Below are 43,727 nucleotides of genomic sequence, written 5' to 3' on the forward strand. Positions count from 1 at the left end.
TTTCCAACCGGAATGCCGCACACGAGAGCCCCAGGAGTCCCGTGGGCCCGGAGATGGTTATAAGAGACCGCGTGCCGGCCGATCAGCGAAATCGCGAATGCACGCAGACTCGGCAACGCCGCCAGCAGTTCGCGTTTGAAGCTTGGTTTAGCCTTATCCATCAGCGCGCCCTTACTCGGCCAGTTTGGCCGAAGCCATCATCTCAGCCTGGTCCAGCTTTTCGAGCAGATCGAGAAAACGATCGGGGATCGCCTCGTCCTGTGCGGCTGCATAAAGGGACCGCAGTTTGACGCCGATCTGGTTGTTTGGATCGAGGATATCGCTTGCGCGCATTTCCAGCCGCCGCTGATTCTTTTCTTCGTTCTGCTGCTTTTTCATAAACTCGTCGCTTCTCGCCGTTGTCTTTGTCTGAATGGACGATACGTTTGCGCTGCGGCTTGATATGCCAACAGCACCCTCCGCCGCTCGAGGTGGATGGTGCTCAGATACTTGCCGTTTATCGAGGCTCAAAATCGCGGTACGCCCTTCATTCGTCGCCACCATAATGCAAGGCTGTGAAAAAAGTTCCCGCATATACTGGAACTTTTTTAATAGCGCGACGTTTCCACTACATTAGAGCCAGTTATGGCCTACGGACGGGAGTTTTTAATGACACTTTCTACTCGAATTGCGCCGCATCTTCCTTATTTGCGTCGCTATTCCCGCGCGCTTACAGGCACCCAGACTTCGGGTGATGCTTACGTTGCCGCAGTTTTGGAAGCGATCATCGCCGACATATCCATTTTCCCGGATACCGAGAACGACCGCGTCGCACTCTACAAACTGTTCACGAAACTGTTTGGTTCCACTGCCATCCAGATTCCCGAACCGGCGTCGCCCTACGCCTGGGAGCAGCGTGCGACCGTAAACCTCGGCAAGGTCTCGCCGCTTGCCCGCCAGGCCTTCATCCTCGCGTCGGTCGAGAATTTCCGCGTCGGCGAAATCGCCGACATCCTCGAGAGCGACGACCAGGAAGTGATGAGCCTGCTCGACAAGGCCTCGCAGGAGATCTCGCGCCAGGTGGCAACCGATATCATGATCATCGAAGACGAACCGCTGATCGCAATGGATATCGAGCAGATGGTCGAAAGCCTGGGCCACAAGGTGACCGGAATCGCCCGGACGCATTCCGAGGCCGTGGCTCTTTACAACAAGACCAAGCCGAAGATGGTCCTTGCGGATATTCAGCTTGCCGACGGCAGTTCCGGCATCGACGCCGTGAACGACATCCTGAAGACATCGAGCGTGCCGGTGATTTTCATCACCGCTTTTCCAGAGCGCCTTTTGACAGGTGAGCGGCCGGAACCGACGTTCCTGGTCACCAAGCCCTTCAATCCAGACATGGTCAAGGCTTTGATCAGCCAGGCGCTATTCTTCAATGAATCCACCAAGGTTGCGGCATGAAGCTGAACCGTCAAAGCGACGGAACAAAGCCAATAGCGAGGCGTTCCCAGCTAGCTGGGCCGCTCCGGCAACAGCTTTAACGGTTTCTCCAACGCTTGGTCATAATATGACCAGCGGGGTTCCTGAAATGGCAACCTCTTTCCAGCTGCGCAATAAGGATAGAAGGAAAGGCGGCCTGGTGAATACGACAGAACCATTAACCGGCAAGCCTTTCGCGCTGGAGGGCAAGTCCGCGATGATGGAGCGGGCGCTAAGCAGCGCCGGAATTTCGATTCTCTTCCAGGATTCCACGCTGACACTTTCCTACGCCGAAAATCTTCCCCGCCATTTCGCCGAACTGTTTTTCGCCGGCGGCAGCGACAGCGACCTCTTCGGCCAGGCACACGGCGATTATCTGAGGACACTCAAGTTCAAGGTGCTCGAAACCGGGACGGCGACGAATGCCGAGATCGATATGGACGTCGATGGCGAGGTTCGGACCTACGAACTCAAAGTGCAGCGCATCAATAACGAGGGCTCGCTCGGCATTCTTTCTGTGATCTCCGAGGTCACCGAGCTGCGACACCGTGAAAAAGTGCTGAAATCGCTGCTGCGCGAACTGTCGCACCGCTCGAAGAACCTGCTCGCGATCATTCAGGGCATCGCGACGCAAACGGCCCGCAATACGCTGTCGCTCGACAGCTTCCTTGCAAAGTTCCGCGGTCGTCTTCAATCGCTTTCCAACTCGCAGGATCTGATTACCGATTCCAGCTGGCGCGGCGCCTATCTCTTCGACCTTGCGGAAAAGCAGTTCGCACCCTATTGGCCGGAAACGGCAGGCTCCATGCCTATCTTCGGCATCAATGCGCATCTGACACCTAATGCCGCCGTACATCTCGGATTGGCGCTTCATGAGCTCATCGTCAATTCGGCATCCTATGGCGCAATTGCAGGGGGCGCGCCTTCGATCACCCTGAACTGTAAGGAAGCGAAGCACAACGGCAGGAAGGCGATCGAGATCGCGTGGGTGGAAATCCTGCCGAACCGGACGGAGATTCACGAGTTCAGTGAAAACAGCTTCGGCAAGACCGTGCTGGAACGCGTCGTTCCCTCATCCATGAGCGGCAAGGCGGAGCTCCGGCTCGTTCCTGGCCGCATCGAATATTACCTGCAGATTCCCGAGACTGAATTCGAAATCCTCAAGCGCCCCTGAATTTCGCAGTGCCGGCTCACAGCAAAAAACAGCCAGTGCGAGGGCGGCGCACTGGCTGTTTTCACTCATCGGGAGGGGACCGTGAGTAATCCGGATGATGGGTTGGGGGCGCGCATGTTGGGTCGATGCGATCATCATCCGGATGCCGCAATAACGACCGCGTTGGCCTTTGGTTCCGTCGGATCCGAAAAAAATTGAATTTTTATGAATCTTTTTTGCAAGGTGGCGAATCCCTGCGTTCGTCGATGATGGGCATACGCCCTCCACGCTGCGACCTAAAATAACAAAAACAGACACTTATGCGAATATCGGTTTCAAAATTTTACCGTTTGATAAATTTTTTATCCTGAGTTACGCTTTCCCTCACTAGCCGTTTACCAATAATGAGGGAACTTCAATGGAACGACTGGAAACTGGGATTCATTCCGGCCGACTTTCGACCGCCGAGTATGAAACTAATTTTTCCGATCTGCATCCGCGCCTTGACAAGCATGAGGCGCTGGTGGCCGCCGACCGCTGCTATTTCTGCTATGACGCGCCGTGCATGACGGCCTGTCCCACCTCCATCGACATCCCGCTCTTCATCCGTCAGATCGCAACCGGCAACCCGATCGGTTCGGCCAAGACGATCTTCGACCAGAACATCCTGGGCGGCATGTGCGCCCGCGTCTGTCCCACCGAAGAGCTCTGCGAACAGGCCTGCGTGCGCAATATCGCAGAGGAGAAGCCCGTGGAGATCGGCCGCCTTCAGCGTTACGCGACTGATACGGCCATTCATGCAGGCAGGCAGTTTTATGAACGAGCCGCCTCGACCGTTAAGAAGATCGCCGTTGTCGGCGCCGGCCCGGCCGGCCTTGCCGCCGCTCACCGTCTTGCGGTGAAAGGCCATGACGTCGCCATCTACGACAGCAAGTCGAAATCCGGCGGCCTGAATGAATATGGCATCGCCACTTATAAAGCCGTCGACGACTTTGCCCAGAAAGAAGTGGATTACGTGCTTTCGATCGGCGGCATCGAAGTCCGCCACGACCAGCAGCTTGGCCGTGATTTCTCGCTTGCCGATCTGCAGTCTCAGTACGACGCCGTCTTCCTCGGAATCGGCCTTGCCGGTGTCAATGCGTTGCGCGTCGATGGCGAGAACCTGCCGGGTGTCGATGACGCGGTCGATTTCATCGCCGATCTGCGTCAAGCCACGAACAAGGCGGACGTTGCCGTCGGCCGCCGCGTCGTCGTTCTCGGCGGCGGCATGACCGCCATCGATGCGGCCGTTCAGGCCAAACTGCTTGGCGCCGAAGAAGTGACGATTTGCTACCGCCGCGGCAAGGAGCACATGAACGCCTCGGAGTTCGAGCAGGACCTCGCGACGTCCAAGGGCGTCATCATCCGCCACTGGCTGGCGCCGAAGTCCATCCTGTCGCAGGACGGCAAGGTCGCCGCGATCGAGGTGGAATATACCAAGCTCGCCGACGGCCGTCTCGTCACGACCGGCGAAACCGGCGTCATCGCCACCGATCAGATTTTCAAGGCGATCGGCCAGACTTTTGAAGCATCCGGTCTCGGTTCGCTGCGCATGGAATCCGGTCGGATCGCCATCGACGGCGAAGGCCGCACCTCGCTCGACGGCGTCTGGGCGGGCGGCGACTGCGTCTTCGGCGGCGATGACCTAACCGTATCTGCCGTCGCGCAAGGCCGCGATGCTGCCGAATCCATCAACCGTACGCTTGCTGCCGGTGCGCAGCCAGCCGTCGCCGTCGCTTGAGGAGAATGAACAATGGCTGATCTCCGCAACAATTTCGTCGGCATCAAGTCGCCCAACCCGTTCTGGCTCGCCTCCGCGCCACCGACCGACAAGGCCTATAACGTCGAGCGCGCCTTCAAAGCGGGCTGGGGCGGCGTCGTCTGGAAGACGCTCGGCGAGGAAGGCCCGCCCGTCGTCAACGTCAACGGCCCGCGCTACGGCGCGATCTGGGGCGCCGACCGCCGCCTCCTGGGTCTCAACAATATTGAGCTCATCACCGACCGCGACCTTTACACCAACCTGCGCGAAATGAAGCAGGTGAAGATGAACTGGCCGGACCGCGCCCTGATCGCCTCGATCATGGTTCCCTGCGAGGAAGATGCCTGGAAGGCGATCCTGCCGCTCGTGGAGGAAACCGGCGCCGACGGCATCGAACTCAATTTCGGCTGTCCTCACGGAATGTCCGAGCGCGGCATGGGCTCCGCGGTCGGGCAGGTGCCGGAATATATCGAGATGGTCGTGCGCTGGTGCAAGCAGTACACGCGCATGCCGGTCATCACCAAGCTGACGCCGAACATCACCGACATCCGCAAGCCGGCACGCGCTGCCAAGGCCGGCGGTACGGACGCCGTCTCGCTGATCAATACGATCAACTCGATCACCGCAGTCAATCTCGACACGTTTTCGCCTGAACCGTCGATCGATGGCCGCGGCAGCCATGGCGGTTATTGCGGCCCGGCGGTGAAGCCGATTGCGCTCAACATGGTGGCTGAGATCGCCCGCGATCCGGAAACCTTGGGCCTGCCGATCTCCGGTATCGGCGGCGTGACCACCTGGCGCGATGCGGCCGAGTTCCTGGCGCTCGGCGCCGGCAACGTGCAGGTCTGCACCGCCGCCATGACCTATGGCTTCAAGATCGTGCAGGAGATGATCACCGGGCTCTCCGACTGGATGGACGCCAAGGGCCACAGGTCGCTCGACGATATCACCGGCCGCGCCGTTCCGAACGTCTCCGACTGGCAGTATCTGAACCTCAACTATGTCGCCAAGGCGAAGATCGACCAAGACGCCTGCATCAAATGCGGCCGCTGTCACATCGCCTGCGAGGACACCTCGCATCAGGCGATCACGCAGTTCGTCAACGGCGTGCGCCATTTCGAGGTGATGGAAGACGAATGCGTCGGCTGCAACCTTTGCGTCAACGTCTGCCCGGTCGAAAACTGCATCACCCTGGAAGCCCTGCCCGCCGGCGCGCTTGACAAGCGCACGGGCCGTCCCGTCGACCCGAACTACGCCAACTGGACGACCCACCCGAACAATCCGATGGCAAGACAGGCGGCAGAGTAAAAGACGGTCGCGACCTCGCAAGACTGCGGCGATGCCCTCATCCGGCTGCCGCCACCTTCTCCCCGCAGGCGGGGAGAAAAAGCATGCCGCACCGTTTGGGCATTCTCGACCTTGAGCATGGTACCTACCCTCTCCGCGCATGTAAGGGTGAGGGCAACATGGCGCCCGCAACTAAACCGCGAACGACTTCCTGTAGGCACTCGGGCTTGTCCCGAGCCGCTTGCGGAAATGATGCCGCATCGTCGCCAGTGTGCCGAAGCCGCTGGCGGCGGCGATGTCGTCAAGCGATGCGGCGAGTTCTCTTTCCAGGAGATTGCGGGCGTGGCGAAGCCGCTCTTTGAGCAGCCATTCGCCCACACTGAGGCCCGTGGACTTTTCGAAGCGGCGCTGAAAGGTGCGCAGGCTCATGCCCGCCCTTTGCGCCAGCAGGCTGATCGACTGCTCCTCGTCGAGCCGCTCTCGCATCCATTGGAGCAGCGGCCCTAGCCGCATTCCCTCCCGCTCTTCGAGCACGGGCGCGCTGATGAATTGCGCCTGCCCGCCTTCGCGATGCGGCGGAAGCACCAGACGGCGCGCCACACTGTTTGCGGCTTCTGCGCCAAAATCACCGCGCACGACGTGCAGGCAGAGATCAATACCGGCCGCACTGCCCGCGGCAGTCAGGATACTGCCCTCGTCCATGTAGAGAACGCTCGCATCGAAGGCGATCTGCGGATAGCGCGCTGCAAGCGACGCGACATAGCGCCAATGCGTCGTCGCACGCCGGCCGCTCAAAAGACCGGATGCGGCAAGCACGGCAACGCCGGAGCAGAGCGACATAATACGGGCATCGCGCTCATGAGCCTGACGCAGCGCATCGATCAACGGCTCCGGCACCGGCGCATCGATCGACCGCCAGCCCGGCACGACGATGAGATCGGCTTCGGCCAGAACCTCCAGGCCGCGATCGACCGAAACGCTCAATCCGCCCGCAGCACGGAGCGGCCCCGGTTCGACGCCGCAGACCGAATAATGATACCAGCCCTCGCCCATTTCAGGACGCGGAAGACCGAAGACTTCGTAGGCAATACCGAATTCGAAAGTGCATAGCCCGTCATAGGCAAGCACGACGACATGCGGACGTCTGAGCGAATTTGGCATGATCTTTACGCTAACCGTCATTAAAGCCAATTTCGCCATGCCATAACATCGGCGATGGTTGGCGGCAACTCGAACCGTGAAAGGAAAACCATGCCGAGCCCCGTCAGCGAAACACCCGCCGCCTCCCCCGAGGAAACCGCCGCCTACTACGCCCGCAAGCTCGCTTTCGAAACGGACTGCTGGGACGTCCAGGCTTCCATTTCCTCGGGCAAGGCCGACTTCGTCCTTATCGACGTTCGATCCCCGGCACTCTTTTCCCGCTCGCATGTGCCGGGCGCGATCAACCTGCCGCATGGCAAGATGACCGCCCACCGTATGTCGGAGTGGCCGGCCGATACGCTCTTCGTCGTCTATTGCGCCGGGCCCCATTGCAACGGCACCGACAAGGCGGCGCTGCGCCTGGCGCGGCTCGGCCTCTCCGCCAAGGTCATGATCGGCGGCATGACCGGCTGGGCTGACGAGGGCTTCGCCTTTACGAACGGTGAAGCCCCAATGGCCGCGCAGTGACGGACCTCCATTAACGCTATTGCGGATGCGTTTTTCGCAAAATGAAGCTATGGTTCGTTGCGTTTGGGCCGCAGTGGGAGGAATAGACGGTTTTGGAACGAACCAAAGATCTGAACAGCACCTCCTCGCGCGCAGAAACCGGCGCGGTTGCGCCCGCATCGTCGCCCTCTGCCCGTCCGGGGGTCGTGGCAGCTGCCGTTTACCAGCAAGGACAGCGCATCCGCGATATCCGGATAGAAGAGGCCGGCGAATGGCGAACGCACGAGAATGCAGTCGTCTGGATCGGCTTGCACGAGCCGGACGAGATGCTGCTGCACCAGGTACAGGCCGAATTCAATCTCCATCCACTGGCGATCGAGGATGCTGCCCAGCCGCATCAGCGCCCGAAGCTGGAGATTTATGGCGACGCCATGTTCATCGTTGCCCGTACCGCCCACATGAAGGACGGCGAAATCGTCTTTGGCGAAACCCATCTTTTCGTCGGTCGAGGCTATGTCGTTTCCGTGCGCCATGGCGCATCGTCCTCTTACCTGGCGGTGCGGCAGCGGTGCGAGGCGACGCCGGCCGCGCTCGCCCATGGGGAGAACTACATCCTCTATTCCATCCTCGATTTCATCGTCGACAACTACATGCCGGTGATCGAAGTGGTGCAGGAGGAAGTCGAGACGCTCGAAGATCTGATGCTGCGCGAACAGCTTACAAAGGTTGATATCGAGCGCCTCTACATGCTGCGGCGCAAGCTGCTGCGGCTGCGCAATGCCGTCGTGCCGCTTGTGGACGTCTGTCGCCGCTATGAGCATATCGACCTTCCGGGTATGGACTCGACGCTTCAATCGCTGTTTCGCGACGTCACAGACCATGTGCGCCGCGTCCAGGAGGATATCGACGCGCTGCGTGAAGTCCTCGCCTTCGCCTTCGAAGCCAGCGTGATGATCGGCCAGACCGAACAGACAGCGATTGCCCGCAAGCTCGCCGCCTGGGCAGCCATCCTTGCTGTTCCGACAGCGATCGCTGGTATCTACGGGATGAATTTCAACGATATGCCGGAACTGAAATTCCAGTACGGCTATTTCGTGGTGTTGGGCGTGATCGCAACCTTGTGCGTAACGCTCTTCGCCTTGTTCCGCCGGGCGAAGTGGCTGTAGCCGGGGCTCCCGCCAGAATGCTCTGACGGGAGTGGCCAACCCGGCTCAAAACTCGATGACGATCTTTCCGAAGGGGCCGCGATTAAGGTGCTCAAGCGCCTTTGGCAGTTCGTCGAAGCTGAAGCGCTTGTCGACCACCGGCTTCAGGCCGGTGCGGTCGACGGCGCGGACCAGGTCCTCCAGCGCCCGGCGGTGTCCCACGCTGAGGCCCTGTACCGTCGGCGACTTCAATAGAAGCGATTGCACCGGCGCGGACAGATCGCAGCCATCCATGACACCGATCACCGAAATCCGGCCGTTGACCGCCACAGCCTTTAGTGACTCGCCGAAATTGACGCCGGCTGCGATTTCGAAGATATGGTCGGCGCCGTAATCCTCCGTCAGTTCGAGGACGCGTTCGGCCCAATTCTCCCTGCCGATCCCATGATCGGCGCCGAGAGCGCGGGCGCGCTCGAGCTTCTCGGCATTTGCCGAGGTGATGATGACCTCGGCACCATGCATCTTGGCAAGTTGAAGACCGAAGAGCGCCACCCCTCCGGTTCCCTGAATGACCACCTTGTCGCCCGCCTTCAGCCTGCCGAGTTCGATGAGCGCGAACCACGCCGTCAGACCTGCGCACGGTAGCGTGCTCGCTTCACCGGCATCGAGCGTCTTGGGCGCGTGAACGAACCAGTCCTCGCAAAAGGTCACATACTCGGAAAGCACACCCGGATAATATCCGCCGAGCGTCTTGTAGGGCGGGTGGCGGGCATCGCCGAGGCCTGGCCCGTTGATGCGCCCGGGAAGAAAGGTCGTGATGACGCGGTCGCCCGGCTTGAAGCGCGTGACGCCGGGGCCGACAGCTTCGACCACGCCGGCAAGGTCCGATGCCGGAACGAACGGAAACTGCAGCGGCAGACCCATGCCGGTCTCCAGCACCAGCTTGTCGCGATAGTTCAGCGATACGGCCTCGGCACGGACCAGCACCTCGTTGCCGGTCGCCTCTTCGACCGCCGCCTCACGCACCATCAGATTCATCGGTCCGATATTGTCGATCGACCATTGCTTTGCCAACATTCTTCTCACTCCATTCGGTTGACGGAGCCGAAGCATATCGTTGAAATTTGATCGACAGTTGCGTTATTAATTCCACAAAATGTTTCCCTGAAGGATACAATATGGAACAGCTCAAAGGCATATCGGTGTTTGTCGAGGTCGCGGAAGCAGGCGGCTTTTCCGCAGCCGCCGAGCGCCTTCATTTGACGCGCTCAGCCGTCGGAAAGACGATTGCACGGCTGGAACAGAGGCTGGGTGTGCGCCTGTTTCACCGCACGACCAGAGCGCAGAGCCTGACGGAGGAAGGCCAGTTCTTTTACGAGCACTGCCTGCGCGCCGTCGAGGAGATCACGCGTGGCGAAGCGCTTCTCGAAAGCGGCAAGCGGGAGGTGCGCGGGCGTCTGCGGGTCACAATGCCGGTTCTTTTCGGCCGTCAGTGTGTGGCGCCGATACTCATCAAGCTTCTTGACGAACATCCGCATCTCGAACTTGATCTTTCCTTCAACGACCGGATCGTAGATCTGGTCGACGACGGCTTCGATATTGCGGTGCGCAACGGCCCTCTCGGGGACTATCCCGGCCTGATGGTGCGCGTCATCGCCCAGCAGCGCATGACGGTTTGCGCCTCTCCGGGCTATCTCGAACGCCGCGGCATTCCAGCCAAGCTCGAAGATCTCGAAACCCATGACGGCATCGTCTATGGGAGGCAGGATCGAAACCGCACCTGGATATTCCCGACAAACGCCGAACCCTTCCGGCAGGTATTGCCGCGATCGCGGCTGCGGCTCGACGATCTTGCCACCATCGCCGATGCTGCGGCACAAGGCGTCGGCCTTGCCTGGCTACCGTGCTGGCTCGTGCGGGACCGCGTTGCATCCGGCGAGCTTCGCCGGGTCTTGACCGATATTGCAGCTGTTGCCTTTGACGCCAATGTCGTCTGGGTAAAGTCGCCTGCAATGCAGCCGAAGGTTCGGCTCGTGATCGACACCTTGGCCGCAAAGCTCCCGGCTCTCATGAGTTAGCTAAGAAAGTCTCGGAACCCACTGAATTTTTTGGTGTATTCACTGGAAATAGTGCATTTCCGCCGTATATCCCTTTCCTTGTTACGCCGAAATGGGGTAACTGAAACGGAACCGGAGTCTCCTGTCTCGTGAGCAAAGCCTGCAACGGTGCGGACCTGACGAATTGCGACCGGGGAGCTCACCTTCAGCGCGCCGCCATCCAGCCCTTCGGTTTCCTGCTTACGGTTTCCGCCGACTGGAGAATCGTTCGCGCGTCGGCCAATCTCGAACAGTTTCTGGGCGTAGGTTGCGAACAGGTGCTTCGGCAGCCCCTTTCCGGCATCATCATGTCCAGGACGCTGCACTCGATCCGCAACCGGCTGACCGTCATCCGAGGTCCGGTCATGATCGAGCGGCTATCCGGCATCGCCTTTGCGGAGGGCGGCCCCATTTTCGACGTGGCTCTGCACTGCATCGAGGGTGGGATCGTCATCGAGGCCGAACCGTCTCAGCGCGAGGGCCAAGGCGGCTCGACGCTGTCGATGGCCGCCATGATGGCGCGCATCGATCAAGCGCAGACCCTGGAAGCCTTTTTCCGCGAGAGCGCCCGGCAAGCGCGCGGCATTACCGGCTTCGACCGCGTGATGGTCTACCGCTTCGATGACGAAGGGTCCGGCGAAATCGTGGCGGAAGCCGCAAGATCCGGCATAGGATCCTTGCTTGGCCTTCACTTTCCGGCCACCGACATTGCGGCCGAGGAGCGCGCCTTCTATGCCCGCAATCTCTTCCGCATCACCGCCGATGTCGATGCAGCGCCGGTTCCCGTCGTCCCGGAACTCGACGCGCACGGCCGGGCAATCGATCTCTCGCTGTCGCTCCTGCGTGTGGCGCCGTCGGCCCATATCGACCATCTGAAGGACTTGGGCGTCGGCGCCTCGTTTTCGGTTCCGATTGTCGTGGACGGCAGGCTCTGGGGCCTGTTTGCCTGCCATCATTATGCTGCCCGCCTGCTCCCCGTCGAACGGCGCTTGACGGCGGAACTCTTCGCCCAGATGTTCGCCTCGCGGCTCCAAACCCGGGAGTGCCGGCTAGCGCTGGAATTCGAAACCGGGGCGCGAAAGGTCGTGGAGCGGCTGTTGGCCGCGGTTGCGGACAATATCGGCCTGCCCGATGATCCGGCCTTGTTGGCCGAAGTGCTTGCGGGCGCTGTTCCAGCAGACGGCATCGGCGTCTGGATCGATGGCCGCACGGCGCTTTCAGGGCTCGCTCCCTCTCAGCAGCAATTCTCTGCGCTCATTGATACGCTGAACCGCAAGGTATCCGGCCATGTGTTCGCGACCGATCGTGTTGCCGAACTCTGGCCCGAGGCGGAATTGAATGGCGACGTCGCCGGACTGATGGGCATTTCCACCTCGCAGCCACCGCGCGATTATATCGTATTCTTCCGCCAGGAAATGCTGCGAACGGTGCATTGGGCTGGCGGTTCGCCAGGGCCAGCAGAACACGACGCCGACAGCCACGCCCTCACCTTCCACAAGGGCTCCCAGGCGTGGCCCGACCTGAGGCGCGGACGATCGCTGCCGTTTTCCGCGGCCCACCGCCATGTCGCGGGGAGGATCGGGGGGGCGCTTCAAGCCATTTCCCGCCTGACCGGGTGAGGCACCACCACGGAAGAGGGCGGTCAGGTCGGGCGAACCATCAGCCCGCCGATGAAGAGCTGCTCGAGGAAGCGCGCCGCATCCTCGAAGCGCCCTGCCCCGGCATGCTCCTGTCCGAGCACGGCGCGCACCTGGACGTCGAAGTCGGCATAATGCTGCGTTGTCGACCAGATCGAAAAGATCAGATGGTAGGGATCGCATTTGGCGATCTTGCCGGCCTTCGCCCAGGCGCGGATGACCTCGGCCTTCTCATCGACGAGTTGCTTCAGCGGGCCCTTCAGCTCGTCTTCGATATGCGGCGCGCCCTGCAGCACCTCGTTTGCAAACAGCCGGCTTTCGCGAGGAAAGTCGCGCGCCAATTCCAGTTTGCGGCGAATATAGCTGCGGATTTCGGTCTCCGGATTGCCCTCGGCATTGAAGGCGCGAAGCGGCTCAAGCCAAGTATAGAGCACACGGTCGATCAGCGCCCGGTGCATCGCCTCCTTGGTACGGAAGTAATAGAGCAGGTTCGGCTTCGACATGCCGGCCACCTCTGCGATCTGGTCGATCGTCGAGCCGCGAAAACCCCTGGCGGAAAACACATCGAGCGCAGCTTCCAGAATCTGCTCTTCCTTCTCCTCCTGGATCCGCGTGCGCCGCTGTGTCTTCGCTGCTCTCGGAATTGCCATCTGGCTCTCGTTTCCCCTTGAAATTCAATTGCTTCAGTCGAACGGTTCCTTCTGCCGTCCTTTTGAGCAACTCCCTGCAATTTTGTCTGAATTTTTCCTGATTTTCGTCTTGAGCCCGGCGCGGGAAGCTGTAATGTTTACCAATCGGTCAAATTATCTGTCAGATGCAAAACAAAGGCAACTGGCGATTTTCCGGCGTAACAAAACAAACAAGCGCGCCGGTAATTGACGATGGGAACAGACGGCGCATGTTCTTTGCATGACCGTGAAAAAACAGGTGAGGATTTCAGACATGGTGGCAGCACCAGGCGAGAATATGCGCGTCAACGGAGACCGTCTCTGGGACAGTCTCATGGACATGGCAAAGATCGGCCCCGGGATTGCCGGCGGCAATAATCGCCAGACACTGACGGACTCCGATGCCGAAGGCCGCAGCCTCTTTCGCACATGGTGCGAAGCCGCGGGCCTGACCGTCGGCGTCGACAAGATGGGCACGATGTTTGCAACCCGTCCTGGCACCGATCCGGATGCGCTCCCTGTTTATGTCGGCTCGCATCTCGACACCCAGCCAACCGGCGGCAAATATGATGGCGTGCTCGGCGTGCTTGGTGCGCTCGAAGTCGTCCGTACGATGAACGACCTCGGCATCAGGACGAAGCACCCGATCGTCGTCACCAACTGGACCAATGAGGAAGGCGCCCGTTTCGCCCCGGCCATGCTCGCCTCCGGCGTTTTCGCCGGCGTTCACACGCTGGACTATGCCTATGGCCGCAAGGATTCCGAGGGCAAGACGTTCGGCGACGAGCTGAAGCGCATTGGCTGGCTCGGCGACGAAGAAGTCGGCGCCCGCAAGATGCACGCCTATTTCGAATATCACATCGAGCAGGGTCCGATCCTCGAAGCTGAGGAGAAGCAGATCGGCGTCGTCACCCACTGTCAGGGCCTCTGGTGGCTCGAATTCACGCTGACCGGCAGGGAAGCCCATACGGGCTCGACGCCGATGAACATGCGCGTCAATGCCGGGCTTGCGATGGCGCGCATCTTCGAGATGGTCCAAGGGGTCGCCATGAGCGAGCAGCCGGGCGCCGTCGGCGGCGTCGGCCAGGTGCTCTTCTCCCCGAACTCCCGCAACGTGCTGCCCGGCAAGGTGATCTTTACCGTCGACATCCGCTCGCCTGACAAGGAAAAACTCGACCGCATGCGCGCCAGGATCGAGGCCGAAGCGCCGAAGATCGCCGATTCACTGGGCGTCGGCTGTTCGATCGAGGCGATCGGCCATTTCGAACCGGTGACCTTCGATCAAAAGCTCGTCACTGCCGTGCGCGGCGCCGCCGAAAGGCTCGGCTACAGCCACATGAACCTCATCTCCGGCGCCGGCCACGACGCCTGCTGGGCTGCCAAGGTGGCGCCGACGACGATGATCATGTGCCCCTGCGTCGGCGGCTTGTCGCACAACGAGGCGGAGGAGATTTCCAAGGAATGGGCGACCGCCGGTGCGGACGTGCTGTTTCATGCCGTTGCCGAGACGGCGGAGATCGTCAGATGACGGCCGATGCGGATGCCGATCTGAATACCATGACGCATGCGGAATTGCTTTCGGCAGCCCGCGCCATGCGCCATGCGATCCGCACCCACCGGGATACGTCCATGCACGAGCTCTGTTGGCATCACCCCGACATGTGGGCGCTTCTGCCGGATCCACCCACCGGCGGCCAGATCGTGCCGGATTGGCCCCAATTCATGCGCGGCTGCATCCGCTACCGCCAGTCATTGGATAAACAGCTTGCGCAGGCACCGCGCAGCGCCAGGGAGTTCGGAGAATGAGCACAGTCATCAAGGGCGGAACCATCGTCACGGCCGACCTCACCTACACGGCCGATTTGAAGATCGAAGACGGCAGGATTGTCGAGATCGGGCCGAACCTTTCCGGCAATGACACGCTGGATGCGTCTGGTTGCTACGTGATGCCGGGCGGCATCGACCCGCATACGCATCTCGAAATGCCGTTCATGGGCACCTACTCCTCCGACGATTTCGAGAGCGGCACGCGCGCGGCCCTTTCCGGCGGCACGACGATGGTGGTCGATTTCGCCCTGCCCTCGCCCGGCCAGTCGCTACTTGAAGCGCTGACGATGTGGGATAACAAATCGACCCGCGCCAACTGCGACTATTCCTTCCACATGGCGATCACCTGGTGGAGTGAGCAGGTCTTCAATGAGATGCAGGCCGTCGTCCAGGATAAGGGCATCAACACCTTCAAGCATTTCATGGCCTACAAGGGTGCGCTGATGGTGGACGACGACGAGATGTATTCCTCCTTCCGGCGCTGCGCCGAACTCGGCGCGCTGCCGCTGGTCCACGCCGAAAACGGCGACGTCGTCGCGCAATTGCAGGCAAAGCTCATGGCCGAAGGCAACAACGGCCCCGAAGCGCACGCCTATTCCCGGCCGCCTGAAGTGGAAGGCGAGGCGACCAACCGCGCCATCATGATTGCCGACATGGCCGGCTGCCCCGTCTATATCGTCCACACTTCCTGCGAACAGGCGCACGAAGCGATTCGCCGCGCCCGCCAGAAAGGCATGCGCGTGTATGGGGAGCCGCTCATCCAGCACCTGACGCTCGACGAGACGGAGTATTTCAACAAGGACTGGGATCACGCCGCCCGCCGCGTCATGTCACCCCCCTTCCGCAACAAGCAGCATCAAGATAGCCTCTGGGCCGGCCTTGCCTCCGGCTCGCTGCAGGTCGTCGCGACCGACCACTGCGCTTTCACGACCGACCAGAAGCGTTTCGGCCTCGGCGACTTCACCAAGATCCCGAACGGCACCGGCGGCCTTGAAGACCGCATGCCGATGCTCTGGACCTATGGCATCAATACCGGCCGGCTGACGATGAACGAATTCGTCGCCGTGACCTCGACGAACATCGCGAAGATCCTCAACATCTATCCGAAGAAGGGCGCGATCCTCGTTGGTGCCGACGCGGATCTCGTCGTCTGGGACCCGAAGCGCGCAAAGACCATCACCTCGAAAAACCAGCAGTCGGCCATCGACTACAACGTCTTCGAAGACAAGCAGGTTACCGGCCTGCCGCGCTACACGCTGACGCGCGGCGTCGTCGCCATTGAAGAAAACACGATCAAGACCCGCGAGGGCCATGGCGAATTCGTCAAGCGCGAACCGGTCACCGCCGTCAGCAAGGCGCTGTCGACCTGGAAGGAAGTCACCGCGCCGCGCAAGGTCGAGCGCACCGGCATTCCGGCAAGTGGCGTGTGACCGGAAGGGATGTCGAGCGTGCGGGATACCCCCTTTTCCCCCTTCGTGACATCTCCCCCGCAAAAAGGGAGAGCGAAAACATGCGGCTACCGCATCACCGGAGTTGAACGACACATTGCACCCGGCGCTTCCATGGGGATCGACGAGCGTCCTCAATCCGATCTCCCCCCTGGTGGAGGAGATGCCCGGAAGGATCGAGGGAGGTATTTTTCACCCCTCCACCAATCTATCCAGTTCCGGCAGCAGCACGACACTTTCCTGCTCGTTGGGATCTGTCCGCGCGATGATCGCGGTGCACGGCGTGCTGCTGAGGTTCGCCGGCAGGTGCGGGACGCCCGGCGGAATATAAAACAGCTCGCCGGCATGGACGACGACATGATGCTCCAGCTCGTCGCCGTACCAGGTGTGCGCTTCGCCGGACAGCATGTAAATCGCCGTTTCATGCGCCTCGTGCAGATGCGCCTTGGCGCGTACGCCCGGTGGGATCGTCAGAAGATGCATGCAGATGCCCTTCGCGCCGACCGTTTCCGCAGCGATGCCCTCGAAATAGCTCAGCCCCTGCTTGCCGCTATAAGCGTGGCTGGGGCGAATGATGTGGCAGGTGGGCTTTGATTTCGCATCCATCGTCATTCTCCATGAATTTTGCCGCGGCAAAGAAAACCGGCGATCATCATAGCACGCAAACCGCGGCGACGCGGGGAAAACAGGACTGGTAAAGCATCGATGCAAGCATCCGTCGTATCCGCAAAGGATCTCTGTCTCACCTACCAGACGAATGACGGGCCGGTGCATGCGCTGAGCGATGTCAATCTCGATGTCCGCAAGGGCGATTTCGTTTCCTTCATCGGTCCATCCGGCTGTGGCAAGACGACATTCCTGCGCGTCATCGCCGATCTGGAGAAAAAGACGTCAGGCGAGATCACCGTCAACGGCATGACGCCGGACGACGCCCGCAAGGCGCGCGCCTATGGCTACGTCTTCCAGGCGCCGGCGCTCTATCCTTGGCGGACGATCGAGAAGAACATCGCGCTCCCCCTGGAAATCATGAGTTATGCCGGCGCCGACCAGAAGAAGCGCATCGCCGAGGCACTGGATCTCGTCAATCTTTCCGGCTTCGAGAAGAAATTTCCGTGGCAGCTTTCCGGCGGCATGCAGCAGCGTGCCTCGATCGCCCGCGCACTGGCTTTCGACGCCGACCTGCTGTTGATGGATGAACCTTTCGGCGCACTCGACGAAATCGTCCGCGACCACCTGAATGAAGAGCTTCTGAAGCTTTGGGCGCGCACCAACAAGACGATTTGCTTCGTCACTCATTCGATCCCGGAAGCCGTCTACCTCTCCACGAAGATCGTCGTCATGTCCCCGCGCCCCGGTCGCGTCACCGACGTCATCGACTCCACGCTCCCGGCGCTGCGTCCCCTTGGCATCCGCGAAACCCCGGAATTCCTGGAAATCGCCCACCGCGTGCGTGAGGGGCTAAGGGCTGGGCATAGCTATGAGGAGTAGGAGGGCAGGCCTATGAAACCCGATACCCTCAAGGACAAATTCGTCCCCGTCGTGACGATCTTGCTGGCGCTCATCGTCGTCTGGTACGTCGCGGCGATTTTCATGAACGCGCCCTTCCAGCGGGACATGGATCAGCGCGGCAACGTCACCTCCACCACGATGGAATTCGTCGGAAAGACGCTCTCGCAGCCGAAGCCGATCCTGCCGGCGCCGCATCAGGTGGCAAGCAATGTCTTCGAGAACACCTTCCTCAGAAAACTCTCCAGCAATCGCAGCCTCGTCTACCACGCCGGCGTGACACTGTCCTCGACGGTTCTTGGCTTTGCGCTCGGAACCCTGCTCGGCATCGCGATCGCCGTCGGCATCGTCCATATCAAGACGCTCGATCGTAGCCTGATGCCGTGGATCATCGCATCGCAGACGGTGCCGATCCTGGCGATCGCGCCGATGGTCATCGTGGTGCTCGGCGCCATCAACATCACCGGCCTGATCCCGAAGGCGCTGATCTCGACCTATCTCTCCTTCTTTCCCGTCGCGGTCGGAATGGTGAAGGGCCTGCGCTCGCCGGAGATCATGCATCTCGACCTGATGCGCACCTATAATGCGACCGCTTTGCAAACCTTCTGGAAGCTGCGCGTGCCGGCCTCGATCCCTTTCCTGTTCACGTCGATGAAGGTGGCAATTGCCGCGAGCCTCGTCGGCGCAATCGTCGGCGAACTCCCGACAGGCGCGGTCGCCGGCATCGGTTCGAAGCTGTTGGCGGGTTCCTATTACAGCCAGACGATCGATATCTGGGCGGCACTCGTGGCAGGCTCCGTGCTGGCGGCCATGCTCGTTGCGATCGTCGGCCTCGTGGCGAAGATCGTCGACCGCGCAATGGGAGGCAGGCCGGCATGAAGAAGCTGAATATCTCCTGGCAGGCCTTCGTCGCTCTTTTTCTCTGCGCCGCGGCGCTGCTCTCGCTGCCGCTCCTTAGCGAAGCCGCCCCCCGCCCGTTCAGCGATGAAACGGTGACACTCGTCATCGTCATCGTCGCGGCATCCGCCCTCATTTCGGTAGCGCCTCTGCCGCGGCTCTATTCTGCGACCGTTCTTTTGATCGGCACTCATGTAGCCGCCTGGATGCTGCTTTCTGGCATTTCCGGCAATGAAGGCATGGCGACGAGGTCCTTTTTCTTGCTGATCGCCGCCTGCTGGCTGCTTGCCTGGCGCTGCGTCACCGTGCTTTGCGAGATCAAGCCTGCCTCGAATTTCGAAAGCTCGCTCCTGCGCCTGCTGATCCCTGCAATCTTCGGCGCCTGGATCCTGGTCGTTTGGGAAACGGCGACCCGTGGGGCGGGCATTCCCTTCGTGCTCCTACCGCCGCCAAGCGCTATTGGCGCACGTATCGCCGGGTCGCTGCAGATCCTCGGCGAAGACGTTAGGCAGACGATCTTCAAGGCCGTGTTGATCGGCTACGCCGTTGGCTGTGCCAGTGGCTTTATCGTCGCGATCCTGGCCGATCGCGTGGCGTTCCTGCGCCGCGGCCTGCTGCCGATCGGCAATATGGTCTCGGCGCTGCCGATCATCGGCGTTGCGCCGATCATGGTCATGTGGTTCGGCTTCGACTGGCCGTCGAAGGCCGCCGTCGTCATCATCATGACCTTCTTCCCGATGCTGGTGAACACCGTCGCGGGCCTGGCCGCGTCCGGCAGCATGGAGCGCGACTTGATGCGCACCTATGCCTCGAACTACTGGCAGACGCTGCTGAAGCTCCGGCTTCCGGCGGCCATGCCCTTCGTTTTCAATGCGCTGAAGATCAACTCGACGCTGGCGCTGATTGGTGCCATCGTTGCGGAATTCTTCGGAACACCGATCGTCGGAATGGGCTTCCGCATCTCCACCGAGATCGGGCGCATGAATGTCGACATGGTCTGGGCCGAAATCGCCGTTGCGGCGCTGGCAGGCTCGATTTTCTATGGAGCCGTCGCCCTCGCCGAAAGGGCGGTGACTTTCTGGCATCCGTCTATCCGTGGTGGCTAGACGTCGCTTTATTCTCGCAAATGGGATTGGGCATAACTTCAGAGGGAAAAGAAAATGAAAAAACTGATGGTTGCAATGATGGCAAGCGCAATGTCGCTCGCGGCTGCCCATGCAATGGCCGCCGACAAGGTGACGCTGCAGCTGAAATGGGTCACGCAGAGCCAGTTCGCCGGCTATTACGTCGCCAAGGAGAAAGGCTATTACGAGGAAGAAGGCCTCGACGTCGACATCAAGCCGGGCGGTCCGGACATCGCACCCGAACAGGTCATTGCCGGCGGCGGCGCCGATGTGATCGTCGACTGGATGGGTGGCGCGCTGGTTGCCCGCGAAAAGGGCGTGCCGCTCGTCAACATCGCCCAGCCCTTCCAGAAGTCGGGTATGGAGTTGATCTGCCGCAAGGACGGTCCGATCAAGTCCGAAGCCGACTTCAAGGGCCGCACCCTTGGCGTCTGGTTCTTCGGCAACGAATATCCGTTCTTCGCCTGGATGAACAAGCTCGGCCTCAAGACCGACGGCGGCGCGGATGGCGTGACCGTCCTGAAGCAGAGCTTCGACGTGCAGCCGCTCCTGCAGAAGCAGGCGGATTGCATCTCGGTCATGACCTACAATGAATACTGGCAGGCGATCGATGCGGGCTTCAAGCCGGAAGAGCTGATCGTCTTCAACTATACGGAAATGGGCAACGACCTTCTCGAAGACGGTCTCTACGCAATGGAAGACAAGCTCAAGGACCCGGCCTTCAAGGAAAAGATGGTCAAGTTCGTCAAGGCTTCGATGAAGGGCTGGAAATACTCGACCGAAAACCCGGATGAAGCAGCCGAGATCGTCGTCGATGCCGGCGGCCAGGACGAGAACCACCAGAAGCGCATGATGGGCGAAGTCGCCAAGCTGATCGGCGACGGCACCGGCAAGCTCGACCCGGCGCTCTACGATCGCACGGCCAAGGCTCTTCTCGACCAGAAGATCATCAACAAGGAGCCGGCCGGCGCCTGGACGCACGAGATCACGGACGCGGCTGCGAAGTAATTCCAGCCAATCCCAAAACGGAAACGCGCGGCGATACCCGCGCGTTTTCGGTTTTTTTAACGTCGCTTCAAAAAAGATCGGGGACGATGTCGCATCGGCAGGCTTTCGCACGTCATTAAGAATATACGGCTGCGATCAATCATCGGAATGACCACATAACCATCCGGTGATTGATCTGGACGTAAACGGCAATTAGTATGTTCGGATAGGGGAATTATTTTCTGCCGGCCTTGCGCATCGAGCAAATCGATACCAAGTACAAGCCGGATTTGCCGGAGGAGTGACTTCTCTGTAATAGAGACGGCAAATAATGCGGGAATGCCTCTGAGAACACAGAGACGAAATGGCCCTGTTCGCGAGCTGAGGGACAACGCGCGATTTTGGCTGATTATGTCATATAATTTGGATCACGACGCATGGCACGCACGCTGACTATACTACGCGCCTCCACCCTTTTGATCGCCGCGCTCGCGCTAACTCCCGCTTTCGCGCAGGAAACCGCAACCACGAAACCGCAGCAGAACCTGCCGGCGATCGTCGTGACCACCGCCAAAGTTCGCACGCTCGTCGACCGTGTCGTTGCGACCGGCACTGTGAAGCCGGTCGAGGAGGTCTATATCCAGCCGCAGGTCGAGGGCCTTTCGATCCGCGCGTTGAATGCCGATGTCGGCGACAAGGTTGCAGCAGACAGCACGCTTGCGACGCTGAACGACGACGCGCTGCTCTTGCAAAAGAGCCAGATGGTGGCAACCAAGGCGAAGGGCGAAGCAACGCTCGCGCAGTTGCGGGCACAACTGGTCGAAGCAGAGGCGAATGCCGAGCAGGCCCGCCAGCAGCAGGCCCGCGCGCAGGAAATGGGCAAGAAGGGCACGGTGTCCACTGCGACGGTGGAACAAGCAGATGCCGCTGCCGCTTCTGCCAATGCCCGTGTGAACTCCGCCGAGCAGGCGATCGAAGTTGCCCAGGCGGACCTCAAGGTCGTCGACAGCCAGATCGCCGACACGGATTTGAGGCTTGCCCGCACCGATGTAAGGACGCCAGTCGCAGGCACGGTTTCGGCAAAGAACGCCAAGGTTGGCGCGATCGCCCTGGGTTCGGGCGAACCACTCTTCACCATCATCCGTGACGACGATATCGAACTGGTCGCCGAAGTCGGCGAGAGCGATATCATCAAGATCGAGCCGGGCCAGAAGGCGACGATCTCGCTTGCCGGCAGCCGCGACAAGCTAACGGGTTCGGTGCGCCTCGTTTCGCCGACGGTCGACCCGACGACGCGCCTCGGCTTCGTTCACATCCTGATCGATGATGACAGCAAGGCGCGTTCGGGCATGTACGGCAGCGCCGAAATCATCATGAAGACGGCCGAGAACGTGGCTTTGCCGCTTTCGGCTGTCCTGACGAGCAGTGAAGGCTCGTCCGCCCGCAAGGTCGAAGACGGAGTTGTGAAATTCGCCGAAGTGGAAACCGGTATCCAGGACGGCGCCTATATTGAGATTGTGAAGGGCCTGAAGGACGGCGAGGAAGTCGTTGCCAAGGCCGGTGCTTATGTCCGCGACGGCGACCGCATTACGCCTGTTCGCGAACAGCCCGCTGCTTCCAACTGAGAGACGGCCCGATGAACTTTTCAGCCTGGTCCATCCGAAATCCCGTAGCGCCGCTGCTGCTTTTCGCGCTGTTGCTTTTTGTCGGCATTCAGTCCTTCAACAAGCTGCCGATCACGCGCTTCCCGAACATCGACGTGCCGCTCGTTTCGATTACCGTGACGCAGAGCGGCGCTTCGCCTGCCGAGCTCGAGATGCAGGTGACCAAGGAGATCGAAGACGCCGTCGCCTCCATCAACGGCATCGACGAAATCCAGTCCACGGTCACCGACGGTCAGTCGCAAACCAACGTGATGTTCCGCATGGAAGTGCCGACGGAGCAGGCGGTCCAGGACACCAAAGACGCGATCGACCGCATCCGCAGCGATCTTCCGGCCAATGTCGAGGAACCGATCGTCGCCAAGGTCGATGTCGAAGGCCAGGCGATCCAGACCTTTGCCGTCTCCTCGCCGGACATGACGCTCGAAGAACTCTCCTGGTTCGTCGACGATACGATCAAGCGCGCCCTCCAAGGTCAGGCCGGCATCGGCCGCGTGGACCGCTATGGCGGTGCCGAACGCGAGGTCCGCATCGAGCTCAACCCCGACAAGCTGAACGCCTACGGCATCACTGCCGCCAGCGTGAACAAGCAGCTGCACGGAACCAACGTCGACCTCGGCTCCGGACGCGGCCAGGTGGCCGGCAGCGAGCAGGCGATCCGCGTTCTCGGCGACGCCCGCAACGTGGCGGAACTCGCCAATACGACGATCGCCCTGCCGAACGGCCGTTTCGTCAAGCTCGACGAACTCGGCGCCATCAAAGACACCTATCAGGAACCGAAATCCTTCTCGCGTTTCGACGACACGCCCGTCGTTACCTTCGGCGTCTTCCGCTCCAAGGGCGCCAGCGAAGTCAGCGTGGCCGAAACGGTGGCGCAAAGCCTCGAAAAGGTGCGTGCGGAAAATCCAAATGTCGGCATCGAGCTGATCAACGACTCCGTCTACTTCACCTACGGCAACTATGAAGCCGCCCTCCACACCTTGATGGAGGGCTCGCTGCTGGCGGTCGTCGTCGTGTTCCTGTTCCTGCGGAACTGGCGCGCAACGCTGATTTCAGCGATCGCCCTCCCCCTGTCTGCGATCCCGACCTTCTGGATCATGGACCTGATGGGCTTCTCGCTGAACCTCGTCAGCTTCCTCGCGCTGACGCTCGCGACAGGTATCCTCGTCGACGATGCGATCGTGGAAATCGAAAACATCGCCCGGCACATCAAGATGGGCAAAACCCCCTATCGGGCGGCGATCGAAGCGGCGGACGAAATCGGTCTTGCCGTCATCGCCACGACGTTTACGATCATTGCCGTCTTCGTACCGGTCTCGTTCATGCCGGGCATTCCCGGCCAGTACTTCATCCAGTTCGGCCTGACGGTCGCCTTTTCGGTGTTCTTCTCGCTCGTCGTGGCGCGTCTCATCACTCCGATGATGGCCGCCTACCTGATGCGCGCGGAAGATGGCCAGGACGACCATCATGACAATGACGGCCTCTTCTTCCGCGGCTATACGCGTCTCGTGCGCGCCACGACCGCCCGCTGGTGGACGCGCTATGCGACGCTATTTGCGGCGATCGCCTTCCTGATCGGTTCGGTAGCACTGCTTGCCCAGGTTCCCGGCAGCTTCCTACCGCCGGAAGATGCGTCCCGCATCGTGCTTTCTGTCGAGCTGCCGCCGAACGCGACGCTCGAAGACACCGAACAGACGTCCAACGCGATCTACAACAAAGTCAAGGACATCAACGGCGTCGAAAGCGTCTTCGTTCTCGGCGGCGCATCCCCCAAGGGCGACCTTGAACTGCGCCGTGCAACGATCACGCTTTCGCTCTTCAAGCTGGACCACTCGCTGGTGAAGAGGGTTATCAACGATGTCTTTGGCTCCATCCCGGTCATCGGCCCGCATCTGCCGAAGGTCGAGGTCCATGGCCGCGAACGTCCACAATGGGATATCGAAAAAGAAGTCTTCGCCAGGGTGAAGGATATTCCCGACGTTCGAATCTTGAAGCTCAACGACCGCGGCGAGCGTGACCTGTCGTTCAACTTCCTCTCCAAGAACGAGAAGGACCTGAACGACGCCGTCGGCCTTCTGGAATCGAAGCTGCGTGCAGAACCGCTGCTGGCAAACGTCAGTGCCGAAGGCGCCCTGCCGCGTCCGGAACTGCAGGTTCGTCCGCGCAAGGACCAGGCGGCTCGCCTCGGTATCACGCCGGAGCAGATCTCCGATACGATTCGTGTCGCCACGATCGGCGACGTCGATGCGGCGCTTGCCAAGATCAACCTCGACGACCGCCAGATCCCGATCCGCGTTCAGACCGCAATCGATATGCGGCGCGATCTTGCGGCCATCCGTGCGCTGAAGATCCAGACGGCGAGCGGCGCGATCGTGCCGCTCTCGACCGTAGCTGACATCGACTATGCGGAAGGCGCAAGCTCGATCAAGCGCAACAACCGCAATCGCGTCGTCGCGATTGGTTCCGACCTGCCACAGGGCGTAGCTCTCGATACGGCATCGGCTCGCTTCCTGCAGATCGTCAAGGACACCCATATCCCCTCGACCGTGCAGCTTGTCGAAAGCGGCGACACGAAGGTCCAGAAGGAAATGCAGCAGAGCTTCGTCAACGCGATGCTGATGGGCCTGATGCTGGTTCTGGCCGTCCTGATCCTGCTGTTCAAGGATGTGATCCAGCCGTTCACCATCCTGTTCTCGCTGCCCCTGGCAATCGGCGGTGTGGCGGTTGCTCTGATCATCACCAACAATCCGCTCTCGATGCCCGTTCGGATCGGCAACCTCATGCTGATGGGCATCGTGACGAAGAACGCCATCCTGCTCGTCGACTTCGCAATCGAGATGCGCCGTCACGGCATGACACGCGTCGAAGCTATGGTGGAAGCCGGCCGCAAACGCGCCCAGCCGATCATCATGACCTCGATCGCCATGTCGGCCGGCATGCTGCCTTCGGCACTCGGCGTCGGCGAAGGCGGTTCGTTCCGTGCGCCGATGGCGATCGCCGTGATCGGCGGCATCATCGTCTCGACGGTGCTTTCACTCGTCGTCGTGCCGTCCTTCTTCCTGATCATGGACGACCTCTCGCTCCTGCTCGGGTGGCTCTTCGGCCGCCTTGTCGGCAAGAAGGATCAGGAGGAACTGGCGATGTCCCGAGAGGAACTGACGGGAGCTGTCGGCGCTCTCAGCGAACGGGTGGAGGCGATCGAGAACCCGGAACGCAAGCGCAAGAGCGCCAATGCCAACGACAAGAACGTGCTCCGCCTGCCGCCTTTCGCAGCGGAGTAAGCTTGCACTGAACAATGAAAGGCCGGGGCGAACCCGGCCTTATGTGGAATTGGAATCGCGAAAACTGTTTGCAGCGACCGTTATGAGCGCCTTTCCTATCAAAGGTATTTTTTTAACAGCGAATCTTTCAGATTTCGATTGTCTCACAGAACCTGGGGCCGTTTCGGCAGGATAACAGAACGGCCGCGGAGCATTGCGATTGCGCGCGCCGTCCATATCGCCGCCGTCATCGCCCTTGCATTTTTTCCGGCCGAACGCGGCAGCTTTCGCCGTTGGAAGAGAGCATTGCCGTCGAGCTTTTGACATCTCCACCGTTCGATGTGGAAGCGAAGCCGCCTGTTGCCGAAGCACGTAGCTCACCGCCCATTGCCTCTCAACCCGAGCCGCCCGCAAAGGAAGCAGCCCGGCGCCTAGGATACCACACCGGATTGAGGAACCACGCTTCGGCCAAAACAGCCCCTTCCCGCAGCGATCTTGGCCGACCCGCGAAGCAAACGGGCAAGCGAGGGCACGCGGCGGCTCGCAACCGGCGAACGCATTGTCAGCGCTGCAATGTCCAACCAATGGAACAGTCCATAGATGGAAGACCCAATTCACGCCGGATGTCCTGGTCGCTTATGCTACGGCGGATACCTTTCGGCCTGATCCTTCAAGCCGATGGCGGCGCGTTTCGAAGCAACCGCCATTGGTACAATATCGAATTCAAATGCGGCCGCGCCGGATATCGAGACGATCGTCGCATTCGAATTTTCAATTGGCGAAGAAATTCCTGAAAGCGAGTGGGAAACGCATTTCCTGCCCACGGACGACGAGGCTGACGAACGCTGTCGCCAATGTGGAGATACAGGAACCGGGGACGCGTCCGTTCTTAGAGCCCGCCCTGCTCCTTCAGGAAGCTTACGATGGGGCCGATGCCTTCGCCACGCTTCATGTCAGAGAAGACGAAAGGACGCGTCTCGCGCATGCGCGCCGCGTCGCGGTCCATGACGTCGAGATCGGCGCCGACATAGGGTGCGAGGTCCTTCTTGTTGATCACCAAAAGGTCCGACCTGGTGATGCCCGGCCCGCCCTTGCGGGGGATTTCCTCGCCCTGGCAGACGGAGATCACATAGATGGTGATATCGGCCAGATCGGGCGAAAATGTCGCTGCCAGATTGTCGCCGCCGGATTCGATGAAGACGACATCGAGGTCCGGAATGCGCTCATTCAGGCCAGCGATCGCCTGGAGATTGATCGTCGCATCTTCGCGGATTGCCGTATGCGGGCATCCACCGGTTTCCACGCCGACGATGCGGTCAGATGGCAGCGCCTGCATGCGCATCAGCGCTTCGGCGTCCTCGGTCGTATAGATGTCATTGGTGACGACGGCGATGGAATAGTCGTCACGCATCGCCTTGCAGAGCTTCTCCGTCAACGCCGTCTTTCCAGAGCCGACAGGCCCGCCGATGCCCACACGAAGAGGTCCGTTTCTTGATTTCATCTGTCACACTCCAATTCGACCGATGATAGCGTCCGGATAACGGCGCTGCCACCGGCAAATAGCGCAGATGCTCCGATCAGGAGCGGAAGAGCCTCGTTGTCTGCGTCTCGTGCCGCAGCGAGGCGATATCCGCCTGAACCGCCGCCGAACCCAGATCGTCAAGCGTCGAGCCGGACGCACGATGAGCCGTCGCGGCGATCGCCTCTTCCAGCCGCGCCAGGATAGCCACGCCGTCCTTCTGCCCGGCAACGCCGAGCCGGATGCCCGCCGAGACCGATTGCGAGACATAGGCATGCAGGAAGGCTGCAAGCGCATTTTGCAGTTCGATGCCATGCGCGCCGGCGACTGCGCCGACGGCAACGGGATAGGCAACAGCCCGCGGCAGGCGATCAACGACGGTATCGGGCCAGGCGCGCGCCGCCGCCAGAAAGGCATCGCCGAGCAGAGTGGTCTCCTGATGGCGCTCCCGCGAGCCGGCAAGGGCCTCCCCCAGCGCGGCAAGCTCCGCAAGCACTCCTGCATCCGATTGCCCACGCCAGCTCGCTGCAAAGAGCACGGCATCGTTCCAGATGCTCCCATGGGAAAGTAGCGTTTCGATCCATCCGTCCAGCGAGGCTGCATCCGTAACAAGCCTGTCGTGGACGGCGCGCTCGAGCCCGCCGGAATAGGCAAACGAGCCGACCGGAAAGGCCGGCGAGAGCCATGCCATGAGACGCAGCAAGGCCTGCAGGTCGCCGCTCTCACTCATTGCAGTTCAATCATGCGCGTGGTGGCCGTGGTCGTGCCCATGTGAGTGGCCGCCGTGTGAATGGTAGGCGCCGCGGGCGGGCTGGAAAGGCTCGGCGACCTCGCTAACCGTCGCTCCGAGCCCTTCGAGCATCGACCGGATCACGTGGTCGCGCAGAATCAGAATGCGCTCCTCTTCGATCTGCGCGCCGAGATGGCGGTTGCCGAGGTGCCAGGCAAGCTCGATGAGATGCAGCCGGTCCCGGCCCCTGATCTCGAAAAGCTTCTCGTCCGCAGCCTGGATTTCGATGAGTTCGCCGTCCTCCAGCACCAGCATGTCGCCGCTTGCAAACAGCACCGGCTCCTTCAGGTCGAGCATGACCATGTCGCCGTTATCGAGATGCAGGAGCTTACGACGCAAATGCCTCAGATCATGCGGCAGGACGACTTTGCCGATAGGATTGGAAGACGGGGTTCCGGCCGGAAGATAGGAGGTGACGCGCTGCATGACATGTCCGTTTCTGTGAGATCAAGACCATGCAAAATAGCGCCTGGCAGCGCAAGGCCCAATGCTTTCGCGCGGCCGTTATATGCCATAGGCGCGTTGCGTATCGTTAAAATCTGGCACTGCACCCTGGACGCCAAGGCCGCCCTCGACCAGATGGTGATGCCATGTGTGGTCGAGCGCGTTCCTTTCATGAACAACGCGGTTGCGGCCGAGCGCTTTTGCCAGATAAAGCGCCTTGTCGGCGGACGCATAAACGGCCTCCTTGCTGCGCCCAGGCAGAAGATCGGCAATACCGGCCGAAATAGTGATCGATATGTCGCAGCCGTCGGCAGCGATCGACCGTCGGGCAATCTGCGTCTTCACCGCTTCGATCTTCTGCAGCCGTTCCTCGACGTCACCGCCTGAAACGATAACGCCGAACTCTTCGCCTCCGAGACGGGCAACGACCGAAGAACCGTCGAATGCCGAGGCGAGAATTGCGGAAACGGCTATGATGACGGCATCGCCGCAGGCATGGCCGAAACGGTCGTTGATCGCCTTGAATCGATCGACATCGAAAATCACCAGCGAGGCGCCGTCATCGATGCCGTTGAGCGCTTCCGCAAACGCACGGCGGTTCAACAGGCCGGACAGCGTATCGATCCGGCTGAGCTTTTCGAACTCCGCGCGCGATACCGTCAGCTGGTGCATTGCATGGCCGACGATCAGCGAGAGAATTCCGCAGACAATGCCACTGAGAAGCCAGGACAGTGCAATGCTGTAGCTGATGGTAAGAGCGAGCGTGAAGGGCAGCACGCCGAAGAAGGCAAGCAACGGCATCACTGCGAGGATCAACAGGATCGACAGGATAACGGCGGCAAAACCCATCTTCAGCGCAAAGCTGAAAATCGTGCCGCGATGGTGAAAATTGCCAAGTTCAGCCTGGAGAAAAATCCAGCTCCTCATGAGAATCAACCTCCAGCTCGGCATCCCCGGAGATATCTGATTAGTGCTCAACTCCTGCCGGCTTCTTAAGCGATTCGTTAAAATTGGAACGAGTTTATACGATTTAATGTTGTATTCTTTTCTTGCTCCGAACGCACGCCGCAGCAAGCAAAACCGATAGCCTCCAATATAAATCCAAGCTATTGAAAATAAAAGACTATTATAAATCGACAGGATTTCGGCGTCGCAATCGGAAGTGATCGTTCTGGCGACAAATTTTCATCGCTTTATACAACCTTATGATGAGCAATTTTGATGCGGCGCTTTAAGAGCGCCAGCGGACGAAGCCGGCGCTCCTGGTTTGCTAAAAAAGGAAGTAGCGCTGCGCCATCGGCAGCACGGTTGCCGGTTCGCAGGTGAGCAGTTCGCCGTCGGCGCGCACCTCGTAGGTTTCGGGATCCACCTCGATATGCGGCGTCAGGCTGTTGTGTATCATCGATGCCTTGGAGATGCCGCCGCGGGTGTTCTTGACCGCAACGAGATCCTTGGCGACACCCAGCCTTCCCTTCAGCCCGGCATCGAGCGACGCCTGGGAAACGAAGGTGACGGAGGAATTGGTGAGGCTCTTGCCGTATGAGGCAAACATCGGCCGATAATGCACCGGCTGCGGCGTCGGGATGGAGGCGTTCGGATCGCCCATAGGTGCAGCGGCAATTGAGCCGCCGAGCAGCACCATGTCTGGCTTCACGCCGAAGAAGGCGGGGTTCCAGATGACGAGGTCGGCGCGCTTGCCGACTTCAATCGAGCCGATCTCATGGGAAAGGCCGTGAGCAATCGCCGGATTGATCGTGTATTTGGCGATGTAGCGCCGGACACGGAAATTGTCATTATCGCCCTTTTCTTCCTTCAGACGGCCTCGCTGGCGCTTCATCTTGTCGGCCGTCTGCCACGTGCGGATTGCCACCTCGCCAACACGGCCCATGGCCTGGCTGTCCGACGAGATGATCGAGAAGGCGCCGATATCGTGCAGGATGTCTTCTGCTGCGATCGTTTCCTTGCGGATGCGGCTTTCGGCAAAGGCGATGTCTTCCGGGATCGACGGCGAAAGGTGATGGCAGACCATCAGCATGTCGAGATGTTCGGCGATCGTATTGACCGTGTAGGGCCGCGTAGGATTGGTCGAAGATGGGATGACGTTCGATTGGCCGCAGATCTTGATGATGTCCGGCGCGTGGCCGCCGCCTGCCCCTTCCGTGTGAAAGGCATGGATCGTGCGGCCCTTGATGGCGCCGATCGTGTCTTCGACAAAGCCGCTTTCGTTTAGCGTGTCGGTATGGATCATCACCTGCACGTCATATTGGTCGGCAACCGTCAGGCAGCAGTCGATCGCGCCGGGCGTCGTGCCCCAGTCTTCGTGCAGCTTCAGCGAGGTGGCGCCAGCAAGCACCATTTCCTCTAGCGCGCCGGGCAGCGATGCATTGCCCTTGCCGGCGAAAGCGAGGTTCATCGGGAAGGCGTCGGCCGCCTCGATCATCCGGGCGAGGTGCCACGGGCCGGGCGTGCAGGTCGTCGCGAATGTACCATGCGCTGGGCCGGTGCCGCCGCCGAGCATGCAGGTAAGACCACTCATTAGCGCTTCTTCGATCTGCTGCGGGCAGATGAAGTGGATGTGGCTGTCCATCCCGCCGGCCGTCACGATCTTGCCTTCGCCTGCGATCGCCTCGGTGCCTGGTCCGACGATGATGTTGACGCCCGGCTGCGTGTCCGGGTTGCCGGCCTTGCCGATCGCGACGATCCGTCCGTCCTTGAGGCCGATATCGGCCTTCACGATGCCCGTATGATCGACGATCACCGCATTGGTGATGACGGTATCGACCGCACCGTTGGCGCGCGTCACCTGGCTCTGCCCCATGCCGTCGCGGATCACCTTGCCGCCACCGAACTTCACCTCCTCTCCATAGGTCGTGAAATCCTTTTCGACCTCGATGAAGAGCTCGGTATCGGCCAGGCGTACCTTGTCGCCAACGGTCGGGCCGAACATGCTGGCATAGGCGGCGCGGGAAATCTTGTGGGGCATATGTCAGGCTCCTTGGGAGGAAGAAAGAGACGTATCGGCAGGATGGCGCGTCAGCCGGCCATTGGCGATGTAGCTGTCGACAAGCTGCCTTTCGGCGGCGAAAGGATGCCACTCCCAGCCGGAATGACTGAAGCCGGCAAGGCCGATCTCGACCTTCGGAAACCTGCGGAAGGTCGCGGCAATCGCAATCATGCCGCTGCTCGGAACGACATAAGGCGCGGGATCAAAGGTAGCCAGGGCGTCGTCGACTGCTTCATGAATCACTTTCTTAACGACTATATGTTCCTTGCCAGCGTCCTCACAGAAGACGTTGAAGTGGATCGTATAATCGTCGCAGAAGTCGTCGAGCTCCGGATGCGAAACGGCGAGCGGCGCACGCAAGACGTTGAATTTTTCGGGGTCGCGGACGCTCCAGATTTCCGACGCCTCCATGACGGCCGGGTGCGTCCGCCACGTATCCGAACCCAACATCGCCTTGGCCGGGCGCCCGGTGTTGCAGACGGCGACGACGTCGGTGCGGCCGGGGCTTGCGGCATACGAGCGGCATTCGTTGAAACGGATCACGAAGTCCGCAGCCGCGATTGCCGCTGCTCCCGCCTCGCCGATTTCCCCATTGCCGACGATCATGATCTTGCGGCTCACCTCTGTCCCACCGCGTCGAAAAGCTCTTTGAGCTGCTTGGTGCGTTCATCGCTCAGGTTGGCAAGGCAACCTGCGACCAGCATAGGCTCCATCGTGCCGCCACGCGCCTGGAAGCCGTAAGCCTCGCACTGGGCGTCCCGGTAGGATATCCAGGCGCGCTGCGCGGTTAGCAGCGCTTTTTCGGCTCCGCGATCCTTCTCGTCCAGATCCTTGTCGGTCGCCGCGAGCGCTGCGCGCGTCTTCTTCCACTGCTCGTTGAGCGCCGTGTCGGCCGCCTCGTATCGAGACTGCTCGCAGAAAGTCATGTCGGCCTGCGTCTTCGGGTTCTTGCAATCCGGCTCCTGGGCCTGCGCGGCACCAGCCACGATCATTCCCGCCGCGGCACCGGTCAGGTACAAATTCAACCGCATCGACTTCCTCCCGGTTTTCCTTCTCAGAGCTTGCCCATCACGAGCTGGCGGAAGCCATAGACTTCACGCTTGCCGGAGAGCGGGATCAGCGTCACGGAACGCGTCTGACCCGGCTCGAAACGCACGGCCGTGCCCGCCGGGATGTCGAGGCGCATGCCCTGCACCTTGTCGCGATCGAAGGCGAGGCCGGCATTGGTTTCGGCAAAATGGTAGTGGCTGCCGACCTGCACCGGGCGATCGCCGGTGTTCGACACTTCAATGATGACGGTCGGTGCACCGGCGTTTAATTCGATGTCGCCGCTTGCGGCAATGATTTCGCCTGGGATCATCTTAATTTTCCTCACGCCGCCTTCACGGGCACGCAGCCCTCGGCCTTCAAGATACGTTTCGTCGATGCCGGATATTTGGCGAGCATGGCGGCCGGGCGCACCGGGCGGCAAGTGAACTCACCGCCGCAATTGGGGCATTCGCCCTGGAGCACATCGCTTGCACAGTCGGCGCAGAAAGTGCACTCGAAAGTGCAGATCATTGCCTCGCGGCTTTCCGGCGGCAGGTCCTTGTCGCAGCATTCGCAGTTCGGACGAAGTTCGAGCATTGCGACCTCCTCAGCGGATCGGTTCGTGGACGGTGACGAGCTTGGTGCCGTCCGGGAAGGTCGCTTCCACCTGCACATCATGGATCATCTCGGGCACGCCCTCCATCACCTGATGCCGGCCGATGACATGAGCGCCCGCTTCCATCAGTTCGGCGACCGGGCGGCCGTCACGGGCGCCTTCCACGACAAAGTCGGTGATCAGCGCGATCGCTTCGGGATGATTGAGTTTCACGCCGCGTTCGAGCCGGCGCCTCGCCACCATCGCCGCCATGGAGATCAGCAGCTTGTCTTTTTCTCTCGGAGTGAGGTTCATCGTCCATCCATCTGCTTTGAAACTAGAGATTCCAGACTTTCGGCACAGGCGCACCGTTGCGCAAGGCGGAAATAACCGGGATCAGGATTTTTCTGAGGGCAAAGCCGTCAGCGGCTGCAGCGCGAATGACGAGCTTGCCGTTCCAAGCGCTGGCGCCTGCCGCCTGTCCGCCGAGCAGCGGGCGCACGCTCGCGAGATAGGCTTCTGCAAGCGGCCCGGCATAGAGCAACGTTGCAAAGGCCACCTGTCCGCTGAGGACGGGCTGGCGAGCAGTCAGCGCGCCGATGGCGCCATCAAGCCGCAACTCCTCGGCATGGATCAGCCTACCAGCGCGGCGAATGCGCCAGCGATCACGGAAAAGGCCGGTCTCCATCTTCTCGCCCATCGCCTTGCGGCCGAGCAGGATCGCCTCGACGGCCAGGAACTCCGCCGTCTCGTCGAGATCGACGTCGAGGCGGCGGAACAGCGAGGCGCGATCGAACAGGATCGTCTCCTGCGGCAGCCAGTCGACCCGTGCATTCGCGCCGGCCTCGATCGTTGTCGTGACTTCGGCCGTTCCAGCGGATGCCTTGTAGATCTTCTCGCAGGCCTGTGTGGTCACATCGATACGCGTGGTTGGACCTGCAACGACGCTCCAGTTCATCTGGTCGCCTCCGGTCAACCCGCCCGCCGTATTGATGATGACCGCCTCCATGGAAGCATCGAAAGTCTCCGGGAGGCGTATTTTGGCGGCACCTTCCTGATAGAGTTCGCGGATGCGCGCCCGTCCGTCCAGCAGCTTCGCGGCCAGGTGCCCGCGCCCCTGTGCCCTTTGTGGCCCGGTGATTGCCGCCGCGATCGTCATTCCATCCCCTTGTGCCTTCGCCGTTTGCCCGGCCGTTCTCATTCAATGCCGCAAATAATTGAAAGCAAGCAATTTTTATGCCGCCTGCCGATCTTGAAGGAACGGCGGCAGACAGGGTTGCCCAGAACATGGAAGCTGCCTTGGAAAGCGGCACATGCCGCTCAGACGGTCAGGTGGCGCCTGGCCTCGGGCGTATCGAGCGTTTCGGCCAAACCCTCGTGGACGATCTCGCCGCGGTCCATGATGTAGACGTAGTCGGCAAGCTCGCGGCAGAAGTCGAGATACTGCTCTACGAGCAAGATCGCCATGCCCGTCGAGTCGCGCAGATAGCGGATTGCCCTGCCGATATCCTTGATGATCGACGGCTGGATGCCTTCCGTCGGCTCGTCCAGAACAAGGATCTTCGGCCGCGTCACCATGGCCCGACCGATCGCCAGTTGCTGCTGCTGTCCGCCGGCAAGGTCGCCGCCGCGACGGGACAACATCGACTTCAGCACCGGGAAGAGGCTGAAGATATCGTCGGGAATGTTGCGGTCGCGGCGGCCAAGCGGAGCAAAGCCGGTTTCGAGGTTTTCCTTGACGGTGAGCAGCGGGAAAATCTCGCGCCCTTGCGGCACATAGCCGATACCCTGCTTGGCGCGCGCATAAGGCGGCAGGCCGTTCAACGCCACGTCATTGAAGCTCACGGTTCCGGCCGACAGCAGATGCTGGCCGGTGACGGCGCGCAGAAGAGAACTCTTCCCCACGCCGTTCCGCCCCAGCACGCAAGTGATCTTACCCATCTCCGCCTTGATCGAGATCCCGCGCAACGCTTGTGCGGCGCCATAGTGCAGGTTTGCGTTTTCGACTGTCAGCATGAGGCCGCCTCCTGGCGCGTTGCGGGTTCAAGGGCCTCTCCCCAACCCCTTCCCACAAGGGGCAGTGGCTGACTGGAAGCGACCGTCTCGCTTTCCATCAACCCATGCAAAAGCGGGTAATCATGGCAATGAGGGAACGACCCGGTTAGACCCCTCTCCCTTGTGGGAAGGGGTTCGGGAAGGCTCAGCGCCCTGCCAACGACAAACAGATCAATCATCCCTCATCGCCCCAAATAATTTTCGATCACCTTCGCATCGGAACTCACGAAATCGATCGACCCTTCGGCAAGCACGCAGCCTTCCGCCAGGCAGGTCACCTTGACGCCGAGGTCGCGGATGAAGCCCATGTCATGCTCGACGACGACGACTGAACGAGTCTTGGCGATTTCCCGGAGCAGGATCGCCGTCTCCACGGTTTCGGCATCGGTCATACCGGCAACCGGCTCGTCGACCAGCAACAGCTTCGGCTCCTGTGCGAGCAGCATGCCAATCTCCAGCCATTGCTTCTGCCCGTGAGACAGACTGGCTGCCAGCTCGTCGCTACGATGCGTCAGCCGCACGGTCTTGAGGATTTCCTCGATGCGCGCCTTGTCGTCGGACGAGAGGCGATAAAAGAGCGTCGGAAAAACGCCGCGCTTGCGATTCAGCGCGAGTTCCAGATTGTCCCAGACCGTATGGCTTTCGAAGACGGTCGGCTTCTGGAATTTGCGGCCTATGCCGAGCTGGGCGATATCGGCTTCATCTTTCTTGGTGAGATCGATCTCGCCGTTGAAATAAACCTCGCCCTCGTCAGGCCGCGTCTTGCCGGTGATGATGTCCATCATCGTCGTCTTGCCGGCGCCGTTGGGGCCGATGATGGCGCGAAGCTCGCCGGGCTCGATGACGATCGAAAGCGAGTTCAGTGCCTTGAAGCCGTCGAAGGAAACCGAGACGTTGTTGAGGTAGAGCACGCTGTTGGGTTTGATATCCGGGATCATAGCCGCTCACTCCGCTGCCTGGATTTTTGCATCGACGCCTTCTTCCTGAAATGCAAGCGGCGCGGTTTCCGCCCTCGGCTTCTTCTTGCCAAGGTACGGGGCGATCGTGCCGACGATACCTTTTGGCAGGAACAGCGTGACGGCAACGAAGAGACCGCCGAGCGCAAAGAGCCAGAACTCAGGAAAAAGGCCCGTGAAGATGGTTTTGCCGCCATTGACCAGAATAGCCCCGATGATCGGACCAATCAGCGTCGAGCGGCCGCCGACGGCGGTCCAGATGACGACCTCGATGGAGTTTGCCGGTGCGAATTCTCCGGGATTGATGATGCCAACCTGCGGTACGTAAAGCGCACCTGCAATACCCGCCATCATCGCCGAGACGACAAAGGTGAAGAGCTTGAAGTGTTCGACGCGGTAGCCGAGGAAGCGCGTTCTGCTTTCCGCATCGCGCACACCGACCAGCACCTTGCCGAACTTCGAACGCACGATGGCCGAAGCAATCAGCAGCGACAGTGCCAGGAGGCTTGCGGTCGCGGCGAAGAGTGCTGCGCGCGTTGCGTCGGCCTGCACGTTGAAGCCGAGGATGTCCTTGAAGTCCGTCATGCCGTTATTGCCGCCGAAGCCCATGTCGTTGCGGAAGAAGGCAAGCAGCAGTGCATAGGTCATTGCCTGGGTGATGATCGAGAGATAGACGCCGTTGACCCTGCTACGGAAGGCGAACCAGCCGAAGACGAAGGCGAGCAGCCCAGGCACCAGCAACACCATCAGCGCTGCAAACCAGAACTGGTCGAAGCCGTACCAGAACCAGGGCAGTTCCTTCCAGTTCAGGAACACCATGAAGTCGGGCAGGATCGGGTCGCCATAGACGCCGCGCGACCCGATCTGGCGCATCAGATACATGCCCATCGCGTAACCGCCGAGCGCGAAGAAGGCGCCGTGACCGAGCGAAAGGATGCCGCAGAAGCCCCAGACGAGATCGAGGGCCAGGGCCAGCAGCGCATAGGTCAGATATTTGCCGAACAGCGCCATGATGTAGGTCGGGATATGCAACGGGTTCGCCGGACCTGTCATGAGGTTCAGAACCGGCACCAGCACGGCGACCATGAACAAGATGGCGATGGCAATGGAAATCTTGCGATCGAGAGACCGGAGAAGGAACGCCGTAATCATGCTTCCACCGCCCTTCCTTTGAGTGCGAAGAGCCCGCGCGGACGCTTCTGGATGAAGAGGATGATGAGGACGAGGACGAGGATCTTGCCGAGCACTGCGCCAGCGAAGGGCTCCAGGAACTTGTTGACGACGCCGAGCGACAACGCGCCCACCAGCGTGCCCCAAAGATTGCCGACGCCGCCGAAGACCACGACCATGAAGCTGTCGATGATGTAGCTCTGGCCAAGGTTCGGCGAGACGTTGTCGATCTGCGAAAGCGCCACACCCGCCATGCCCGCGATGCCGGAGCCGAGCGCGAAGGTGAAGGCATCGACCCAGCCGGTGCGGATACCCATGGACGACGCCATGCGGCGGTTCTGCGTGACCGCGCGCATTTGCAGGCCGAAGGCGGAGCGCTTCAGAAGCAGCAGTAAAGTCACGAAGACGATCATTGAAAAGACGATGATCCACATGCGGTTCCAGGTGATCGACAGCCCGCCGAGTTCGAAGGCGCCGGACATCCAGCTTGGATTGCGCACTTCGCGGTTGGTCGGGCCGAAGATGGTGCGAACCGCCTGCTGCAGGATGAGGGACACGCCCCATGTCGCCAGCAGCGTTTCGAGCGGGCGGCCGTAGAGATAGCGGATGACCATGCGCTCTATGACGAGGCCTACGAAGCCGGTGAATAGGAAGGCCGCCGGAATCGCAATCACCAGGGAATAGGTTGCAAGGTCGGGAAAGTTCGACGCGATATGTTCCTGCACGACGTAGGTCGTGTAAGCGCCGATCATCACCATTTCGCCATGCGCCATGTTGATGACGCCCATGACACCGAAGGTGATGGCAAGCCCGATTGCCGCGAGAAGCAGCACCGAGCCGAGCGACAGGCCGTACCAGACGTTCTGCACGATATCCCAGAGCGCCAGATTGCGCTTGATAGCGGCGATATTGGCCTCGATGCCGGCCTTCAGGTCGTCGGGTGCAGTCTCCATCGCGGTGGTCAGGATTGTGAGCGCATTGCGATCACCGCGCGCCGCGATTGTATCGATCGCCGCCTTCTTGTCTTCGGCGCTGACATCGCTCTTGAGCATCATGACGGCGCGGGCCGCTTCCATCGTGTTCTTGATTTCGGCATCCTTTTCATCGGCGAGCGCCGAGTTCAGAAGCTCGAGATTGGAAGGGTCGGAATCTTTCAGCAGCCCTTGAGCGGCGGAAAGCCGTGCTGAACGGTCCGGGCTCAGCAGCGTCAGCGTGCTCATGGCGCTGGCGATCACGCCGCGCAGGGAATTGTTTATCTTGACCTTGGACATGTAGTCCGGATCGATATCGGCGACAGCCTCGCCGGTGATCGGGTCGGAATAGGTCGGCTCGTGGTCGGAGCCACCCTGCAGGAGAACGGGGCCGCCTTCTTCGGAATTCACGTAAAGCTGGCCGTCACTCAGCTGCTGCAGGATCTGGCCGACATGCGGATCTCCTGAAGCCACAAGAGCCTTGATGGCAGCCTCGCGCTCCGGAAACCCGCCGGTGCCGAGTGCATCGACAAGGGCGTGGACATCGTCCTGCGCCTCGAGCGCCGTGGCGAACGTCGGCAAGGCAAGGCAGATCGTCAAAAGGAAAATCTTGATGGCGCGAAACATGGGGCTCTCTCGCCTGGCTTGTCGTTGGCCCTGTGGGCAGCAATCGGTCGGGACGGAGCTTCCGCCCGGACAAGGGATCCGGACGGAAGGCTTCAGGCAGTCAACGGATCGGGTTCGTACTCAGGAGCCCTTGCCGCCGCACTTGCCCGTTGCAACGTTGAAGTTGCCGCAGTTCATGGGCTTGCGCCAATCGGAGATCAGGTCCTTGGAGTCGGGCAGGAAGTCGGACCATTCGTCGCCGACGACGGCTGACGTTTCCTGGACGATTTCGAACTGTCCGTCAGCCTGGATTTCGCCGATCAGCACCGGCTTGGTGATGTGGTGGTTCGGCATGACGGTGGCATAGCCGCCGGAAAGGTTCGGAACCGTGGTGCCGATGATGCTGTCGAGAACCTTGTCGGTATCGGTCGTTCCGGCAGCCTGAACAGCCTTAACCCAGGCATTGAAGCCGATATAGGCGGCTTCCATCGGGTCGTTGGTCACGCGCTTGTCGTTCTTGGTGAAGGCGTGCCATTCCTTGATGAACTTCTTGTTGGCCGGGCTTTCGACCGACTCGAAGTAGTTCCAGGCTGCGAGGTGACCGACGAGCGGCTTGGTGTCGAGGCCGGCAAGCTCTTCTTCGCCGACCGAGAAGGCGATAACCGGGATATCGGTTGCCTTGATGCCCTGGTTGCCGAGTTCCTTGTAGAAGGGAACGTTGGCGTCGCCGTTGATGGTGGAGACGACGGCGGTCTTCTTGCCGGACGAGCCGAATTCCTTGATTTTGGAGACTTCCGTCTGCCAGTCGGAGAAGCCGAACGGCGTATAGTTGACGATGATGTCTTCCTTCGGAATGCCCTTGGATACCAGGTAGGCTTCCAGGATCTTGTTGGTGGTGCGCGGATAGACGTAGTCGGTGCCTTCAAGCACGAAGCGCTTTACGCCTTCCTTTTCCATCAGGTAGTCGACGGCCGGGATCGCCTGCTGGTTCGGAGCAGCGCCCGTGTAGAAGATATTGCGCGAAGACTCTTCGCCTTCATACTGAACCGGATAGAAGAGCAATGAGTTCAGCTCTTCGAAAACCGGCAGGACCGATTTGCGCGAAGACGAGGTCCAGCAACCGAAGACGGCGGCAACCTTGTCCTTTTCAATCAACTCGCGTGCCTTTTCGGCAAACAGCGGCCAATCGGAGGCTGGATCGACGACAACCGCTTCGAGCTTCTTGCCGAGAAGGCCGCCCTTCTTGTTCTGCTCATCAATGAGCATCAGCATGGCGTCTTTCAGCGTCGTTTCGGAGATAGCCATGGTACCGGAGAGCGAATGCAGAACGCCGACCTTAATCGTGTCGTCGGCAGCAGCGGCTCCGTGGAAGGCGGCTGACGCCGCCATGACGACGCCAAGCGCGGCGCCCGTTACATAGGACTTGAGATTCATCTGGTTGAACTCCCCTCTTCTTGTTCCGCAACAGGCCGGAAACGGAGATTAACTGTTGCTTAAAGAACTATCGGGGGCTGCAGCGCAAAACCGTATACGCAATATGACGTAGAGGTAGGGGCGAAATGGGAAGATCGGCGCGAGACGCGGCGGCGATTTGGACCTCACCGTAAGGGAAAGGTCTTGAGCGTCACCGCTGCCGTGCAGCCGTTGAGGCGATGGCGCAACACAGACATAGTGGATTTCCGAATTTTCGGGAAGGAATGCCGGAGCGGTAGGATTTGGCTGTGACAGACGCGTTTCAAAAATATAGCTGTTGTGTGAACTTGCTAGGCTGCAGCTCTTGCGTTTTCCGTCATTCCTGCCAAAGCTGCCTATTCAATGATCATTTTATCGAAAGCGCTAGAAAATAGGCATGGCAGCGCGCCAACGCATCATTCCGGTGAGACGCGAATATAATCGCTGGGTCGCGAACCAGACGCTGGAAGACTATGCGTTGCGCTTTACCGCCAAGAGCGCCCGGCAATTTTCCTCGCAGCGCATCTCGCAGACCGCAATCGGTGCGATTTCTTTTCTCGCGCTCGAAGCGATCGGCGGTGCGATCACGCTTTCCTATGGCCCGACCAACGCCTTCTTCGCGATCGTCGTCGCCTCGATCGCCATGCTCGCGATCGGCCTACCGATCAGCCGCTATGCAATCAGGCACGGCGTTGACATCGATCTTCTGACGCGCGGCGCAAGCTTCGGCTATATCGGCTCGACGATCACCTCGCTGATCTATGCCAGCTTCACCTTCATGCTCTTTGCGATCGAAGCTTCGATCATGTCCGGCGCGCTGGAACTGACGCTCGGCATCCCGCTCTGGATCGGCTACATCGTCAGCGCCGTCATGGTGATCCCGCTGGTGACCTACGGTGTCAAGCTGATCAGCAGGTTCCAGCTCGTCACCCAGCCCTTCTGGATCGTGCTCAATATCCTTCCCTTCATCTTCATCGCGATCCTGGATTGGGAAAAATTCGATCTCTGGCGCGCCTTCGCCGGCATTCGTCACGCTTCGGGCCCGCCAGGTACAATCGCGGATTTCAATCTGATGGAGTTCGGCGCTGCTTCGGCCGTGATCCTTGCCCTCATGTCCCAGATCGGCGAACAGGCAGACTTTCTCCGCTTCCTGCCGCCGGACGGGCAGCGCAAATTGCGTCATCGGCTCGCCGTCTTTCTGGCCGGCCCCGGCTGGGTGATCATCGGCGCACCAAAGCTGCTTGCCGGCTCCTTTCTCGTCGTGCTGACGTTAAGTGCCGGCGTGGCCGTCGACCGCGCCGCCGATCCGGCGCAGATGTACCTGACCGCTTTCGGCTATATGATCCCTTGGCACAACGGGGCATTGCTGCTGATGGCGGCCTTCGTCGTCGTTTCCCAGTTGAAGATCAACGTGATGAACGCCTATGCCGGGTCGCTCGCATGGTCGAACTTTTTTTCGCGCCTGACCCACAGCCACCCCGGCCGCGTCATCTGGCTGATCTTCAACGTGGCGATCGCCCTGCTTCTCATGGAACTCGGCATCTACCGGCTGCTTGAGGAAACGCTCGGGATATTCTCGATCATCGCCATGGCCTGGCTCTGCACGATTTCGGCCGATCTCTTCATCAACAAGCCGCTCGGCCTTGCGCCGCCCGGCATCGAGTTCAAGCGCGCACATCTCTACGACATCAACCCGGTCGGCCTCGGCGCAATGGGTCTTTCGGCGACGATGGCGCTGATTGCGCATTTCGGCGCCTTCGGCGCAATCGCCGCTTCGCTTGCACCTTACATCACGCTAGTGATCGCGCTCACAGCCTCGCCGCTGATCGCCTGGGCGACGAAGGGCAAGTTCTATCTGGCGCGCAAACCGCGTCACAGCTGGAAGAACTTGCCGAACATCACCTGCTCCGTCTGCGAACATCCGTTCGAGCCGGAAGACATGGCCTGGTGCCCGGCCTATGCAGCGCCGATTTGCTCGCTCTGCTGCTCGCTCGACAGCCGCTGCCACGACATGTGCAAGCCGAAGGCGCGGTTCAACACGCAGGTTGGCACCGTCGCCAAGACCTTGCTGCCGGAAACGGTGATCGAGAAATTGTCGACCCGCCTCGGACGTTACGGCATCGCCGTGGTTCTGGCCCTGACAGCTGTCGGCGTAATCCTTGCGATGATTGCCCATCAGGTCGCCTCGGCCTCTCCCGAAACGGCGGAGGTCGTCAACGGCACGATCCTGATCGTCTTCTTCGTCTTCTCGGTGATCGCCGGCGTCGTCTGCTGGTTTTACGTGCTCGCGCATGACAGCCGCGTCGTCGCCGAAGAGGAATCTTCGCGTCAAAATACTCTGCTGCTGAGGGAAATCGCCGCGCACAAAAAGACCGACGCAGCGCTTCAGAATGCCAAGGAGGCGGCAGAAGCCGCGAACCGGGCGAAAAGCCGCTATGTCGTGGGCTTGAGCCATGAGTTGCGTACGCCGCTCAACGCCGTGCTCGGCTATGCCCAGATTCTGGAGCGCGACGAGACCATACCTGCACCGCGCCAGTCATCCATCAAGGTCATCCGCCGCAGCGCCGAGCATCTTTCCGGCCTGATCGACGGTTTGCTGGACATTTCCAAGATCGAGGCGGGCCGCCTGCAGGTCTATTCGAATGAGATCAACATCCACGATTTCCTCGACCAGATCGTCGACATGTTCCGCCCGCAGGCCCACGCAAAGGGTCTTGCTTTCAGGCATGACCGCTCTCAGTCCCTGCCGCAGTTCGTCCGCACCGACGAGAAACGCGTGCGTCAAATCCTCGTCAATCTGCTTTCGAACGCCATCAAGTTTACCGATGAGGGGAGCGTGACTTTCGATGTCAGCTATCGCAGCCAGGTTGCGACCTTCACCGTTTCCGACACCGGTCGCGGCATTGCCGAAAAGGACCTGAGCCGCATCTACGAACCTTTCCAGCGGGGTGAGGCCGACAGCATCCGCCCCATGCCGGGGCTTGGATTGGGCCTGACGATCACGCAACTCCTCACCAACACGCTCGGCGGTGAAATCGCCGTCGTCAGCGAGAAGGACAAGGGCTCGACCTTCCGCGTTCGCCTGATGCTATTTGCCGTGACGCGCGAAATGATCCCGCCGCCGCAGGAAAAGAAAATCGTCAGCTATGACGGCCCGCGTCGGACGATCGTCGTCGTCGACGACAACGAAGATCATCGCGAAATGATGCGAGAAATCCTGGTGCCGCTCGATTTCGTCATGCTGACGGCGGGCAACGGGCCCGATTGCCTCACTCTGATCGAAGGCATCCAGCCGGACCTCTTCCTCGTCGACATTTCGATGCCCGGCATGAACGGCTGGCAACTCGTATCGCGCCTGCGCGAAACCGGCCAGACCTCCCCGATCGTCATGCTCTCGGCCAATATCGGAGACGCGGCAGCTGCCGCCGACAGCGACGGCAGCCACCGCGCTGCCACCGGCACGACGGGCGGTATCAACACGGGTGACTGCACCGCCGCGCTGCCTCTTGGCGTGCAGTGGCGCGATTCCGACTG

39 protein-coding genes and 1 pseudogene are annotated in these 43,727 nt (G+C 60.6%); 18 read left to right on the plus strand and 22 right to left on the minus strand.

Annotated features, from left to right (window positions below; genetic code table 11):
• Positions 1–71 precede the first annotated feature (71 nt).
• Positions 72–161 (minus strand): annotated as a pseudogene (locus tag C9413_RS01520) (RNA polymerase subunit sigma); the annotation flags it as partial.
• A gap of 10 nt (positions 162–171) precedes the next feature.
• Positions 172–378 (minus strand): NepR family anti-sigma factor, encoded by a 207-nt coding sequence (locus C9413_RS34125; RefSeq protein ID WP_039845641.1) that lies wholly within the window; start codon positions 376–378, stop codon positions 172–174.
• Between the two features lie 270 nt (positions 379–648).
• On the opposite strand from C9413_RS34125, the gene C9413_RS01530 reads away from it, so the two are divergent.
• From C9413_RS01530 to preA, 4 genes are all read left to right on the plus strand, one after another.
• Positions 649–1,443 carry a response regulator gene (locus C9413_RS01530; RefSeq protein WP_039845642.1) on the plus strand — a complete coding sequence of 265 codons (795 nt, stop codon included), beginning with the start codon at positions 649–651 and terminating at the stop codon, positions 1,441–1,443.
• A 238-nt stretch (positions 1,444–1,681) separates the two neighbouring features.
• On the plus strand, positions 1,682–2,635 hold the full coding sequence (locus tag C9413_RS01535) for an HWE histidine kinase domain-containing protein (protein ID WP_052451650.1): 954 nt from the start codon (positions 1,682–1,684) through the stop codon (positions 2,633–2,635).
• A 397-nt stretch (positions 2,636–3,032) separates the two neighbouring features.
• Positions 3,033–4,394 (plus strand): NAD(P)-dependent oxidoreductase, encoded by a 1,362-nt coding sequence (locus tag C9413_RS01540; protein WP_039845643.1) that lies wholly within the window; start codon positions 3,033–3,035, stop codon positions 4,392–4,394.
• A 12-nt stretch (positions 4,395–4,406) separates the two neighbouring features.
• Positions 4,407–5,720 (plus strand): NAD-dependent dihydropyrimidine dehydrogenase subunit PreA, encoded by a 1,314-nt coding sequence (preA, locus tag C9413_RS01545; protein ID WP_039845644.1) that lies wholly within the window; start codon positions 4,407–4,409, stop codon positions 5,718–5,720.
• Positions 5,721–5,891: 171 nt separating this feature from the next.
• On the opposite strand, the gene ftrA is transcribed toward preA, so the two are convergent.
• Positions 5,892–6,881, minus strand: coding sequence for a transcriptional regulator FtrA (ftrA, locus tag C9413_RS01550; RefSeq protein ID WP_039845645.1), 990 nt, complete (start codon positions 6,879–6,881; stop codon positions 5,892–5,894).
• A 69-nt stretch (positions 6,882–6,950) separates the two neighbouring features.
• Here ftrA and C9413_RS01555 point away from each other — a divergent pair, with 69 nt between their 5' ends.
• A complete protein-coding gene (locus tag C9413_RS01555; RefSeq protein WP_039845646.1) occupies positions 6,951–7,367 on the plus strand; it encodes a rhodanese-like domain-containing protein in 417 nt (138 codons plus the stop codon).
• A 92-nt stretch (positions 7,368–7,459) separates the two neighbouring features.
• Positions 7,460–8,512, plus strand: a complete 1,053-nt coding sequence (locus C9413_RS01560; RefSeq protein WP_039845647.1) for a magnesium and cobalt transport protein CorA — start codon at positions 7,460–7,462, stop codon at positions 8,510–8,512.
• 45 nt (positions 8,513–8,557) lie between these two features.
• On the opposite strand, the gene C9413_RS01565 is transcribed toward C9413_RS01560, so the two are convergent.
• A complete protein-coding gene (locus tag C9413_RS01565) occupies positions 8,558–9,568 on the minus strand; it encodes an NAD(P)-dependent alcohol dehydrogenase (RefSeq protein WP_170250128.1) in 1,011 nt (336 codons plus the stop codon).
• Between the two features lie 101 nt (positions 9,569–9,669).
• On the opposite strand from C9413_RS01565, the gene C9413_RS01570 reads away from it, so the two are divergent.
• Positions 9,670–10,569 carry a LysR family transcriptional regulator gene (locus C9413_RS01570; protein WP_039845649.1) on the plus strand — a complete coding sequence of 300 codons (900 nt, stop codon included), beginning with the start codon at positions 9,670–9,672 and terminating at the stop codon, positions 10,567–10,569.
• 128 nt (positions 10,570–10,697) lie between these two features.
• Positions 10,698–12,206 carry a GAF domain-containing protein gene (locus tag C9413_RS01575; protein WP_170250129.1) on the plus strand — a complete coding sequence of 503 codons (1,509 nt, stop codon included), beginning with the start codon at positions 10,698–10,700 and terminating at the stop codon, positions 12,204–12,206.
• A 23-nt stretch (positions 12,207–12,229) separates the two neighbouring features.
• Here C9413_RS01575 and C9413_RS01580 read toward each other — a convergent pair whose 3' ends face one another.
• A complete protein-coding gene (locus C9413_RS01580) occupies positions 12,230–12,874 on the minus strand; it encodes a TetR family transcriptional regulator C-terminal domain-containing protein (protein WP_039845650.1) in 645 nt (214 codons plus the stop codon).
• Between the two features lie 292 nt (positions 12,875–13,166).
• On the opposite strand from C9413_RS01580, the gene C9413_RS01585 reads away from it, so the two are divergent.
• From C9413_RS01585 to hydA, 3 genes are read left to right on the plus strand one after another with little or no spacing between them, the layout of a single operon-like run.
• Entirely contained in the window at positions 13,167–14,420 is a 1,254-nt protein-coding gene (locus tag C9413_RS01585; RefSeq protein WP_039845651.1) for a Zn-dependent hydrolase, read from the plus strand.
• Positions 14,417–14,698, plus strand: a complete 282-nt coding sequence (locus C9413_RS01590) for a hypothetical protein (protein ID WP_039845652.1) — start codon at positions 14,417–14,419, stop codon at positions 14,696–14,698. Before C9413_RS01585 ends, C9413_RS01590 begins: the two co-directional genes overlap by 4 nt.
• A complete protein-coding gene (hydA, locus tag C9413_RS01595) occupies positions 14,695–16,149 on the plus strand; it encodes a dihydropyrimidinase (RefSeq protein ID WP_039845653.1) in 1,455 nt (484 codons plus the stop codon). The genes C9413_RS01590 and hydA overlap by 4 nt, the downstream gene beginning before the upstream one ends.
• 210 nt (positions 16,150–16,359) lie before the next feature.
• Here hydA and C9413_RS01600 read toward each other — a convergent pair whose 3' ends face one another.
• Entirely contained in the window at positions 16,360–16,773 is a 414-nt protein-coding gene (locus tag C9413_RS01600; protein WP_039845654.1) for a cupin domain-containing protein, read from the minus strand.
• Between the two features lie 99 nt (positions 16,774–16,872).
• Between C9413_RS01600 and C9413_RS01605 the strand changes: the two genes are divergently transcribed.
• From C9413_RS01605 to C9413_RS01630, 6 genes are all read left to right on the plus strand, one after another.
• Positions 16,873–17,655 carry an ABC transporter ATP-binding protein gene (locus C9413_RS01605; RefSeq protein WP_039845655.1) on the plus strand — a complete coding sequence of 261 codons (783 nt, stop codon included), beginning with the start codon at positions 16,873–16,875 and terminating at the stop codon, positions 17,653–17,655.
• 12 nt (positions 17,656–17,667) lie between these two features.
• On the plus strand, positions 17,668–18,552 hold the full coding sequence (locus C9413_RS01610) for an ABC transporter permease (protein WP_039845656.1): 885 nt from the start codon (positions 17,668–17,670) through the stop codon (positions 18,550–18,552).
• The gene (locus tag C9413_RS01615; RefSeq protein ID WP_039845657.1) at positions 18,549–19,676 is read left to right on the plus strand and encodes an ABC transporter permease; all 1,128 of its coding nucleotides are present in this window, start codon (positions 18,549–18,551) and stop codon (positions 19,674–19,676) included. The genes C9413_RS01610 and C9413_RS01615 overlap by 4 nt, the downstream gene beginning before the upstream one ends.
• A gap of 54 nt (positions 19,677–19,730) precedes the next feature.
• The gene (locus tag C9413_RS01620) at positions 19,731–20,702 is read left to right on the plus strand and encodes an ABC transporter substrate-binding protein (RefSeq protein WP_039845658.1); all 972 of its coding nucleotides are present in this window, start codon (positions 19,731–19,733) and stop codon (positions 20,700–20,702) included.
• Between the two features lie 416 nt (positions 20,703–21,118).
• Complete coding sequence (locus C9413_RS01625) at positions 21,119–22,306, plus strand: efflux RND transporter periplasmic adaptor subunit (RefSeq protein ID WP_039845659.1); 1,188 nt, start codon at positions 21,119–21,121, stop codon at positions 22,304–22,306.
• An 11-nt stretch (positions 22,307–22,317) separates the two neighbouring features.
• Positions 22,318–25,623, plus strand: coding sequence for an efflux RND transporter permease subunit (locus tag C9413_RS01630; protein ID WP_170250130.1), 3,306 nt, complete (start codon positions 22,318–22,320; stop codon positions 25,621–25,623).
• An 868-nt stretch (positions 25,624–26,491) separates the two neighbouring features.
• Here C9413_RS01630 and ureG read toward each other — a convergent pair.
• The 16 genes from ureG to urtA form a co-directional block, all read right to left on the minus strand.
• Positions 26,492–27,103 carry an urease accessory protein UreG gene (gene ureG / locus C9413_RS01640; protein ID WP_039845662.1) on the minus strand — a complete coding sequence of 204 codons (612 nt, stop codon included), beginning with the start codon at positions 27,101–27,103 and terminating at the stop codon, positions 26,492–26,494.
• A 76-nt stretch (positions 27,104–27,179) separates the two neighbouring features.
• Positions 27,180–27,851, minus strand: coding sequence for an urease accessory protein UreF (locus C9413_RS01645; RefSeq protein ID WP_039845663.1), 672 nt, complete (start codon positions 27,849–27,851; stop codon positions 27,180–27,182).
• Between the two features lie 6 nt (positions 27,852–27,857).
• The gene (gene ureE / locus C9413_RS01650; protein ID WP_039845664.1) at positions 27,858–28,337 is read right to left on the minus strand and encodes an urease accessory protein UreE; all 480 of its coding nucleotides are present in this window, start codon (positions 28,335–28,337) and stop codon (positions 27,858–27,860) included.
• Positions 28,338–28,415: 78 nt separating this feature from the next.
• A complete protein-coding gene (locus tag C9413_RS01655; RefSeq protein WP_039845665.1) occupies positions 28,416–29,282 on the minus strand; it encodes a GGDEF domain-containing protein in 867 nt (288 codons plus the stop codon).
• A 343-nt stretch (positions 29,283–29,625) separates the two neighbouring features.
• Entirely contained in the window at positions 29,626–31,338 is a 1,713-nt protein-coding gene (ureC, locus tag C9413_RS01660) for an urease subunit alpha (protein ID WP_039845666.1), read from the minus strand.
• A 3-nt stretch (positions 31,339–31,341) separates the two neighbouring features.
• A complete protein-coding gene (locus tag C9413_RS01665) occupies positions 31,342–31,965 on the minus strand; it encodes a hypothetical protein (protein ID WP_039846892.1) in 624 nt (207 codons plus the stop codon).
• 11 nt (positions 31,966–31,976) lie between these two features.
• Positions 31,977–32,390: a lysozyme inhibitor LprI family protein gene (locus C9413_RS01670; protein WP_039845667.1), complete on the minus strand. Its 414-nt coding sequence runs from the start codon at positions 32,388–32,390 to the stop codon at positions 31,977–31,979.
• A 23-nt stretch (positions 32,391–32,413) separates the two neighbouring features.
• Positions 32,414–32,719 carry an urease subunit beta gene (locus C9413_RS01675; protein WP_039845668.1) on the minus strand — a complete coding sequence of 102 codons (306 nt, stop codon included), beginning with the start codon at positions 32,717–32,719 and terminating at the stop codon, positions 32,414–32,416.
• An 11-nt stretch (positions 32,720–32,730) separates the two neighbouring features.
• Positions 32,731–32,985 carry a DUF1272 domain-containing protein gene (locus tag C9413_RS01680; protein ID WP_039845669.1) on the minus strand — a complete coding sequence of 85 codons (255 nt, stop codon included), beginning with the start codon at positions 32,983–32,985 and terminating at the stop codon, positions 32,731–32,733.
• 10 nt (positions 32,986–32,995) lie between these two features.
• Positions 32,996–33,298, minus strand: coding sequence for an urease subunit gamma (locus tag C9413_RS01685; protein WP_022716975.1), 303 nt, complete (start codon positions 33,296–33,298; stop codon positions 32,996–32,998).
• Between the two features lie 22 nt (positions 33,299–33,320).
• Positions 33,321–34,142, minus strand: a complete 822-nt coding sequence (locus tag C9413_RS01690) for an urease accessory protein UreD (protein WP_039845670.1) — start codon at positions 34,140–34,142, stop codon at positions 33,321–33,323.
• 161 nt (positions 34,143–34,303) lie between these two features.
• Positions 34,304–34,999, minus strand: coding sequence for an urea ABC transporter ATP-binding subunit UrtE (gene urtE / locus C9413_RS01695; protein ID WP_170250131.1), 696 nt, complete (start codon positions 34,997–34,999; stop codon positions 34,304–34,306).
• A 221-nt stretch (positions 35,000–35,220) separates the two neighbouring features.
• Positions 35,221–35,976 (minus strand): urea ABC transporter ATP-binding protein UrtD, encoded by a 756-nt coding sequence (gene urtD, locus C9413_RS01700; protein ID WP_039845672.1) that lies wholly within the window; start codon positions 35,974–35,976, stop codon positions 35,221–35,223.
• Positions 35,977–35,982: 6 nt separating this feature from the next.
• Complete coding sequence (gene urtC / locus C9413_RS01705) at positions 35,983–37,146, minus strand: urea ABC transporter permease subunit UrtC (RefSeq protein ID WP_039845673.1); 1,164 nt, start codon at positions 37,144–37,146, stop codon at positions 35,983–35,985.
• A complete protein-coding gene (gene urtB, locus C9413_RS01710) occupies positions 37,143–38,762 on the minus strand; it encodes an urea ABC transporter permease subunit UrtB (protein ID WP_039845674.1) in 1,620 nt (539 codons plus the stop codon). Before urtB ends, urtC begins: the two co-directional genes overlap by 4 nt.
• A 120-nt stretch (positions 38,763–38,882) precedes the next feature.
• The gene (gene urtA / locus C9413_RS01715) at positions 38,883–40,175 is read right to left on the minus strand and encodes an urea ABC transporter substrate-binding protein (protein WP_039845675.1); all 1,293 of its coding nucleotides are present in this window, start codon (positions 40,173–40,175) and stop codon (positions 38,883–38,885) included.
• Positions 40,176–40,590: 415 nt separating this feature from the next.
• On the opposite strand from urtA, the gene C9413_RS01720 reads away from it, so the two are divergent.
• On the plus strand, positions 40,591–43,727 hold a 3,137-nt coding region (locus C9413_RS01720; RefSeq protein WP_246703677.1), incomplete at its 3' end, for an ATP-binding protein.

The sequence above is a fragment of the Rhizobium sp. SEMIA 4085 genome, from assembly GCF_013004495.1.
GTDB lineage: Bacteria > Pseudomonadota > Alphaproteobacteria > Rhizobiales > Rhizobiaceae > Rhizobium > Rhizobium gallicum.

What these genes read in the sequence shown, in the direction of transcription:
- C9413_RS01620 (WP_039845658.1), top strand. Translation starts at nt 19,731, where the DNA reads ATGAAAAAACTGATGGTTGCAATGATGGCAAGCGCAATGTCGCTCGCG.
- ureG (WP_039845662.1), bottom strand. Translation starts at nt 27,103, where the DNA reads ATGAAATCAAGAAACGGACCTCTTCGTGTGGGCATCGGCGGGCCTGTC.
- C9413_RS01585 (WP_039845651.1), top strand. Translation starts at nt 13,167, where the DNA reads ATGGTGGCAGCACCAGGCGAGAATATGCGCGTCAACGGAGACCGTCTC.
- C9413_RS01600 (WP_039845654.1), bottom strand. Translation starts at nt 16,773, where the DNA reads ATGGATGCGAAATCAAAGCCCACCTGCCACATCATTCGCCCCAGCCAC.
- C9413_RS01590 (WP_039845652.1), top strand. Translation starts at nt 14,417, where the DNA reads ATGACGGCCGATGCGGATGCCGATCTGAATACCATGACGCATGCGGAA.
- urtD (WP_039845672.1), bottom strand. Translation starts at nt 35,976, where the DNA reads ATGATCCCGGATATCAAACCCAACAGCGTGCTCTACCTCAACAACGTC.
- C9413_RS34125 (WP_039845641.1), bottom strand. Translation starts at nt 378, where the DNA reads ATGAAAAAGCAGCAGAACGAAGAAAAGAATCAGCGGCGGCTGGAAATG.
- C9413_RS01655 (WP_039845665.1), bottom strand. Translation starts at nt 29,282, where the DNA reads ATGAGGAGCTGGATTTTTCTCCAGGCTGAACTTGGCAATTTTCACCAT.
- ureC (WP_039845666.1), bottom strand. Translation starts at nt 31,338, where the DNA reads ATGCCCCACAAGATTTCCCGCGCCGCCTATGCCAGCATGTTCGGCCCG.
- C9413_RS01680 (WP_039845669.1), bottom strand. Translation starts at nt 32,985, where the DNA reads ATGCTCGAACTTCGTCCGAACTGCGAATGCTGCGACAAGGACCTGCCG.
- C9413_RS01565 (WP_170250128.1), bottom strand. Translation starts at nt 9,568, where the DNA reads ATGTTGGCAAAGCAATGGTCGATCGACAATATCGGACCGATGAATCTG.
- C9413_RS01670 (WP_039845667.1), bottom strand. Translation starts at nt 32,390, where the DNA reads ATGCGGTTGAATTTGTACCTGACCGGTGCCGCGGCGGGAATGATCGTG.
- C9413_RS01685 (WP_022716975.1), bottom strand. Translation starts at nt 33,298, where the DNA reads ATGAACCTCACTCCGAGAGAAAAAGACAAGCTGCTGATCTCCATGGCG.
- C9413_RS01580 (WP_039845650.1), bottom strand. Translation starts at nt 12,874, where the DNA reads ATGGCAATTCCGAGAGCAGCGAAGACACAGCGGCGCACGCGGATCCAG.
- C9413_RS01630 (WP_170250130.1), top strand. Translation starts at nt 22,318, where the DNA reads ATGAACTTTTCAGCCTGGTCCATCCGAAATCCCGTAGCGCCGCTGCTG.
- C9413_RS01530 (WP_039845642.1), top strand. Translation starts at nt 649, where the DNA reads ATGACACTTTCTACTCGAATTGCGCCGCATCTTCCTTATTTGCGTCGC.
- C9413_RS01610 (WP_039845656.1), top strand. Translation starts at nt 17,668, where the DNA reads ATGAAACCCGATACCCTCAAGGACAAATTCGTCCCCGTCGTGACGATC.
- C9413_RS01570 (WP_039845649.1), top strand. Translation starts at nt 9,670, where the DNA reads ATGGAACAGCTCAAAGGCATATCGGTGTTTGTCGAGGTCGCGGAAGCA.
- urtE (WP_170250131.1), bottom strand. Translation starts at nt 34,999, where the DNA reads ATGCTGACAGTCGAAAACGCAAACCTGCACTATGGCGCCGCACAAGCG.
- C9413_RS01555 (WP_039845646.1), top strand. Translation starts at nt 6,951, where the DNA reads ATGCCGAGCCCCGTCAGCGAAACACCCGCCGCCTCCCCCGAGGAAACC.
- ftrA (WP_039845645.1), bottom strand. Translation starts at nt 6,881, where the DNA reads ATGACGGTTAGCGTAAAGATCATGCCAAATTCGCTCAGACGTCCGCAT.
- C9413_RS01665 (WP_039846892.1), bottom strand. Translation starts at nt 31,965, where the DNA reads ATGATCGTCGGCAATGGGGAAATCGGCGAGGCGGGAGCAGCGGCAATC.
- C9413_RS01615 (WP_039845657.1), top strand. Translation starts at nt 18,549, where the DNA reads ATGAAGAAGCTGAATATCTCCTGGCAGGCCTTCGTCGCTCTTTTTCTC.
- C9413_RS01645 (WP_039845663.1), bottom strand. Translation starts at nt 27,851, where the DNA reads ATGAGTGAGAGCGGCGACCTGCAGGCCTTGCTGCGTCTCATGGCATGG.
- C9413_RS01535 (WP_052451650.1), top strand. Translation starts at nt 1,682, where the DNA reads ATGGAGCGGGCGCTAAGCAGCGCCGGAATTTCGATTCTCTTCCAGGAT.
- C9413_RS01540 (WP_039845643.1), top strand. Translation starts at nt 3,033, where the DNA reads ATGGAACGACTGGAAACTGGGATTCATTCCGGCCGACTTTCGACCGCC.
- C9413_RS01675 (WP_039845668.1), bottom strand. Translation starts at nt 32,719, where the DNA reads ATGATCCCAGGCGAAATCATTGCCGCAAGCGGCGACATCGAATTAAAC.
- urtA (WP_039845675.1), bottom strand. Translation starts at nt 40,175, where the DNA reads ATGAATCTCAAGTCCTATGTAACGGGCGCCGCGCTTGGCGTCGTCATG.
- C9413_RS01690 (WP_039845670.1), bottom strand. Translation starts at nt 34,142, where the DNA reads ATGACGATCGCGGCGGCAATCACCGGGCCACAAAGGGCACAGGGGCGC.
- hydA (WP_039845653.1), top strand. Translation starts at nt 14,695, where the DNA reads ATGAGCACAGTCATCAAGGGCGGAACCATCGTCACGGCCGACCTCACC.
- urtB (WP_039845674.1), bottom strand. Translation starts at nt 38,762, where the DNA reads ATGTTTCGCGCCATCAAGATTTTCCTTTTGACGATCTGCCTTGCCTTG.
- urtC (WP_039845673.1), bottom strand. Translation starts at nt 37,146, where the DNA reads ATGATTACGGCGTTCCTTCTCCGGTCTCTCGATCGCAAGATTTCCATT.
- C9413_RS01605 (WP_039845655.1), top strand. Translation starts at nt 16,873, where the DNA reads ATGCAAGCATCCGTCGTATCCGCAAAGGATCTCTGTCTCACCTACCAG.
- preA (WP_039845644.1), top strand. Translation starts at nt 4,407, where the DNA reads ATGGCTGATCTCCGCAACAATTTCGTCGGCATCAAGTCGCCCAACCCG.
- C9413_RS01625 (WP_039845659.1), top strand. Translation starts at nt 21,119, where the DNA reads ATGGCACGCACGCTGACTATACTACGCGCCTCCACCCTTTTGATCGCC.
- ureE (WP_039845664.1), bottom strand. Translation starts at nt 28,337, where the DNA reads ATGCAGCGCGTCACCTCCTATCTTCCGGCCGGAACCCCGTCTTCCAAT.